49 protein-coding genes (2 of these 49 running past the window's edge) are annotated in these 57,671 nt (G+C 71.2%); 34 read left to right on the top strand and 15 right to left on the bottom strand.

The features are described from left to right. From OG504_RS20035 to OG504_RS20025, 3 genes are all read right to left on the bottom strand, one after another. Positions 1-1,467, bottom strand: the 5' portion of a protein-coding gene (locus OG504_RS20035; protein WP_405991041.1) for a hypothetical protein. Its footprint begins 516 nt before the window's first position; the window shows 1,467 of its 1,983 coding nt (coding positions 1-1,467); the start codon lies at positions 1,465-1,467; its stop codon lies beyond the left edge, outside the window. Next, complete coding sequence (locus OG504_RS20030) at positions 1,464-2,258, bottom strand: TIR domain-containing protein (protein ID WP_405991040.1); 795 nt, start codon at positions 2,256-2,258, stop codon at positions 1,464-1,466. The genes OG504_RS20035 and OG504_RS20030 overlap by 4 nt, the downstream gene beginning before the upstream one ends. A 287-nt stretch (positions 2,259-2,545) precedes the next feature. Further along, positions 2,546-3,790, bottom strand: a complete 1,245-nt coding sequence (locus OG504_RS20025) for a helix-turn-helix domain-containing protein (RefSeq protein ID WP_405991039.1) — start codon at positions 3,788-3,790, stop codon at positions 2,546-2,548. A gap of 397 nt (positions 3,791-4,187) precedes the next feature. Here OG504_RS20025 and OG504_RS20020 point away from each other — a divergent pair, with 397 nt between their 5' ends. The 13 genes from OG504_RS20020 (at position 4,188) to OG504_RS19960 (ending at position 18,955) form a co-directional block, all read left to right on the top strand. Further along, positions 4,188-5,606 carry an ATP-binding protein gene (locus OG504_RS20020; protein ID WP_405991038.1) on the top strand — a complete coding sequence of 473 codons (1,419 nt, stop codon included), beginning with the start codon at positions 4,188-4,190 and terminating at the stop codon, positions 5,604-5,606. A 122-nt stretch (positions 5,607-5,728) separates the two neighbouring features. Continuing rightward, entirely contained in the window at positions 5,729-6,223 is a 495-nt protein-coding gene (locus OG504_RS20015; RefSeq protein WP_405991037.1) for a hypothetical protein, read from the top strand. After that, a complete protein-coding gene (locus OG504_RS20010) occupies positions 6,207-7,178 on the top strand; it encodes a bifunctional lysylphosphatidylglycerol flippase/synthetase MprF (protein WP_405991036.1) in 972 nt (323 codons plus the stop codon). The genes OG504_RS20015 and OG504_RS20010 overlap by 17 nt, the downstream gene beginning before the upstream one ends. Before the next feature lie 516 nt (positions 7,179-7,694). Beyond that, positions 7,695-8,825 (top strand): acyl-CoA dehydrogenase, encoded by a 1,131-nt coding sequence (locus OG504_RS20005; RefSeq protein ID WP_405991035.1) that lies wholly within the window; start codon positions 7,695-7,697, stop codon positions 8,823-8,825. A gap of 445 nt (positions 8,826-9,270) precedes the next feature. After that, positions 9,271-10,383: an SDR family oxidoreductase gene (locus OG504_RS20000; RefSeq protein ID WP_405991034.1), complete on the top strand. Its 1,113-nt coding sequence runs from the start codon at positions 9,271-9,273 to the stop codon at positions 10,381-10,383. A gap of 851 nt (positions 10,384-11,234) precedes the next feature. Further along, positions 11,235-12,410, top strand: a complete 1,176-nt coding sequence (locus tag OG504_RS19995) for an aspartate aminotransferase family protein (RefSeq protein ID WP_405996383.1) — start codon at positions 11,235-11,237, stop codon at positions 12,408-12,410. Positions 12,411-12,596: 186 nt separating this feature from the next. Further along, positions 12,597-13,064, top strand: coding sequence for a type II toxin-antitoxin system RatA family toxin (locus OG504_RS19990; protein WP_405991033.1), 468 nt, complete (start codon positions 12,597-12,599; stop codon positions 13,062-13,064). Then, positions 13,057-13,629: a flavin reductase family protein gene (locus tag OG504_RS19985; RefSeq protein ID WP_405991032.1), complete on the top strand. Its 573-nt coding sequence runs from the start codon at positions 13,057-13,059 to the stop codon at positions 13,627-13,629. Before OG504_RS19990 ends, OG504_RS19985 begins: the two co-directional genes overlap by 8 nt. Then, positions 13,626-14,972, top strand: coding sequence for an NAD(P)/FAD-dependent oxidoreductase (locus tag OG504_RS19980; protein ID WP_405991031.1), 1,347 nt, complete (start codon positions 13,626-13,628; stop codon positions 14,970-14,972). Before OG504_RS19985 ends, OG504_RS19980 begins: the two co-directional genes overlap by 4 nt. Positions 14,973-15,344: 372 nt before the next feature. Further along, positions 15,345-16,025, top strand: a complete 681-nt coding sequence (locus tag OG504_RS19975; RefSeq protein WP_405991030.1) for a class I SAM-dependent methyltransferase — start codon at positions 15,345-15,347, stop codon at positions 16,023-16,025. Positions 16,026-16,035: 10 nt separating this feature from the next. Continuing rightward, a complete protein-coding gene (locus OG504_RS19970) occupies positions 16,036-17,460 on the top strand; it encodes a cytochrome P450 (RefSeq protein WP_405991029.1) in 1,425 nt (474 codons plus the stop codon). Continuing rightward, positions 17,457-18,473, top strand: coding sequence for a hypothetical protein (locus OG504_RS19965; protein WP_405991028.1), 1,017 nt, complete (start codon positions 17,457-17,459; stop codon positions 18,471-18,473). Before OG504_RS19970 ends, OG504_RS19965 begins: the two co-directional genes overlap by 4 nt. Beyond that, a complete protein-coding gene (locus OG504_RS19960) occupies positions 18,470-18,955 on the top strand; it encodes an SRPBCC family protein (protein WP_405991027.1) in 486 nt (161 codons plus the stop codon). The genes OG504_RS19965 and OG504_RS19960 overlap by 4 nt, the downstream gene beginning before the upstream one ends. A gap of 391 nt (positions 18,956-19,346) precedes the next feature. Here the strand turns inward: OG504_RS19960 and OG504_RS19955 are convergent, their stop codons facing one another. The 3 genes from OG504_RS19955 to OG504_RS19945 form a co-directional block, all read right to left on the bottom strand. Next, complete coding sequence (locus tag OG504_RS19955; RefSeq protein WP_405991026.1) at positions 19,347-20,900, bottom strand: ABC1 kinase family protein; 1,554 nt, start codon at positions 20,898-20,900, stop codon at positions 19,347-19,349. Between the two features lie 93 nt (positions 20,901-20,993). Further along, a complete protein-coding gene (locus OG504_RS19950; RefSeq protein WP_405991025.1) occupies positions 20,994-21,605 on the bottom strand; it encodes a hypothetical protein in 612 nt (203 codons plus the stop codon). A gap of 63 nt (positions 21,606-21,668) precedes the next feature. After that, the gene (locus OG504_RS19945; RefSeq protein ID WP_405996382.1) at positions 21,669-22,172 is read right to left on the bottom strand and encodes an RNA polymerase sigma factor; all 504 of its coding nucleotides are present in this window, start codon (positions 22,170-22,172) and stop codon (positions 21,669-21,671) included. Positions 22,173-22,500: 328 nt separating this feature from the next. On the opposite strand from OG504_RS19945, the gene OG504_RS19940 reads away from it, so the two are divergent. Continuing rightward, a complete protein-coding gene (locus OG504_RS19940) occupies positions 22,501-25,434 on the top strand; it encodes an AfsR/SARP family transcriptional regulator (protein ID WP_405991024.1) in 2,934 nt (977 codons plus the stop codon). Positions 25,435-25,460: 26 nt separating this feature from the next. On the opposite strand, the gene OG504_RS19935 is transcribed toward OG504_RS19940, so the two are convergent. From OG504_RS19935 to OG504_RS19925, 3 genes are all read right to left on the bottom strand, one after another. After that, positions 25,461-26,045 carry a sigma-70 family RNA polymerase sigma factor gene (locus OG504_RS19935; protein ID WP_405991023.1) on the bottom strand — a complete coding sequence of 195 codons (585 nt, stop codon included), beginning with the start codon at positions 26,043-26,045 and terminating at the stop codon, positions 25,461-25,463. A 167-nt stretch (positions 26,046-26,212) separates the two neighbouring features. Next, on the bottom strand, positions 26,213-27,058 hold the full coding sequence (locus tag OG504_RS19930; RefSeq protein ID WP_405991022.1) for a hypothetical protein: 846 nt from the start codon (positions 27,056-27,058) through the stop codon (positions 26,213-26,215). 11 nt (positions 27,059-27,069) lie between these two features. After that, the gene (locus OG504_RS19925) at positions 27,070-27,930 is read right to left on the bottom strand and encodes a lytic transglycosylase domain-containing protein (protein WP_405991021.1); all 861 of its coding nucleotides are present in this window, start codon (positions 27,928-27,930) and stop codon (positions 27,070-27,072) included. 312 nt (positions 27,931-28,242) lie between these two features. Between OG504_RS19925 and OG504_RS19920 the strand changes: the two genes are divergently transcribed. From OG504_RS19920 to OG504_RS19885, 8 genes are all read left to right on the top strand, one after another. Next, a complete protein-coding gene (locus tag OG504_RS19920) occupies positions 28,243-28,932 on the top strand; it encodes a hypothetical protein (protein ID WP_405991020.1) in 690 nt (229 codons plus the stop codon). After that, complete coding sequence (locus tag OG504_RS19915) at positions 28,929-29,213, top strand: hypothetical protein (RefSeq protein WP_405991019.1); 285 nt, start codon at positions 28,929-28,931, stop codon at positions 29,211-29,213. Before OG504_RS19920 ends, OG504_RS19915 begins: the two co-directional genes overlap by 4 nt. An 80-nt stretch (positions 29,214-29,293) precedes the next feature. Continuing rightward, positions 29,294-29,581, top strand: coding sequence for a hypothetical protein (locus OG504_RS19910; protein ID WP_405991018.1), 288 nt, complete (start codon positions 29,294-29,296; stop codon positions 29,579-29,581). A 13-nt stretch (positions 29,582-29,594) separates the two neighbouring features. Next, the gene (locus OG504_RS19905) at positions 29,595-30,350 is read left to right on the top strand and encodes a hypothetical protein (RefSeq protein WP_405991017.1); all 756 of its coding nucleotides are present in this window, start codon (positions 29,595-29,597) and stop codon (positions 30,348-30,350) included. Between the two features lies 1 nt (position 30,351). Then, entirely contained in the window at positions 30,352-31,587 is a 1,236-nt protein-coding gene (locus tag OG504_RS19900) for a hypothetical protein (protein ID WP_405991016.1), read from the top strand. Between the two features lie 165 nt (positions 31,588-31,752). Next, a complete protein-coding gene (locus tag OG504_RS19895; RefSeq protein WP_405991015.1) occupies positions 31,753-33,246 on the top strand; it encodes an SCO6880 family protein in 1,494 nt (497 codons plus the stop codon). Positions 33,247-33,506: 260 nt separating this feature from the next. Next, a complete protein-coding gene (locus OG504_RS19890; protein WP_405996381.1) occupies positions 33,507-35,048 on the top strand; it encodes an ATP/GTP-binding protein in 1,542 nt (513 codons plus the stop codon). After that, positions 35,036-36,859, top strand: coding sequence for a type IV secretory system conjugative DNA transfer family protein (locus tag OG504_RS19885; protein ID WP_405991014.1), 1,824 nt, complete (start codon positions 35,036-35,038; stop codon positions 36,857-36,859). The genes OG504_RS19890 and OG504_RS19885 overlap by 13 nt, the downstream gene beginning before the upstream one ends. On the opposite strand, the gene OG504_RS19880 is transcribed toward OG504_RS19885, so the two are convergent. Both OG504_RS19880 and OG504_RS19875 read right to left on the bottom strand, forming a co-directional pair. Next, on the bottom strand, positions 36,756-37,994 hold the full coding sequence (locus OG504_RS19880; protein WP_405991013.1) for a DUF418 domain-containing protein: 1,239 nt from the start codon (positions 37,992-37,994) through the stop codon (positions 36,756-36,758). The two genes, OG504_RS19885 and OG504_RS19880, sit on opposite strands and share 104 nt — an antisense overlap. Continuing rightward, positions 37,991-38,383 (bottom strand): hypothetical protein, encoded by a 393-nt coding sequence (locus OG504_RS19875; RefSeq protein WP_405991012.1) that lies wholly within the window; start codon positions 38,381-38,383, stop codon positions 37,991-37,993. Before OG504_RS19875 ends, OG504_RS19880 begins: the two co-directional genes overlap by 4 nt. A gap of 155 nt (positions 38,384-38,538) precedes the next feature. Between OG504_RS19875 and OG504_RS19870 the strand changes: the two genes are divergently transcribed. The 7 genes from OG504_RS19870 to OG504_RS19840 all read left to right on the top strand — a co-directional run bounded on the left by OG504_RS19870 (position 38,539) and on the right by OG504_RS19840 (position 46,073). Further along, positions 38,539-39,573: an NlpC/P60 family protein gene (locus OG504_RS19870; protein ID WP_405991011.1), complete on the top strand. Its 1,035-nt coding sequence runs from the start codon at positions 38,539-38,541 to the stop codon at positions 39,571-39,573. Between the two features lie 87 nt (positions 39,574-39,660). Further along, entirely contained in the window at positions 39,661-40,170 is a 510-nt protein-coding gene (locus tag OG504_RS19865; protein WP_405991010.1) for a DUF4913 domain-containing protein, read from the top strand. A gap of 173 nt (positions 40,171-40,343) precedes the next feature. After that, complete coding sequence (locus OG504_RS19860) at positions 40,344-41,525, top strand: hypothetical protein (RefSeq protein ID WP_405991009.1); 1,182 nt, start codon at positions 40,344-40,346, stop codon at positions 41,523-41,525. Positions 41,526-42,067: 542 nt separating this feature from the next. Further along, positions 42,068-42,331, top strand: a complete 264-nt coding sequence (locus tag OG504_RS19855) for a DUF4913 domain-containing protein (RefSeq protein WP_405991008.1) — start codon at positions 42,068-42,070, stop codon at positions 42,329-42,331. 301 nt (positions 42,332-42,632) lie between these two features. Next, positions 42,633-42,872: a hypothetical protein gene (locus OG504_RS19850; protein WP_405991007.1), complete on the top strand. Its 240-nt coding sequence runs from the start codon at positions 42,633-42,635 to the stop codon at positions 42,870-42,872. Positions 42,873-43,038: 166 nt separating this feature from the next. Further along, entirely contained in the window at positions 43,039-44,349 is a 1,311-nt protein-coding gene (locus OG504_RS19845; RefSeq protein WP_405991006.1) for a hypothetical protein, read from the top strand. Positions 44,350-44,459: 110 nt separating this feature from the next. Next, the gene (locus OG504_RS19840) at positions 44,460-46,073 is read left to right on the top strand and encodes a glycosyl hydrolase (RefSeq protein WP_405991005.1); all 1,614 of its coding nucleotides are present in this window, start codon (positions 44,460-44,462) and stop codon (positions 46,071-46,073) included. Between the two features lie 107 nt (positions 46,074-46,180). Here OG504_RS19840 and OG504_RS19835 read toward each other — a convergent pair whose 3' ends face one another. Next, positions 46,181-49,099, bottom strand: a complete 2,919-nt coding sequence (locus OG504_RS19835; RefSeq protein ID WP_405991004.1) for an AfsR/SARP family transcriptional regulator — start codon at positions 49,097-49,099, stop codon at positions 46,181-46,183. A 195-nt stretch (positions 49,100-49,294) separates the two neighbouring features. Between OG504_RS19835 and OG504_RS19830 the strand changes: the two genes are divergently transcribed. Next, positions 49,295-50,899: a hypothetical protein gene (locus tag OG504_RS19830; RefSeq protein WP_405991003.1), complete on the top strand. Its 1,605-nt coding sequence runs from the start codon at positions 49,295-49,297 to the stop codon at positions 50,897-50,899. Positions 50,900-50,982: 83 nt separating this feature from the next. On the opposite strand, the gene OG504_RS19825 is transcribed toward OG504_RS19830, so the two are convergent. Beyond that, positions 50,983-51,738: an SDR family oxidoreductase gene (locus OG504_RS19825; RefSeq protein WP_405991002.1), complete on the bottom strand. Its 756-nt coding sequence runs from the start codon at positions 51,736-51,738 to the stop codon at positions 50,983-50,985. 15 nt (positions 51,739-51,753) lie between these two features. Next, on the bottom strand, positions 51,754-53,277 hold the full coding sequence (locus OG504_RS19820) for an FAD-dependent monooxygenase (RefSeq protein ID WP_405991001.1): 1,524 nt from the start codon (positions 53,275-53,277) through the stop codon (positions 51,754-51,756). A gap of 58 nt (positions 53,278-53,335) precedes the next feature. Here OG504_RS19820 and OG504_RS19815 point away from each other — a divergent pair, with 58 nt between their 5' ends. Continuing rightward, positions 53,336-53,950 (top strand): TetR/AcrR family transcriptional regulator C-terminal domain-containing protein, encoded by a 615-nt coding sequence (locus tag OG504_RS19815; protein ID WP_405991000.1) that lies wholly within the window; start codon positions 53,336-53,338, stop codon positions 53,948-53,950. Between the two features lie 41 nt (positions 53,951-53,991). On the opposite strand, the gene OG504_RS19810 is transcribed toward OG504_RS19815, so the two are convergent. Next, the gene (locus OG504_RS19810; protein WP_405990999.1) at positions 53,992-54,789 is read right to left on the bottom strand and encodes a hypothetical protein; all 798 of its coding nucleotides are present in this window, start codon (positions 54,787-54,789) and stop codon (positions 53,992-53,994) included. Positions 54,790-55,428: 639 nt separating this feature from the next. On the opposite strand from OG504_RS19810, the gene OG504_RS19805 reads away from it, so the two are divergent. The 3 genes from OG504_RS19805 to OG504_RS19795 form a co-directional block, all read left to right on the top strand. After that, a complete protein-coding gene (locus tag OG504_RS19805) occupies positions 55,429-56,403 on the top strand; it encodes a glycoside hydrolase family 11 protein (protein WP_405990998.1) in 975 nt (324 codons plus the stop codon). A gap of 37 nt (positions 56,404-56,440) precedes the next feature. Continuing rightward, a complete protein-coding gene (locus tag OG504_RS19800; protein WP_405990997.1) occupies positions 56,441-57,145 on the top strand; it encodes a polysaccharide deacetylase family protein in 705 nt (234 codons plus the stop codon). Positions 57,146-57,377: 232 nt separating this feature from the next. Further along, positions 57,378-57,671, top strand: the beginning of a protein-coding gene (locus tag OG504_RS19795; RefSeq protein ID WP_403583959.1) for a hypothetical protein. Its footprint extends 498 nt past the window's final position; 294 of the gene's 792 nt are visible here — the first part of the coding sequence; its start codon is at positions 57,378-57,380; the stop codon falls past the right edge of the window.

Here is a 57,671-nt window from a genome sequence, read left to right as displayed (position 1 = left end):
CCGTACGGCGAGGTGGTGGAGCCGCACCATCGCCTGATCAGGGTGGGTCGCGCAGAGGCTCTGGAGGCACGCGGCGGTCAGGACACGGACGAGACCCTCCGACACAGGGCCGGACCTCGCGCAGTCGTACATCCGCTTGCGGAACCATCCCCCGAACCTCTCGTGGCTGAGGCCGAGTTCGAGGGCCGCGACGGCTCGCGGGTCGTGGGACGCCCCGGTCGCGCGGTCCGCCCAGCGCACCACGAGGTCGAAGAGGTGGTCGGGCCGCCCGACGGCCAGCGACCGTTCGCCGAAGCGGACGACGACGTTCACCCGGTCGTCCGTGGTCAGACCGCGCAGCCCGGCGGCATGACCGATCCAGTCCCTGAGGTCGTCACGCACCCCGGGGAAGTTCGCCCAGAAGTACGTCCGTACGGCGTCGGCGTAGGCCAGCCGTTCGAAGCGAAGCCGTCCGTCCGGGGCCCGTTCGACCCCAAGCGCTGCCAGCCGCTCCCCGAAACCTGTCCGTGCGAGCTCCGTCGTCGTTTCCTCCTCGTGCCGCACCGTTCTCATCAGGCCGTGCCACGCCTCGTAGACGGTGTCGGCGGGGGTCTCCTCGAACACCGCCGTCGCGAGCAACAGCGCCCGCTCGGGCGCGGTGGTGACAGCGGCCACCTGCTGGCCCACCTCACTGGCACGGTCGGTCACCGCGTGCATCGCCTGGTCGAGCCATCCCGCGAAGTCGGCGCCGAACCGGCCGCTGTCGCGAGCGGCCCTCACCAGCCCCGCGAGCCGCGCCAGTTCCCGCATGGGGGAGCGGTCGTACAGGCGCTGGAGGTCGGGGCTCCCCAGGTCCGAGGGGCGGAAGGACATCCGGTCCATGCGGAGGTACCGGGTGACGACGGCGAGGCCCCGGGGGCGCCCCAGCATCACCGTGTGCGGTTCGAGGTCCGGCGGGTGGGCGTGCTCGAGGCCCGACGGCAGGACGACGACCATGTGGGCCCCCGCCTCCTGGACCTGTGACCGGCGTACGGCCAGGCGGCGCTGGGCCTTGGCGTACGCCTCTTCGTCGACGAGCCCGGACAGGTCGAGGAGGAAGCGGTCCCCCTCACTGGGGGTGAGCGGGCTCTCGTCCTTGTCCGTGGCGGGAAACTCCTCGAACCGGACTCCTTCCTCGTCGGCGCCCCCGTCCTCACCGAGCCCATGCAGCAGCATGACCGCCGCGGCACGGCGGCCGGTGCCGGGCGGAGCCGCCAGCAGCACCACCGATCCGGGCTTCTCCAGTCGGTCGGCGGCGAAGCGGAAACCCCGCGGCGGAACGAACCGGTCGGCGAGACGCATCCGGTCCTCGCGGGCGATCCGGAGCGACTCGACCCCTTTGCGGATCATCCAGTCCGGGCCGACGCCGTAGAAGACGTACTGGTGCCCCTCGCCGTTGTTCACCGGGCCGCGCGGATCGCTGACGGTGACGCGGTCCTGTTCGGTCATCGTCCGTCGTCCGAGCGGCGGCGCTCGCGCTCGAAGCGCTGGTGGACCGTGCCGCTGTTGTCGCCGGCCGTGAACTGGACCCCGGTGTTGTCACCCTGGAAATGAGGCGCGTTGTACTGGTGTCCCCGACCGGTGTTCACGGGTCCCTGCGGCTCGTTGACGAAGGTGCCCGACAGGTCTCCGTTGAGGTTTCCGATGCCGCCGCGCACCCGCTGGTCGACGTCGCGCGCCCGCATCCTGCTGGGCGCGGCGTCCCGGGCGGACTCCTCGGGGGACTTCGCCTCCGTCCGCTCCCGCGCCGCACGGGCGTCGCGGTCCACCGCGCCCAGCTCGGGCAGCAGCCGCGTGAGGGCGTCACCGAGCGCCGTCATGTCCGTCTCGGCGTTGCGGTGGTCGAAGCGCCTGTACTGGCAGTCCGCCAGCTCCCGCAGATCCTCCGGGAGGACGGCGTGGTCGATCCGTGTGGCCTTGCCGATGAGCACGGGGATCACCAGGATTCCGCGTTCCAGCGCGGTCTGGATCTCACGACGCGTCCAGTCCTGCTCGGCTTCGAGGGCAGGGCGGCCGTCGGCTCCCCGCACCTCCGTCCAGCGTGGGCCGATCACGGCGAGGAGCGCCTCGCACTCCTCCACCGCCCTGACCAGTTCCACCGGGAAACGGTGTCCCGGCTCGATCGAGTCGCTGGCGAAGAAGATCCGCTCGCGGCCGAACCGTCGGATGAGCTCCCGAGCGATCATGGTGGCTGCGGATTCCTCGTCGCCTGTGCGGTAGTTGACGAAGATGTCGGGCATGAGGGTTCCCTTCGTGAGGGGAAGACAGGAGTGAACGGGTACTGGTGCGGGGGCCGCGGTCAGCCCGGGCCCTGGAGTCCCGACCGTGCGACGGCATGGCGCGTCCGCGGGAGGGCGCACGGATGAAGGCACGCCACCCGGAGCGTCACTGGTCGCGGGCAGCCCGAAGAGGCCGATGGCGTGGTGCTACGCGTCGGACGGGGATCAGAGGGGCCGGCCGAGGATCGCGGGATCCGAAGGGCCGGAAGGGCCGGGTAGTCCGGCGAGCCAGGCGGCTGGAGCCGGTGTCAGTCGTGCGTGGGGGCGAGCACCCGTGCCAGCGTCGGTTGCAGGTCGCGCACGGCCCGGCTGCTACGGAACCGGGAGAGCTCCCGTGCCAGACGCCGGATGTCACTGTTCACCGTCGCCGACGGTACGGCCGGCATCACCCCCAGGAGTTCCCCGGCGATCGTGCACGCGTGCTCGACCTCTCCGGAGGCGGCGTGGGCCAAGGACCTGCGGAAGCCGTACCGGGCGCGGGCGCGCAACGCGTGTTGCGGGAGGCGTCGGCACTCCCGGTCGAGGACTTCGGCGGCGGCCTTGGGGCGGCCGAGGTCGTACAGGCACCAGCCGGTCGTCATCGCTGCCGGATCGCTCACGTGGGTGGTGCCGATCACGGGCTCGGCGCCGCTGCGGGCGTCGTCGCTGTCGAGCAGCTCCTGTGCCCTGTCGAGGCTGCGCAGGCAGTCGCGTGCCTCGCCGACGAGCGCGTGTCCTTGAGCCTCCCGCTGGGCGGCGAGTCCCCGGATGCGCGGCGGGAGTTCGTCGCTCTGGGCCCGGCGGGCCAGAGCGACCGTGCCTGCGGCGTCCCCGTCGTAGAGCGTGACCAGGGCGCGGCGCACGAGCGCGTAGCAACCGAGGTGCGAATCGCCCCCGGCGCGCGCCAGTTCGGCGGCTTCACCGGTCCAGCCGAGCGCCGCGCCACTGTCTCCGGCCTCCTGGGCCATCCATCCGGTGAACTCCGCGAACCGTGACGCGAGCAGGAGCGTGGGCGCCCGAGTGGCGGACGATGCGTCGGCGGCCAGCCCGGCGACCATGCGCGTCTGCGTCTCCAGCAGAGGGAGCAGGGTCTTCGGTGCGGTGGACTGGCCGAGCTTTCGCAACTGGTCGAACTGCGCGAGGAAGGAGGGGAGGAGGGAGCCGGCGGCAGAGCCCGCCTGACCGCCGAGATTCAGGCCGAGGTCGATCAGCGCCCCCGTACCCGCCGCGATGACCGCACGGCGCCCGACGTGCCAGAGGCTCGGGCCAGCGGGGGCTTCGGTGGTGTCCGGGTCGGTCTCGATACGGATGGTCAGGCGCTGCAGCTCACCACTCGCGCCGAGGAAGGCGTCGCACCGCCGGGCCAGTTCAGGGGACGCGGAACGCTCCCCGCGCTCGACCTTGCTGAGGTACCCCTTGTCGTAGTTGAGCGCCACGGAGAACTCGGTCAGGGTCAGCCCCGCTTCCTGTCGCAAACGACGGAGTTCCGGGCCGAAACGTGGAATTGTGCTCATCACTAACCTCCCCCTTGAACAGTGACCGTGAGAGCCGTGTGCTCTCACGCGGAACTTTCGTTCGACGTTCACTGGCCGACGCGAAGACCGGCGGCGAACACCCGTCGTGACGGAGCCGTCTCGCTTCGCATCCGAGAACGAGTTTGGCACGAGGTGCGCTTCAAGATTCAGGGTTCGGCGGGGTTGCCCGTTGCCTCTTCACACTCTTCGTTGAGCTCCGTCTGTTCCACGCCGTGGCTGGAGTCGATCAGGATCGGGATCAAGTGATCGGAAAGGCAGAGGGGGTGAGGTTCTGCCGATCACGCTGCAGTGGTGCGGCGCGACGACTGGCGAGACCAGTTACTAACGTCTACGTTAGTAACGTTGTCGTTAGTGTCGAGCGTGGAGGCTGGCCGACGTGGTGGATTTTGTAGGCCGGCGTCAGGAGCTGGCGACGCTGGAGCGAGAGCTGCAGAAGGTGGCGGCAGGGATGGGCGGGGAGCGGCCCGGGCGGTGCGTGATGTTGCGTGGGCGGCGCCGTGTGGGCAAGTCCCGGCTGGTCGAGCGGTTCGCGGAGCGCTCCGGAGCCCCGTTCTTGTTTTATGCGGCGACCGGCGCGTCCCTTCGAGGCGATCTCGCCCGGCTCGCCCGGGACGCCCAGGCATCGACGCTGCCGATGGCGGGACTTGTGGCAGCCGCACGGCCGGAGAGCTGGGACGCCGCGTTCGATGTGCTGGCCGCGGCGCTGCCTGCAGACAGAGCGAGTGTGCTGGTCATCGACGAAGTGCCGTACCTGATGGATGCCGATGGCGCCTTCGAGGGGATGTTGCAACGGGCATGGGATCGAGTACTGGAGACCAAGCCGGTGCTGCTGGTCCTCATCGGCTCCGATCTGTCGATGATGGAGGCACTGAACAGTTACGGACGGCCCTTCCATCAGCGCGGCCGGGAGATGGTGTTGGGGCCGCTCAACCCCGCCGAGGTGGGCCAGATGCTCGGGCTGGAACCGGCGGAAGCCTTCGACGCCGCGCTTGTCACAGGCGGACTGCCGCTGATCTGTGCGGAGTGGCCGCGGGGTGCAGGGCTGTGGGACTTCCTCGGTGAGGTGCTGGGCGACCCGGTCTCGGCCTTGCTGGTGTCGGCCGAGCGTTCGCTGGCTGCCGAATTTCCCCCGCAGGCTCAGGCGCGCACGGTGCTGGCGGCCATCGGCAGTGGCGAGCGGACCTTCACCAACATCGCCCGTGCCGCCGGTGGGATCGGGGCCACGCCGCTGCAACGAGCGCTGGAACTGCTGACGGAGAAGCGGATCGTCGCCGCGGAGCTGCCCGTGTCGCTGCGTTCGTCGAAGGATCGCCGCTACCGGGTGACAGATCCCTACCTGCGGTTCTGGCTGCACCTGCTCGGCCCGTCCATGGAGGAGATCGAGCGGGGGCGGGGCGATCTCACCTTGGCGCGCATCCGGGAGAACTGGACCAGTTGGCGAGGCCGTGCGGTCGAGCCTCTTGTCCGCGAAGCCCTGTCGCGGATACTGCCCGACGACCGGCTCCCCGCAGCCCCCGCAGTCGGCGGCTACTGGACCCGCACCAACGACGTCGAGATCGACATCGTCGGGGCGGACCGTGCCCCCATCGCCAAGGAACTGCTCTTCGTGGGCTCCATCAAGTGGCTGGAGCAGTCGCCCTTCGACCGGCACGACTTGGCCGCTCTCCATCGGCACCGGGCCGCCCTCACGGGCGAACCTGTTCCAGTCGTGGCGGTTTCGCGCAGTGGAGTCGACTGTCCGGGGCTTGACGCCACATACGGCCCTGGCGATCTGCTGACCGCCTGGCCGCTGTGAGTGGCGGATGGCAGGGGCAGCACACTCATGGGGTTATCGTAAAAGTTATTAATTCTGTATTTGTTTTCCTGTGAGGGTTTCCGTCGCTTCCCCCGTAAACAAGGGTGAAGGGCGGAGGGTACATGGACGCAAAAAACAGATTCGAGACGAGAGTCACCTTCCTGCTGCTGCGCATGGAATGGCTGGGTGGTCTGGTCGTATGTGCCGTGCTTGCCGTGCGGCATTTTTCGGAGATTCGGTGGGGGGTGTTCATCGGCCTCTTCGTCGTCATCGATGTCATCGGTTACGTCCCCGGTGCCTTGGCATTCCGGAGGAGTCGGGGCGGGTGGATCTCGCGCTGGTACTTCGTGGCGTACAACACCATGCACAGCCTGGTGACCGCAGGTGTCGTCGCCGGGGTGTGGGCGGTGCTGGTGGAGCCGGAGTGGGCGCTGCTCGCTCTTCCCCTGCATCTGCTGGGGGACCGTGCCCTGTTCGGGAATTCGCTCAAGCCGTTCGGGGTGCTTTTCGAACCGCATCAGCATCCGGCGTACGGTGAATTCGAGCGGGCGTACTCGAATTCCGCCGGGGGGAATTCCGATGAGTCCAGGAGGGGTGCGGATGCCGTCCGTCTTTGAGACCCTGGTCCGGCACAGTGACAATCCGAGTTCTTTTCTCGCCCTCAATCAGGGTAATGAGTACTTCCGGGATCCACGGTTCGACGGCACCTGCGTCTATCGCCGGTCGGGGCGTCACCTGCTGCAGTTCGCGGGGCCCTTCGCGGCGGAGGAGCAGCGGGCGGATCTGCTGGACGCCTTCGCGGCGCAGGCCCGGCCGCGGCGGCTGGTGGCCGTACAACTGCAGCGGGCGGACGCCGAGTTGTACGGGACGCACGGGTTCACGGTGAATCAGCTCGGGGCGTCGTACGCGGTCGACCTGGGCCGGTTCACGCTGCGGGGATCGTCCTTCGTACGGCTGCGGAACAAGATATCCAGGGCCCGGCGTGCCGGTCTCGAGGTGGTCGAGGCGCCCTCCGTGGCCGACGACGAGGTGCAGAACGAGCTGGATCTGATCGACCGGGCCTGGTTGCGGGGCAAGGGCGGTGCCAAGGAGCTGCGGTTCCTGGTGGGGGAGCGGACCGGGCTGGCTCAGCGGCACCGGCGGTTGTTCGTGGGGCGGATCGGCGGGGTGGCCGTCGGATATATCAGCTACTCGCCGGTGTTCGGTAGTCGGCCGGGCTGGTTGCACGACCTCAGCCGGCGGTCCCCGGACGCTCCGCCCGGGGTGATGGAGGCGCTGAACGCGACCGCGATGGAGCGGATGTCGGCCGACGGCGCGGGCTGGCTGCACTTCGGTTTCACGCCCTTCACCGGTCTCTCCGACGAGCACGAACTGCCGTGTGCGAGCCGTACGTTCACGCGCTGCGTGCGGTTGCTCGCCCAGCACGGTGAGCGGATCTATCCGGCTGCGGCGCAGCTCGAGTACAAGCGGAAATGGGCGCCCCATGTGGTGCTGCCCGAGTACATCGCCTTTCAGGGACGGCCTGGGCTTGCGGCGGTGTGGCAGCTGTTGCGGGCCACGCGGGCGGTGTAGGGGCTGGGCGATCGGTGCTGCCGGTTCCGTTGCCCGATCGGTGCTGCTGGTTCCGCTGCCCGATCAGTTCCGCCAGTCCTGCCAGTTCCGCCAGTCCTGCCAGTTCCGCCAGTCCTGCCGTCCGATCAGTCCGGCTGTCCGACCAGTCCTGTCATCCCGCAGTCCCGCTCGTCCGGTCGGTCCTGTCATCCCGCCGGTTCCGCGTGTCCGGCCAGTGCCGCTCGTCCGACCAGTCCCGCGATCCTGCCGGTCCGACGTGTCTGATCAGCCCCGCTCGTCCGACTACTCCCGTCGACCTACCAGTCCCGCCGGCCCGATTGGCCCCGCCAGTCCCGCTGGTTCCGCCGGTCAGATCGGCCCCGCGCATCCGACCGTTCCCGCCTGTCCGACCATTCCCGTCAATCCGCCATTCCCGCCATCCCGCCAGTCCCGCCATCCCGTCAATCCCACCACCCGTCATTCCCGTCCGCCGGACGGGGTTCAGCTGGACCGGGTCGTCCCGGAGCAGGGGAGCACATGAGGTTTCTGGAGCGCGAACGCGCCGTACTGACGAAGTTGCTGCCGGGGCTCGACGAGAGTCTGCGGGCGGTGTCGCTCATGGAGTTGGAGAGTCCGCGCAGTCCCGGTATCGGGCTCTTCCGCGACAGTGGCGGGCCCGGGCTCGTGGTGCCGGTGTCCTGTAAGGGGAAGGGGGCCAGCGCGTTGGACGCCCTGCGGGTGCAGCGTGCGTTGGGCAGCAGGTCGCCGTCCCTGGCGGTGGCCACCACGATGCATCACTTCTCCATGGCCACCCTGGTCGGCCTGGTCACCGACGGCGAGGGACTGGAGTGGATGCTCGTAGAAGGCGTGGCCTCCGGCAATCGCCTGGTGGCCTCCGGGTTCGCCGAGGGGCGGCCGGGCGCCGGCATTCTCTCGCCGTCGATGACCGCCACGGTGGGGCCCGACGGGGTGCGGATCAGTGGGGTGAAGCGTCCGTGCAGTCTCGCCCGGTCCATGGATCTGCTCACCGCCAGTGTCCTGGTACCCGGTGAACGGGGAGCGCGCGAGGAGTTGGCGGTGGCGCTGGTGCCCGCCGAGAGCGAGGGCGTGAGCGTCAGCGGGTTCTGGTCCAGTTCCTTCCTGTCGGGGGCGGAGAGCGATCAGGTCACCCTCACGGATGTGCTCGTACCGCCGGAGCTGCTGCTGCGGACCTCGTGCTCGGACGGGCGTCTGGACGAACTGCAGACCGCGGGACTGGTCTGGTTCGAGCTGCTGATGACAGGGAGTTATCTCGGGGTCGCCAGTGCGCTGGTGGAGCGGGTACTGCGCAATGAACGGGTGCCCGAGTCCGAGCGGGTCCGGCTGCTGGTGGAGGCCGAGGGCGCGATGGCCGCGGCGGAGGGTATTGCCCGGCGGCTCGACGAGGGCTGCCCGGACGAGTCGACGCTCGCCGACTCGCTGTACGTGCGGTACTGCGTCCAGGACGCCCTGGCCCGCATCGTTCCCCGGGCGGTGGAACTGCTCGGCGGCCTCAACTTCATGAGCTCGGACGAGGTCGGACACCTCGCGGCCTGCGCCAACGGGCTCTCGCTGCACCCGCCCGCCCGGTCCAGGATGACCGGCCCGCTGGCGGCCCACCTGGCCGACGGGCCGCTCACCGTCGCCTGACCGGTCCCGGTACCGCCTCCGCCCCCGGTCCTGCCTGCGACTTCGATCCCGCCCCTGATCGCGACCTCGACCTCGACCCCGATCCCGGCCCTGATCCAGACCCCGATCCCGACCCCGGTCCCGATCGCGCCCCTGATCCAGACCCCTGGCCTGGTCCCGATCGCGACCTCGACCTCGACCCCGATCCCGGCCCTGATCCAGACCCCGATCCCGACCCTGATCCCGACCCTGATCCAGACCCCGGTCCCGATCGCGCCCCTGATCCAGACCCCTGTCCTGGTCCCGATCGCGACCTCGACCTCGATCCCGGTCCCGACTCCGACCCTGGGCACGACTCAGACCCGACCCAGCCCCGACCTCGACTCTGGCCCCGGGCACGACCCCGCACGTCTCCACCAACCGAGTCCCACCCCAACACCCCCCACCCGATGGGAGTTTCCGAACCATGCCGCCAGAACCCACCGGTCCGTCCCGTCCGTCCCGCTCGTCCCGTCCTCGAAGTCAACGCCCCACCCTGCTGCTCACCGGCGCCGCCGGAGTACTCGGCCAGGCCCTGATCGACGAGCTCTGCGACGACTACGACCTGATCTGCCTGCGCCACCGGGCACCCCTGGACGACCCCCGGGTACGGGAGATGACGGCGGACCTGTGCGCCCCCGGTCTGGGGCTCTCCGCCGCCCAACGGCTGGACCTCGCAGCCGAGTTGGACGTGGTCGTGCACTCCGCCGCGGCCACCAACTGGCGGTTGCCCCCGGCCGACATCTGGCGCACCAACCTGGACGGCACCCGGTCGATGCTCGACCTCGCGGCCCGCGCCGACGCCCCGTTCTTCTACATGAGCACCGCCTTCGTGGCGAACCCGCTCGCGGCCGAGGAGCGGGAGCGCTTTCCCGGGGCGGCCGCGTACCTCGCCTCCAAGACGGCCGCCGAGGAGGCCGTACGGTCGGCCGAGGTGCCCGGGGTCATCCTGCGTCCGTCGCTGGTCATGGGTGACTCGTCCACCGGCCGGATCGCCCGGGTGCAGGGTTTGACCCGGGCGCTGGGAGGGATCGTCAAGGGGCAGGTCCCGGTGCTTCCGGGCTCGCCCGGGACGAGGATCGACATGGTGCCGCAGGACGTGGTGGCCCGCGCGGTGGGCGACCTGGTCAGATCCGGTGTCGCCCAGGGCGAGTACTGGCTGACCGCCGGACGCGAGGCCATCCTGCAGCGGGAGGTCGTGGACATCTGCCTGGAGTTCGCCGGACAGCACGGTGAACGCCCGCACCCGCCGCGGCTGATCCCCGTCGAAGCGGTGCACCGGCTGCTGCTGCCGTTGCTGGAGGGACCGTCCTTCCCCGCGCTGGTGCGGCGCCGGCTCCAGGACTACGCGGAGCTGCTGCTGGTCTTCCAACGGGAGTTGCCCTTCGCCTCCGACCTGGGAACACCGCACTGCGGTGCGGCCCCCACCCGCGCCGCGATCCGTTCGGCGCTGGCGCGCAACGTGGAGTGCTGGGCCACCGGCCGAGGAGGCCTACGGCGGCCCCGGACGGCCCAGACCCCGGCGGAGCTGGCGTCATGACCGCGCTGGAGGTGGCGACTCACGCCCCGTCAGGGGTGGCGGCTCACGACCCCCTGGAGATGACCGCTCCCGCGCCCGTAAGGGTGGCAGAGTCCGCCCCCGTAAGTGCGGCCGCGCCCGCTGGCGTAGAGGTGGCTGCTCCCGGCCCTGTAGGGGTGAACGCACCTGCCGGAGTGGAGGTGGCCGCTCCCGCCCCCGTGGCGATGCCTGCTCCCGCCCCTGTAGGAGTGGCCGCGTCCACTGCCATGGAGGTAACTGCGCCCGCCGGCGTAGAGGTGGCCGCTCCCGCCCCCGTGGCGATGCCTGCTCCCGCCCCTGCAGGGGTAGCCGCGTCCACTGCCATGGAGGTGACCGCGCCCGCCGGAGTGGAGGTGGCCGCTCCCGCCCCCGTGGCGGTGCCTGCTCCCGCCCCTGCAGGGGTAGCCGCGTCCACTGCCATGGAGGTGACCGCGCCCGCCGGCGTAGAGATGGCTGCTCCCGCCCCCGTAGGAGTGGCCGCGTCCACTGCCATGGAGGTGACCGCGCCCGCCGGCGTAGAGACGGTTGCTCCCACCCCCGCAGGAGTGGCCGCGTCCACCGCCGTGGAGGAGGTCGCGTCGGTCACCGCAGTAGTGGCCACGCCCGGGGTGGCGGCTCACGCCGCTGTGGAGGTGCCTGCTCACGCGTCCGCCGGGGTGGCTGCTCCCGCCGCCGTAGAGACAGCCGCTCCCACCCCCGCGGGGGCGGCCGGTCCCGCCCCCGCAGAGACGGTCGCCCCCACTCCCACAGAGGCGACCGCTCCCGCCCCCACAACCCCACCCCCCACCACCGCCGACCTCTACCGCCGCCACCTCGGGACCGGCCGTGCCGTCATGGGCACAGTGCTCGGTGGGATGGCCGAGGTGTACTCCGAAGGCGCCTGGGTGCACACCGACGACGGGCGTCGGTATCTGGACTTCGGGGGCTACGGCGTCTTCATCCTGGGGCATCGGCACCCGGCCGTACTCGACGCGGTGCACCGGCAGTTGGACGCGCATCCGTTGGCCACCCGGGTGTTCCTGGAACCCGTTGCCGCGCGGGCCGCTGCCGCGTTGGCCGCGCACACCCCGGTGGGCCTCGATCACGTGCACTTCGTCAACTCCGGTGCCGAGGCCACCGAAGCGGGACTGAAGCTGGCCCGTGCCCATGGGCGGAACGCGCTGGTGACCACGGTGTCCGGCTATCACGGCAAGACCCTGGGGGCGTTGAGTGTCACCGCCAACTCCCTTTACCAGCAGCCTTTCGAGCCGCTGTTGCCGGACACCGCGCAGGTCGCCCACGGGGACTTGGCCGAGCTGGCGGCGGCACTCGCCGAGCGTCGCGACCGTGCCTGCGTGATTCTCGAACCGGTGCAGGGTGAGGGTGGGGTGCGTATCCCGCCGGCCGGGTATCTCGCGGAGGCGGCCGGACTGTGCCAGGTGTACGGCGCTTTCCTGATCGTGGACGAGGTGCAGACCGGGCTGGGGCGGCTCGGTACCTGGTGGGGTGTGGACGCCGAAGGTGTCGTGCCCGATGTCCTCCTCGTGGGGAAGGGGCTGAGCGGCGGGGTCGTACCGGTGGCCGCGATGGTGGCGACCAAGGATGCCTACGGTCCGTTCTCGCGCGACCCCTACCTCCACACCTCCACCTTCGGGGCCTCGCCGATCGCCTGTGCGGCGGCGCTGGCGGCGGTGGAGACGATCGACCGCGAGGGCATCGTGGGCCGGGCCGCCGTGCTGGGCCGTCAACTGCTCGCCGGCGTCGAGGAGATCTGCGCCCCCTACCGGGAACGCCTGGTGCACGAGGTCCGCGGCAGGGGACTGCTGATCGGGATCGAGTTCGCCCAGGCACAGGCCGTCGGCGAGACGCTGCTGGAGCTGGTGAGCCGCGGCGTCCTGGTCAACCACTCGCTCAACTCCACGCGCGTGCTCCGACTCACGCCCCCGGCGATCGCCGACGCCGACGAGGTCCAGCTCTTCCTGGACGCCTTGGCCGAAGCGTTGCGGGCCGTGCACACCCGCCTCGGCTGACCGGTCACGGCATCGCCATCGGCACGACAGCACCACCCCGCACGTCAGCCACGACAAGCACCACCCGCCGTCGGTCACGACAAGCACCACCCACCGTCGGTCACGACAAGCACCACCCCCGTCGGTCACGACAGCCCCCCACGCCAGTGAGCACGACAGCCCCCCACGTCAGTGAGGACGTAGAACATGCGCCATGTGACAGTCCGGATGACAGCCCAGGGCATCGACCCCGAGCACGCCTACCGGAGGATCAGCGACTTCAGTCGGTACCCCGAACTCACCACGACGGTCCGCGCGGTGGAGGTGCAGCCGCCGCGGCCCGACGGTTCCGTGGTCTCCGCGTGGACGGTCTCCTTCCGCAACGGGCTGATGCGCTGGACGGAACGCGACACCTTCTCGCCGGCCGCCCTCTCCATCGCGTTCGAGCAGCTCAGCGGTGACTTCGAGACCTTCGAGGGCAGTTGGGCCTGCGAGGCGCACGAGGACGGCACCACCGTCACCTTCCGGGCCTCGTTCGACCTGGGGATCCCCACCCTGGCCGAGATCCTCGACCCGGTGGCCGAGTCGACGTTACGCACCAACATCGAGAAGATCCTCCAGGGTCTGCTCGGCACGGTGTCACCGGCCGGTCTCGCGGACGCCGCGCATGGCTGACCTCGCCCTGAACCTCGCCCTGGCCCGGCCGCCGGACCCGGGCGAACAGCTCCGGGACGAACCCGGCCCGGACACCGAACACTGCCTGCGCCTGTACGCGAAGCTCGCCTCCGGCGTCACCGTGATCACCACGCAGGGCGGAGACGGGCGGCCCACCGGAATGACCGTCTCCGCCCTCACCTCGCTCTCGGCCCGGCCGCCCCTCCTGCTCGCCTGTCTGCGCAACGGGTCCCACACCCTGTCGGCGATCAGCGGCCAGGGCGTGTTCGCGGTCAACCTGCTCCGGGACAACCAGCGTTCACGGGCCACCCGCTTCGCCGACCCGGCCGCCTCGTCCGCCGAACGGTTCCGCGAGATCCCGCTCCGCCCGGTCCTGGGCGCACCCGTCTTCGGCGACGCGCTCGGCTGGTCGGTCTGCCTGGTCGAGGACATCCGCCGCTACGGCGACCACAGCGCCGTGGTGGGACGGGTGGCCGTGGTGCAGGTGGCGTCGGGCCGGCCGCTGCTCTGGCACGACCGGAGGTTCGGGTCGCTGTCAGGGGCCGGAGAAGGGGCGCCCCGGTGACCCTGTTCGCGCCGGGCACGCCCTGCTGGGAGTCCGGGGACCCGGACGGCACGGACCCGCCGTCCAGCGTGCGCGGCCGGATCGGTGCCGATGTCGCGGTGGTGGGCGCGGGGCTCGTAGGACTGTCCACCGCCTATCACCTGGCGGAACGCCAACCCTCCCTGGACATCGTGGTGGTGGACGCGCGGCGGCCGGCCGCCGGTGCCAGTGGGCGGGGCACCGGGCTGCTGGGCCCGCGGGTGGGCCCGCCGGTCGACCGGGCGGTGCGTCGGCACGGGCCCGCCGTCGCCCGCCGGATGCACCGGGCCAGCGTCGAGGCCGTACGCCATGTCGTGGAGCTGTGCGACCGGCTCGGGGTGCCCTGCGCGGACGGGGAGCAGATCGTCGCGGCGCGTTCCCGCACCGGCCTTGCGTCCCTGGCCCGGCAGGCCGCCGCCTACCGCGCCCTGGACCTGGAGGTGCCCGTCCTCTGCGCCGCCGACATCCGGCGCCGGGTCGACGTGCCGTACCACGCGGGTCTCCTCCACCGGCACACGGCGACCCTCGACCCGGCCGCGCTGACGGCGGCGCTGGCGCGGGCCTGCGTGGCGAAGGGCGTACGGCTCTACGGCGGCAGCCCGCTGCGTGAGGTGCGCGGCGGGGACGGGCAGCAGCCCGAACTGCTGTTTCCGCACGGCACGGTGAGGGCGGCGCGGTCCGTGCTGGCGGTGAACGCCGGGGTGGCCGGGCTCGGGCTGCCGGTGGGCACGGTGCTCGGGCTCGAGGTGCACGCGGTGGCGACCGAGCCGCTGGGCCACGAGGCGCGGGCGCTCCTCGGGCACGGTGGCCTGGCGGTGATCGACGCGGTGCCGCTCGCCCCGTACTTCCGCCTCACCGCGGAGGGCCGACTGGTGGTGGGAGGCGGTACCGCCCTCTGTCCGGACGGGGTCGGGCCCCGCCGTAGAGCTGTGCTGCGGGTCTTCGCGTTCCACCGGCTGGAGCAGTGGCTGCGGGCCCTGCACCCGGCGCTGGCCGGGGTGGAGGTCACGCACCGCTGGGCGGGCGGGATCGGGGTCACGGCCGACGGCCTTCCCGTGGTGGGACCGGTCCGGGGCCGGTCCGGCCTCTGGTACGCGGGCGGCTGCAACGGGCACGGCCTCGCGATGTCGGTGGCTCACGGCTCCTACCTCGCCGCGGCCCTCCTGGGCGACGCGGACACACCCGAGCCGCTGCCCTGGCACCGTTCCCGGGCACCCCGCCTCCCGGTCTCGGGACCGGCCCGGCCGCTCGTGCGGGCTCACCTGGCCGCGCTGGACCGTACCGCCCGCCGTGCGGCGGGGCCCGCACTCGGGCCTCGGGGGTGAGGAGCCGCCGTGGACCGTCCGTCCGACTTCTTCGCGACTGCCGCACCGCGACGCGGAGGCCCGGCCGCTCGTGGGGGCTCACCTGGCGGCGATGGACGGCACCGCCCGCCGTGCGGCGGGGCCCGCACTCGGGCCTCGGGGGTGAGGAGCCGCCGTGGACCGTCCGTCCGACTTCTTCGCGACTGCCGCACCGCGACGCGGAGGCCCGGCCGCTCGTGCGGGCTCACCTGGCCGCGCTGGACCGTACCGCCCGCCGTGCGGCGGGCGCCCGCACTCGGCCCCGGGGGACGGGCAGCCGTAGACCACTCGACCGATTCACTCCGACCGTCTCGGAACCACACGGACGCAGGGCTGACCGGAAAGGAAACGTCAATGATCGGGACACTGCTGGCAAGGCCGCTGGAGCTCATGGAGGAGAACTTTCGGAGGCCGGCCGGGAGAGCCGGGCGGTTCTTCGGGAACCTGATGGCGGTGCAGCACCGGAGCCTCACCGAGTGGACGATCGAGCACATGGACGTGCGCGGCCGTCAACGCGTCCTGGACGTCGGCTGCGGCGGGGGCATGGCGGTGAAGCTGCTGTCGCGGCGGGCCGCCCAGGGGTTCGTCGCCGGGGTGGACTACTCGATGGAGATGGTCGAGCAGGCGGCGCGGCGGAATCTGCCGGCCATCGCGCGCGGGCGGGTCGAGGTCCGGCACGGTGACTGTTCCCAACTGCCGTACGAGGACTCGTCGTTCGACCAGGTCTGCGCGATCGAGACCTTCTACTTCTGGCCGGATCCCCTGGGCGGTCTCGCCGAGGCGTACCGGGTGCTGAAACCGGGCGGCCAGGTGGCCGTCACGCTGGAGATGAGCCGGGAGACAGCCGACGATCCGTCACTCACCCAGCGGTTCTTCGGGCGGCGCTTCACGGAACGCTCGCAGCGGGCGGGGCTGCACATCCTCTCCGGGGACGACCTGGTGGAACGGCTCACCAAGGCCGGGTTCCAGGACGCCCGGTTCGTGTCCGAGCCGCGCCGTTCGCTGGGCTGGGTCTGCGCGCTGGCGCGGAAGTGAGGGCGGGGCGATGACCGACGTACTGCACATCGGCGCGGCGGCTGCCGCTCCCAGGGCGGCCGGGCTGCCGTTGCTCGGCAGTGTGCTGGACTTCCGGCGCGACATCCTCCAGGCCATGCACCGGGGGCGTACCGCCCATGGCGACCTGGTCCGGTACCGGCTCGGGCCGGTGACGGTGCACGGCGTGACCAGCCCGGAACTGGCCGCCGAGGTGCTGACCGACAGCGACCGGTTCGGCAAACTCGGGCCGGACAACCCGTTGCGGCTCGTCCTCGGTGAGGGGCTGCTGACCAGCGACGACCACAAGAGCTGGCTGCGCAACCGGCGGATGATGCAGCCGATCTACACCAAGCAGGCCCTCGCGGGCATGTTCGCGACGATGGGCGTCTCGGCGGCCGAGCAGATCGCGCACATGGCCGACCGCTACCGGACGGGTGCGGTGGTGGACCTGCACACGGAGATGATGCGGGTCACCCTCGACATCGTCAGCCGGTGCATGTTCAGCACCGATGTGAGCCGGACCCTGGCGGGGCTCGGGCCGGACGCGGTGGACGTCGCCATCAACTACGCCTTCGACCGGCTGCAGAACCCGCTGAGCCCGCCGACGTCCTGGCCGACCCCGCGCAACCGGCGCTTCCAGGACGTCATGCGGGGACTCGACGACCTCATCTACCGGATCATCGCGGAACGCCGACAGCCCGATGCCGTCACTGGTGGTGGGGATCTTCTCGACATGCTGCTGGCCGCCCGCGACGCCGACACCGGCGAGGGGATGACCGACCGGGAGCTGAGGGACGAGGTGATCACCACCTTCGCCGCCGGGCACGAGACCACCGCGATCACCCTCACCTGGGCGTTCTACCTGCTCTCCCGGCACCGGGAGGTGCTGGAGCGGGTTCAGCGGGAGGTGGATGGTGTCCTGGGCGAGGACCTGCCCACCCCGGACGACCTGGCGGCGATGCCGTACACCCTGCGGGTCTTCGAGGAGGCCCTGCGGCTCTATCCGTCGGCGCCGATCCTGCCCCGGCTGGTGCGGCGGGACACCGAACTGGGCGGCTACCGGGTGCCGGCCGGGTCACGCGTCCTGGTGAACCTGTACGACATCCACCGGCACCCCCGGCACTGGCCGGACCCCGAGCGCTTCGACCCGGACCGGTTCCTGGCGGAGGCCGGCAAGGGGCGGCATCGCTTCGCCTATCTGCCGTTCGGCGCCGGGCCGCACCTCTGCATCGGGAAGCACTTCGCGCTCATGGAGGCGCATCTGCTGCTGTGCGCCCTGGTGCGTCGGTGGGAGTTCCGCCATGTTCCCTCTCACCGGGTGGTGAACCACGCCACCATCACCCTGCGGCCGCGGTACGGAATGCTGATGACGATGCATCAGCGGACGCCCTCGGCCGCACGCACCGCCCATGTCGCCGGAGAACGGACCTCATGAACGCCGACGCCTCGCTCCTCGACCCCGAGCACATCAACCGGACCCGTTACCGGCCGGGCCAGCGGGCCGGTCACTACGAGAGCTTCTACCAGCGGGGCAACCACCCCACGGAACCCCGCGCGTTCTGGATCCGGTACACCGTGTTCAGCCCCGCGGACATGCCCGAGGCGGCCATCGGCGAGTTGTGGGCGATCTGGTTCGACGGGGTGACCGGACAGCATGTGGTGGCCAAGGAGGAACACCCCATCGCGGACTGCCACTTCAGCACCGATTCCTTCGGCGCCCGGGTCGGCGACCGCGTGCTGGAGCCCGGCCGCCTGAAGGGCGAGGCGCGGGGACCGGACGGCCGGATCGGCTGGGACCTGACGTACACCGGGGACCGGCCGCCGCTGTTCCTGCTGCCGCCGAGGATGTACACGGGTGGCTTCCCCAAGGCCAAGAGCCTCGTCGGCACACCGCTCGCCCGGTACAGCGGCAGCCTCGACGTCAACGGCGAGGAGATCGACATCGACGGCTGGACCGGCAGCCAGAACCACAACTGGGGCAGCCGGCACACCGACCACTACGCCTTCGGGCAGGTCGCCGGGTTCGACGGGGAGCCCGACAGCTTCCTGGAGGTCGTCACGGCCCGCGCCAAGCTCGGCCCGGTGCACATCCCGCAGGTCACCTTCCTCGTCCTGCGTCACGACGACCGCGAGTACTCGCTGGTGTCCCTGCGTCAGGCGCTCACCGCCAAGGCGGACTTCGGCTACTTCTACTGGGACTTCGCCACGTCCGACGGCACCGTCGACATCCGCGGCCGGATGACCGCCCCCAAGGAACGGTTCGTAGGCCTCAACTACTACAACCCGCCCGGCGGGATCAAACACTGCCTCAACACGAAGATCGGCTCCTGCACGGTCGAGATCGCCAACCGGGTCACCGGCAAGCGAACCGCGCTCAAGACCGACAGCCGCGCCCTGATGGAGATCCTCACGGACGACCGTGAGCACGGCATCACCATCCGCGCGTGAGGAGGGACCCGGTCCCGCTCGGCGAGCGCGTCACGGTCCGGGTGCCGCCGGACATCGCGTACGCCGCCGTGGCCGACGTGACGCGCATGGGGGAGTGGAGTCCGGAGGTCCGGGGCGCCCGCGTGCTGGGCGGCCCCGGGCCCGTGCGCGTGGGCACCCGCTTCGTGGGACTCAACCGCGCCGCGTGGCTGCCCTGGGCCACCCTGTGCACCGTGGTCGCCGCCCGTCCGGGCAGCTGCTTCTCCTTCAGGGTCAGCATCCTGGGCATCGCCCTGTCCCAGTGGACGTACCGCTTCAGGGAGGTACCCGGGGGATGCGAGGTCACGGAGGAGTGGCTCGACCTGCGGTCGCCGGTCGCCGGGCGGCTCCTCACCGTCGTCAGCCCGGTCGTCACCGGTGTGGTCCGGCGTCGCGAGCGCAACCGCGCGACGATGCGAGCGACACTGGCCGCGCTTCGGGGGGCTTTGGAGGGCGGTGGTTGAGGTGGGGGGCCGGGTGTGTCCGAGGCGGGGTCTGGGTGATGCCTGCGGTGGGTTTCTGGCGGGTGGTTGCGGCGGGGGCCACGGGGCGCCTGAGGTGGGTTCCTGGCGGGCGGTCGAGGCGAGGGCCCGAGGGGAGGCGTTCGAGGCGGGAGCCTGGAGGAGGCCTGGGGCGCGGGCCCGGGGGCGTCCGAGGCGGGACCCAGGAGGAGACCTGGGGCGGGAGCCCGGGGGACGTCTGAGACGCGTTGCCGGTGGGTGGTCGAGGCGGGGTGTGCGGCGGGATCCGGACGGGGCACCGGGACCAGGGGCGGTGGTTCAGCGGCAGGGCCTGGGGGCGGCCGAGACGGGTTGCCGGGCGGTCGAGGCCGGGTGTGCCGCGGAGCCGGACGTGTCAGCGGGACCGACGGCGGTGGTCCAGCAGCAGTGCCATGGCGCCCAGGGCGATCAACCCCGCGTAGGAGGAGCCGCGTTCGCCTCCCAGGGCGGCCGGTGTCCTCGGGTGGTGGACCTGGAGGGCGAACCGTCGGTTGGACGCGTCGGCCAGCAGTCCGCGCAGCTGCTCGGGGCTGGTGGTGGCCGTGACCATGAGGTCCATCGCCGTACGGCCGAGCTGCTCCAGCGAGATGTACTCGCCCAGCAGGGACATCACGATGCCGCGGACCTCGCCCTTGAAGATCTCCGCGAGCGACAGTTCGGGCGCCAGGCAGCGGACCGAGCCCTCGAGGTTGGCGAAGGACTTGCCCAGCAGGGAGATCGAGGGCGCGGAGCCGATGCCGCGCTTGGTGGCCTTCTCCAGCACCGTGGTGAGCGAGACGCCGAAGTTGAGCTCGCCCAGCGAGGCGCTGGAGATCTTGGGGACCAGCGCCGCCATGTCGGCGGCGAACGCCGGCAGGTTCGCCCAGGCGGTGAGCTTCCCCATGTCGGCCCAGGCGCGGGCCAGGCCGTGTCCGTCGTTCTGCGCCAACGCCATGAGCAGCGGCAGCAGTTGGAGACTGGTCCGCTTGTCCAGGCGTCCCACCATGCCCCAGTCGATCAGGGTCGCGGGGCCCCCGGGCAGCGCGAAGACGTTGCCCGCGTGCGGGTCCGCGTGGAACGTCCGCTGCACGAAGTAGCCGCGGTACATGAACCGCAGCAGGTCCTTGCCGATCCGGGTGCGCTCGCTGTCGCTGAACGCCCTGGGGTCCAGATGCCGTACGGACATGCCGGGAGCCATCGACTGCACCAGCACCCGGGGTGTGGCCGAGAGGACCTCGGGGACGGCCAGGGTGCTGAAGTCGCGGGCCGCCTCCCGGCCCTCCTCCATGTTGCGGGCCTCGCCGGTGAAGTCGAGTTCGGGTTCCATGGCGTCGAAGATCGAGCCCAGCATCGCCTCGACGTCGATGACCTCGTTGAACCGCGGTGCCGCCCGGGCCACGATGCGGGAGGCCCGGCGCAGCAGGGCCATGTCCGCCCGGACCGCCTCACGGATCTCCGGCCGCTGGATCTTCACCACGGCCGGTCTGCCGCCGGGCAGGGTCACCTTGTAGACCTGGGCCAGCGAGGCCGCGCCCAGGGGCTTGGTGGTGTCGATGTCGTCGAACCTGAGCTTCCAGTCGGGGCCGAGATCCTTCTCCAGGACCGGCTCGAACAGGGAGAACGGCTGCACGTCGACCTGGTCGTGCAGGTTCTGGAACTCCGCGATCATCGACGGCGGCACCATGTCCGGCCGGGTGGAGAGGATCTGGCCGAGCTTCACGTAGAAGGGGCCCAGGCTCTCCAGGGCTTTTCGTACGGCCCTCGCGCGTCGTTGGGCGTCCCCGGCGGCGGATTCCTCCTCCTCCGCCGGGGACCGGCCGTTCCCCTTGGATCTGCCGCGTTCCCGCGCCGTGTGACCGACCTCGTCGGCGATCAGACTGCCCAGCACCTTCACGACCAGCCGGAGCCGGTCGCCGATCAAGGTCCTCACGACGCGGGTTCCCTCCTAAGGGTTCTGCGGCAGCCGGCCCGGCGCACCGGGCCCGGACCGCGGGTCAACGGCCTGGTGACAGGACGGCGTCGGTCATCCCTTCTTGGCCGGCGGACGGACTCCGGCACTCGCCGCGACATCGCTGATGGTGTCCAGGGCGCCGACCAGCGAGGACAGCAGGTCGGTCAGTTTGGCGATCTGCTGGGGCAGGGTCGCCAGGGATTCGGCCAGGCCGCCGAGACCGCCCACTGCACCGGGCAGTCCGGCCGCGGCGCCGGCGAGCTGCCCGAAGGCCGCGAGCGGATTGGGGGAGTTGGACTGGCCGGACAGCCCGGCGAGGGCCGCCGCCGGATGGGCCGCGCCCGCCAGCGCGGCGAGTGGGTTGGCGTTCGCGAGTGCGGCCAGGGGGTTCACCGGCCCGGAGCTCCGGTCGGAGGAGGCGCCCGCCAGGAGGGCGAGCGGGTTGGCGCCGGCGAGTGCGGCCACGGGGTTCATGCCGCCGAACGCCGCCATCGCCTGGAGCGCCCCGAGGGGCGTCCCGGCCAGGGCCGCCATCGGATTGCCGGAGCCGAACCAGTCCGGGTAGTCGGACTTCCTGGACTTGTTCGGCGGGTCGAGGAAATCGTTGAAGGCCTTGTTGGAACTGTCGGCGATGTCGCCGAGTAAGTTCTTGATGGTGTCCTGCGTGCTCGGTTTGTCAGCCACTTTTTCGGGTGTCCTTCCCTAGGGGCATCATGGAATTCACCAGAATGCCCAACCATTTTTCGGTCATCCGCAGGATTCGCCCAGAGACTGGGTGCACATGTGCCGGAGCCTTGCTCTGCCACGTGTGAAAGCACCCTCGGCGGCCTTTACGGAGATCTGGTTGATGCGGGCGAACTCGACGATGGAGATACCGTCGGCCCGCGCGAGCATCACCTGCCGCTCCCGGCCGCGGAGCTGCCCGGCCTGCCGGAGCAGCCAGCGGCCGAATTCCCGGTCGCAGACGGCTTCCTCCAGCATCTCCGGCTCCCCGTCGGTGATGCGCAGGAGCAGCCGCTGCCAGCGCTCGCGTTCCCGGTAGCTGTCGATGCACAGCCGCATGGCGACCGTGGTCAGGAAGGCCCCGAGCCGGTCGCGGTCCAGGTCGCGGTGGGTCGCCGCCCGCAGCATGGCCTCCTGGACGCAGTCCTCGGCGTCATGCGGATTGGGCAGCCGGCGCCGGACCAGACGCAGGAGGCGCTCGCGATGCTGAAGGACTTCAGTCCAGTAGGAATCGCGGCATAAGTGCATGCGCATCACCAATGATCGAACGAAAGAAATGTTCCCGGCGATTGGGTTCACGCATGCCCTCATGGCACGAAAATCCCCTCCACTCTTTCCACCCCCTCGCCCTTCCTTTTCATTCTTCGGCGGAAACACCGGCTTTCTGCCCTGGGGGGAGGTGGTTAACCCGCACATCACACCCTTCCTTCGTTTGAATGAGAAAATGAGAAGGGATAACAGTATCTTCGGTTCGGTCGATCCACGGTTCGGTGCTCCGCGGGCGGCGGGGCCGTGGCCGGCACGGAATCGCCTCTTCGCCTGACGGTCGGCATCGCGGCCGCTACTGTCCTGCACCGTGGAGGAAAGTGGACCAGAGACCCTCCGGTTCTCCCTGCTCGGCCCGCTGCGTGCCTGGCGGGGCCCCGCCGAACTGGCGCTCGGCCCCCCTCAGCAGCGCGCTGTGCTCGCGACACTGCTGCTGAGCCGGGGGCGGGCGGTCGGCGTCGCCGATCTCGTGGACGGGATCTGGGGTGCGCAGCCGCCCCGGGGTGCTGTGGCGGTGGTGCGCACCTACGTCTCCCGCCTCCGCAGGCTGCTCGAGCCCGAGCGGACGCCGGGGCGGCCGTCCGGGCTCCTGGTCTCCATCGGGGACGGGTACGCCCTGCGGACCGACCGGGTCTCCAGCGACCTGGCCGAGTTCGAGGAGGCGGTGGCGCGGGCCGGGCAACGGCGCGCCGCCGGTGACCGAGCCGACGCGGTCCGGTTGCTGCGTACCGTACTGGCCGCCGGGGACGGTGCGGCACTGGCCGGCGTGCCCGGTCCGTACGCCGAGGCCGCACGGGCCGACCTGGCCGAACGTCGGCTGGGCGCCTTGGAGTTGAGGCTGTCCATGGAGCTGGAGCTGGGCAGGCACGAGGCGGTGGTGCCGGAACTGCTGGTGTTGCGTGACGCGCATCCGCTGCGTGAGGCCGTGAGCGAGCTGCTGCTGACCGCTCTGTACCGGTGCGGGCGGCAGGCCGAGGCGCTGGAGACCTACGCGAGGACGCGCCGCATCCTGGTCGACGAACTGGGCATCGAGCCGGGCCCGTCCTTACGTGCCGTACACGCACGACTTCTGGCCGGTGAGCCCGGGCGTGCTCGGCCGATGCTCGACGAACCGACCAGGGCGGCCCCCGCACCGGACAGTCCCGGTGGCGGCCCTCGCCCGGAACCGGACGCTCCCGCACCGGCCCGCCGGACCGGAGCCGTGGGCCCTGCCCAACTCCCGGCCGATCTCCCCCTGTTCACCGGTCGCCGCACCGAACTCGACTACGTCGCAACCCTGTTCCCCGAGGGCGACGGGCCGCCCGGCACCGCGGTCATCGGCGTCGTCGACGGAATGGCGGGGACCGGCAAGACCACGCTCGCCGTGCACTGGGCCCACCGGATCGCCCACCGCTTCCCCGACGGCAGCCTCTACGTCAACCTTCGCGGCTACGACCCGCACGGCTCCCGCATGCTTCCGGGCTCCGCGATCGAGATGTTCCTCGTGGCGCTCGGCGTGGCCCCGCAGGCGGTCCCCGAGGGACTCGACGCCCAGGCCGCCCTGTACCGCACCGTCCTCGCCGACCGGCGCGTCCTGATCGTGCTGGACAACGCCGGTGACGCCGGGCAGGTACGGCCGCTGCTGCCCGGCACACCCGGCAGCCTCGTCATCGTCACCAGCCGCAGCCGGCTCGGTGGACTGGTCGCTGGGCACGGCGCGCATCCGATCACGCTGGGCCTGTTGAGTGCGGAGGAATCGTTCGAGTTGCTGACCCGACGGCTGGGCGGCGCCCGCGTCGCCGCCGAGCCGGAGGCCGTCGCCGCCATCGCCGACCTGTGCGCCCGGCTCCCGCTGGCTCTGGCCATCGTGGCGGCCCGCGCCGCCCACCACTCGGGCTTCCGGCTCGCCGCCATCGCCGAGGAGCTCCGGCACGACCACGGCAGTCTCGACGCGTTCGTCGGCGACGACATCGGCACCGACGCCCGTGCCGTGTTCTCCTGGTCGTACCAGGCACTGTCCCCTGAGGCGGCAGGGCTCTTCCGTCGCCTCGCCCTGCACCCCGGCCCCGACATCACCACCGCCGCGGCCACCGCGCTGACCGGCGCACCACCCCGTGGAGTCCGCGCCCTGCTGACCGAGCTCACCGGGGCGAGCCTGCTCATCGAACGGGTCCCCGGCCGGTTCGCCTTCCACGACCTGCTGCGCGCCTACTCCGGTGAACTCGCCGGGACCGAGGACGGCGAGAGCACCCGCGGCCCGGCGCTGCTGCGGATGCACGACCACTTCCTGCGCACCGCCCACAACGTCTCCTCGGTCCTGGACCCTTTCCGCGAGACGATCGCCCTGCCGCCGGGTACAACGGGCAGCGAGCCCCTGCGGTTCGACGACCGGGCGCAGGCGACCGCCTGGCTGCGCGCGGAGCGGTACGTCCTGCGCGCGATCGTCGGGCACGCCGCCGCCCACGGCTACGACGAACACGCCTGGCGCACCGCCGCGGCCCTGGACGTCTACTTCAACCGGCTCGGTTTCTGGCACGACCTCCTGGAGATCAACAGCGTGGCGCTGGGAGCGGCCCAGCGGCTCGGCGATCCCCTCGGCCAGGCGTACTCCCTGTGCGGTCTGGGCATGGCGCACGCGCAGTTCCACCACGCGGAGCCCGCGGCGGGCTGCCTCGAACGCGCGCTGGACCTGTTCCGTGCCGTCGGTGACCCGTTCGGTCAGGCCCGGGTCCATCGCGCCCTCGCCTACCTGGGCAACCGGACGGACCGGCGCACCGCCGCCGTCGACCACTACGCACAGGCCCGCGCGCTGTTCCGGGCCGAGGGCGACCGCAACGGCGAAGCCGGTGTGCTCAACCAGGTCGCCTGGACGTACATCCTGATCGGCGACCACGCGAAAGCCCTCGACCGCTGCCGCGAGAGCCTTCTCCTCTACGACGAGACGGGCGACCCCTACGGAGCGGCCTCGACGCAGGACACCATCGGGTACGCCTACCACCACCTCGGCCGGTACGCCGAGGCCGTCGAGCGGTTCGAGCGGTCGGCGCGCCTGTTCGCCGCGATCGGCGACCGCTATCTCGAAGCCGACGTCCTGCGTCACCTCGCCGACACCCACCGCGCCACCGGCGACCGGGACGCGGCCCGCGAGGCGCTGCGGTCGGCACGCGCGCTGCTGGAGGAGACGGGTCATCCGGACGCCGAGGACGTGCGCAGGATCCTGCGCGAACCGGACCTCGACGAACCGGACGCCCCGGCGGGCGGCTGACTACCGTACGGACCCTGCTCCGTCGGTCAGCACGCCACGTCCGCCTCCTCCTCCCGCAGGTCCTCCACCTCGACCCCGTGTTCCCGCAGGGCCAGCCGCAGGCTGCGCAGGGCGTAGTACACGCGGGACTTCACGGTGCCGCGCGGTATCCCCAGGTCCTCCGCTGCCTGCTGGGTGGTGCGGTCCGCGAAGAACGTCGCCCGGAGCACCTCGCGGTGCGCGGGCGTGAGCATCTGCAGGGCCTTGTGCAGCACCATGGACGACAGCATCCGTTCGATGTCGTCCACCTCGGCGCACATGTCGCCCAGCCAGTTGGTGCCGCTGATCTCCAACGGGCGCGCCAGCCGGGTCCGGTGCGCGTCGATGACGAGGTTGCGGGCGACCCGGAACATCCAGGGCCGTACGGCCATCCCCTCGTCGTCGGTCAGGTTCCCGTTGTTCCAGCAGCGCAGCAGCGTCTCCTGGAGGACGTCCTCCGCGCGGTGCGTGTCCCCGTCCAGCATGCGCAGCACATACGAGTAGAGGGCCGGGCCGTGTTCCAAGTAGAGGTCGCGCAGCGCCCGTTCCTCGGGCGAGACCGCGCTCGCCGATCCGATGGCCGTGACGTTCATGGACATGCTCCTGCTTCTCCGCCTGACCGGCTCCGGCCGATTGCGGGCCGGAGCCGGGTCTCCTGGGGAAGGGAGTGTTCCGAGGGACGGTCCACGTCCGTTTGACGCCCGTTGTACGAGGCGATTGACGGGCCGGTCAGCGGCGGTGCGGGCCGCACGCGCGGGGTTCAGGCGTACGCGGCCTCCAGCGCCTGCACGTATCTGTGGACCTGTTCGGCGAGTTCGACGTGGCCCGGCGGCAGCGGACCGCGACGGTTCAACACGCCCCACATGTGCAGCAGTTCGCGTCCATGGGCGACGGCGGTCCGCGAGTCGTCGAGCTGCTGCCAGGCCGCCGCCGCCCGCGCCACCTCCGTCGGCGCCCGTTCGTCGCCGGCCCCGCACCGGATCCGGGCCACGGCCAGCGCCAGTACGACGGCCTCGCGGTAGTCGCCGCGCAGGTGCGCGAGGTAGGCCTCCACGGCCCGGGCCTCCACCGCGTGCGGGTGCTCGGCGCCCACCGAACCTGTCAGGCTCTCGCGCAGCGCGGTCGCGTCGGTGAACGCCTCGTCGAGCCGACCGGCGGTCGCCAACGCGTTGATACGGCCGAGCCGTTCGGCGAGTTCGGCGGGAAGGTCGGCGGCGGCGGGCGCGGGTGCGGGGGCGGAGGCACGGGCGGCGGCCATGGCACGGGCGCGGGCGACCGCGGAGGCGATGGCGGAGACCGGGGCGGCGACCGCGGGGGACGTCTCGGGTTCCGGAGGCGCCGCTTCCGCCATGTCGAGGACGTGGCTGGAGCCGTCCGGCGAGACCTGGAGGACGAAGTGGGCGGCGCCGGGGCCGTCGTTCACCGTCGCCTCGACGGCGGCGTCGCGCTCCTCCGCGTACCGCTGCAGCTGGTCCAGTACGGCCTCGTGGACGGACTGGCCCGGTGGCGGGACGAGAGGGTGTCCGTCGATCTCGGCGAGTCCGCCGTCGGAGATGCGGACCCTGAACTGGTCCATGACCGTCGTCTCCATGAGCGTGGTCTCCATGGCTGTGCTCCTCATGTGCCGGAAGTGGCGGTGTCGGTGGGGCCGGGCGCGGTTGACACCGGGGCGGTGGGTGTGACGCCGGGAGTGGCGCCGTCGGGCGGGGCGCCGACACCCTGGTACTTGGCGAACTGGGCGCGGATGGCGAGGACGTAGCTCAGGGCGTCGTTCGACTCCGGGACGCCCTTGGCCGCTTTCACGGCGTCCATCCCGATGGCGTAGCCGGCCAGGGCGAGGTCCAGGACGCTGTTGGTGGTGTTGCCGTCCTTGTCGGTGGTCTTCACGACCGTGCCGTTGTCGAGCAACGTCTGTCCCTGGCCCGCCAGATCGCACATGTAGCGGCCCAGGGCCATGATCGAGTCCTTGTTGTCCGTCGCCTGCGTCTTGCCGTTGTTGTCGTCGTCCTTGCCGTACTTGCCGAAGATGTCCGGCGTCAGCTGTGAGATGCCCGTCTCGCCGTGCGGCCCGACCAGGGTCGAGTTGAAGCCGGACGCCTTCTCCAGCTGGGAGGCGATGACGATCGGGCCGATCGCGTCGCACTGCTCGCCGGCCTTCTGGATGGGGTCCACCAGGTCCGGGGGGACGGTGGCGGTGTCCAACTCGCCCTTCCCGTCGCCCTGGAGGATGGTCATCATCTGGTTCGCGGTGGCGTTGTCGCCTGCGTAGTTGTCGGCGCTGCCGCCGCCTCCTCCGAAGAGCAGGATCAGCGCGATGAGCGGGGCCAGCAGGACCCCGAGCCCGCCGAAGATGATGATCAACGGCACGGCGCCCGCCACGGCGAGCGGGATCATCACGCAGCCGCCCACACCGGCGCCGGCCACGCCGTACATGACGGCCTTCGAGCCCGCGCCGTCCTCGCTCTCTCCCGCACCCATCCGCGTCCTCCGCCTTCTTCGGCTCGTCTTGAACCGCTGTGGCCACATGGCCCGTTGTGCTGTCCGACGGACCCGGTAGACCGAAACGGGCCCCGTGGCGAAAAAGTTCAAAACAGTGGAAACCGGATGAGCCAGAACAGCGGAAGCACGAGGCAAGAGGGGGGCGGGACAAACATCATGGGCAGTCCTTCGGCACCACAGCCGGGCCCGCAGTCATGGGTACGGGGACCCAGGTCCACACAGTCCGCGCAGCCGGCACGCCCGGCGACGGACGGCGGCACGGCCGTCCCCGTCGGACCTCCCGCACCCGCCGTGTACCAGGCCCCCGTCGGGCAGACGGCGTACTCCCCGCACCAGGGCTTCGGCGGCGGGCTGCCGTCCGCACCGCTGCGGCAGGGGGCGCCGCCGGCACCGCGGGCGCAGACCGTCGTGCGGCCCGCCCCGCGGCCCGTCGCTCCGGTCGCCCCCCGGTCCAACGCCCCCGCGCGCAGGGCCGGTTCGGGCCGTCCGGCGGAGCAGGGCCGGGGTCAGCCGAAGCGGCCCAGGACGTCCTCGCGCGGCAGGCCGCGCGAGGACGTCGGGTGGGTCAAGGCGCACGGCGGCTCCGGCGCCACCTCGCTGGCCGAGGCCCTCGGCGGAGTGGACGTGGGCGCCCGCTGGCCGGAGCCCGGGCGGGGCGAGCCGTACCGGATCGTCCTGGTCGGCCGGACCAGCGCGAGCGGACTGCGGTCCGTGTCCCGGGCGCTCGGCGCGCTCGAGGACGGCGAGGCCCCGCAGGGGCTCGAACTGCTGGCCGTGGTGCTCGTCGCCGACGCCCCCGGACGGCTGCCGCTCAGTCTGCTGCGCCGCATCCGGGTGCTGCGCTCCGTCGCCCGCGTGCACCGCGTGCCGTGGATCCCGGCATGGCGCACGGACGGCCGGCTGAAGTACGTCCCCGGACAACTCGTCACGCTCTCCCGGCTGGTGGGCAGCGACGTCTACGGCGAGGGAGCCATGTCGTGAGTCAACTCCTCACCGCCACGCAGTACTTGGCCGCCGGGTTCGACCCGGGCGGCGACGGCCGGCTGATCATCAACACGCTCTCCTGGTGCGCCTCGGCCTGTGGCGTCGCCGGACTGATCATCGTCGGCATGCAGATGGCGCTCCAGCTGCGCCGCGGCGACCCGGGCGAGGGCGGTGAGCACTTCCGCGGCGTCTTCTTCGTCGTCCTCGCCTGCGTGGTCGCCACCACGGCCGGTCCGCTCGTCACGTTCATCGGCGATCTGACCCTTCAAGGCCCGTAAGGCCAACAGACCTTCCAGTACTGCCGGTTCACCCTCCCGCCCACCGCTCAGGCAGGGCGCTGAATTCTCGGAGAGTCCCCATGTCCGCAATGCTCTACGAAGCCTCCAACATCCTCGCCGCCGCCGTTCCCCAGCCGAAGAGCGACGCACCCCCAGAACTGGCCACCAAGGTCGACCTCGTCCTCGGCATCCTCGCCTGGGCCGGCACCGCCGCCGGTGTCTGCGGCGTGCTGGTGACCGGCGCGATGATGGCCATCTCCGTGAAGCGGGGCGAGAGTTCGGAGCACATGAGCCGCCTCGGCATGGTGCTCGGCGGCTGTGTCCTGGTGGCCACGGCCGGCCCGCTCGTCCAGTTCGTCTTCAACTAGAGGGCGCGGGGCAGTGGGCATACTCAAGCGCGGAGAACAGCGGTCCGAGGAGTCCGGGCCGTACTGGAAACAGCGCAGTTGGCAGGCGTCGGCGGGGTTCCTCGCGCTGGTCGTCGTGCTGGGCGTGATCGCCACGCTGACGTCCGGCTCGGGCACCGCCGACCGGGCCGCGGCGCAGGCGTCCAAAGGCCCGCTGTCCGGCACCGTCACCAAGAAGGACGGCCGTCCTGGCGGCTGCCGTACCGACGACAGCGCGGGCGACGCGATACCCACGTCCGTGCCGAAGGACATCAGTTGGCACACGCTCGGCATCGGGCGGGTGCCGGTCTCCGCCTCGGCGGGGCCGACCAGGATGCAGGGCGCCGTGTGGTGGTGCTTCGCGCACACCCCCATGGGAGCCGTGCTGGCCGCCACCGACATCCCCACCCAGATGAGCGGATCCCAGTGGCGCACCGTCACCGACCAGCAGGTCGTCGCCGGGCAGGGACGCGAACTCTTCGTGTTCCAGCGCACCGCCGTCCCGGACACGGCCGGTTCGGACAGCGCCCCGACCACCTCGTCGTACGCCGGGTTCCAGGTGACCTCGTACACCAGCGGGGCGGCGTCCGTCGTGCTGTTGATCAAGAGTGACCAGGGCTATGCCAAGACCACCGTCTACGTGCACTGGAGCGGTGGCGACTGGAAGATCCAGCCCGACGGCAGCGGGAGCCTTTACTCACAGTTGACCTCCGAGCAGAGCGCCGTCGGCTACACACTCTGGGGGGCCTGACATGGCGGCCTGCAGCAACGGGAATCCGCTGGCGGACGCGATCACCGGGTTCTTCAGCTTTCTCGGCAACCCCGTCGGGACGGTCATCGATCTGATCGCCAAGACCATCCTCGCCGCCGCGATCGCCGTGTTCGCGGGGCTGGCCAAGACTGTTCCGACCCTGGACGACACCACCACCTCGCACGACCTCAGCAACAAGACATCGTGGATCGTGGTCTATCTGGCCGTCGGTTCGCTGCTGTTCGCGGCCGCCAAGATGGCGATCGAGCGCAGGGGCACCGCGGGCGTCACCGCCCTGAAGGGCATCATGCGGGTCGTTCTCGTCTCGGGCGCCGCCACCACCATCTGCGTGGCCGCCGCCAGGGTCGCGGACAACTACTCCAGCTACCTGTTCGACGATTCCGTGCAGAAGGCGCTGGACAACATCGGGGCCTGCGGGGACATCAGTGACATCCAGTCCTTCCTGCTGCTGATCCTCGCCTTCCTGCTGCTGCTCGCGGGGATCCTGCACACGATCCTGATGTACATCCGGCTCGGCGTCATGATGATCATGCTCGGCACCCTTCCGATGGCCGCCGCGGCCTCGATGACGGACTGGGGCGCCGGCTGGTGGCGCAAGCACATCGGCTGGATGATCTCCTGGCTGCTCTACAAGCCCGCGGTCGCCCTCGTGCTGAACGCCGGCATGTCGATGATCACCGCGGGCCAGAATAGCCCGACGGGCGCCAACGTCAACACCCGCATCGCCGGTATCGGCGTGATGCTGCTGTCCGCCATCGCGCTCCCCGCGCTGCTGAAGCTCGTCGTACCGGCCGCCGCTGCCATGGGCACCGGCAACCCGATGGCCTCCATGGGCCAGGCGGGCAGCCAGCTGGCCAGCGGTGCGGTGCAGGTCGCCGCCATGAGCGGTTCGTCCGGCGGCGGCGGTGGTGGCGCGCAGAAGGGCCCGAGCGGAGCGAGCGGCACCGGCGGCGCGTCCGGCGGCAGTGGTTCGGACGGTGCGTCCGGCGGCAGCGGTTCCGACGGCGCGTCCGGCTCGGGAGGTCCGAGCGGTGCGGGCAAGAGCGGTGGAGGTGCCGGCAAGGCCGCGGGCGGTGCGGGCAAGGAAGCCGCGGCGGCGATGGGCGGCCCCGCCGGTATGGCGATCCTCGCGGCCGTGGCCGCGACCCAGGTCGCGAGCTCGACCGTCTCCGGCGCCGTCGAGGGGGCCGACGGAGAACTCGGCAACAACAAATGAGCCCGGGGGAGTCCCTGACACCGGGGCCGTACGCCCGTAGCTCCGCCTGGCGTCGTCTCCCCTGACGAACGGCCGCCGGGCGCCCTCCCCCGGGGCGTCCGGCGGTCTCCCCACCGGCCCCGACCCACGCCGCACCACCGTCACCTCACGAAAGGAAACCGTCACATGCCCACGGAAGCCGTCTCCCATCCGACCTACGGGAACTGGCGCAGGCCGAGGCGCGCGGGGCTCGGACCGCTGGGACTCGTCGGCACCTTCGTGATCTTCGGCGGTCTCGTCGCCACCCTGCTCGCGTCGCTGATCTCGCTGTACGCGGCGATCATCGTGTTCGTGCCGGTGGTCCTGTTCCTCATCCCGCTCACCATCCGCACCCAGGACGGCCGCAACGTCTACCAGCTCTTCGCCCTGCGCGTCGGCTGGTGGCGCAGGAAGGCCGCCGGCTCGCACCTCTACGTCTCGGGCCCGCTGTCCGCGCGTCCCGGCGGCCGGTTCCGCCCGCCGGGCCTGCTCAACAAGGTCACCGCGAGCGAGGGCCGCGACGCCTACGACCGCCCCTTCGGGATCCTGCACCACCCGCAGCGCGACCTGTACACGATCGTCCTGGGCTGCGACCCCGACGGCGGTTCGCTCATCGATCCGGACCAGGTCGACGTCTGGGTCGCGCTGTGGGGCGAGTGGCTGGCCCGGCTCTCCCACGAACCCGGTCTCAAGGGCGCCACCGTGATCGTGGAGACCGCCCCCGACCCCGGCACCCGGCTCGCCCACGAGGTGCTGCCCCGCATCCACCCGAACGCGCCGGCCGCCGCCCGCGCCGTGATGGAGGAGGTCGTCGAGCGCTACCCCAGCGCCTCCTCAGAGATGCACACCTACGTCACCCTCACCTACGGCAACCCGGCCGGCCAGAAGCGCAGGAAGGAGGACGTGATGACCGAACTGGCCATCCGCATCCCCGGCCTGCTCAGCGGGCTCGTCGCGGCCGGCGGCGGTGCCGCCTACCCGCTGTCGGCCGAGCGGATCGCCGAGGTCGTCCGGGTCGCCTACGACCCCGCCGTCGCCGCCGACGTCCTCAACGCCCGTGCCCTGGAGGGCGGAACGGGCCTGGAGTGGGACGACGCCGGTCCCGCCGCCGCCGTGGAGACGGTGAACGCCTACCAGCACGACTCGGGTGTCTCCCGCACCTGGATGCTGACCCTGGCGCCCCGCGGCACCGTCCGCTCCTCGGTGCTGCGCGGCATGCTGGAGGCCGCCCCCGGCACCCGCCGCAAGCGGGTCGCCCTGGTCTACCGGGCCATCGACCCCGCCACCTCGGCCCGCATCGTCGAGGCCGACCGGCGCAGCGCCCAGTTCATGGCCACGTCCGGCAAGGGCATGGTCCAGGCGCGCGCGGCCTCCGAGGTGCGGGCGGCCGAACAGACCGCCGCCGAGGAGGCGTCCGGCGCCGGACTCGTGGAGTTCTCCCTGATGCTGACGGTCACCGTCGACAACCTGGCGGAACTCGCCGACGCCAGCGTCACCGTACGCAACCTGACCGCGGCGTCCCGGGTGCTGATGCGCCCCGCCGACCGGATGCAGGCGGCCGCGTTCAGCTGCACCCTGCCCGCCGGGATCCTTCCGTGGGAACAGACCCTCGTCCCGCACGAACTGCAGGAGGCGCTGTGAGCCGCCGTAGCGAGGAGAAGCTGGCCGAGCGCGCGGACCTGATGGCCGAGGAGCAGGCGCTCCGGGACCTGGCCGCGGGCGGGTCGGGGCTGGTCGGCCTGGACGGATCCGGCGCCGAGGCCGCCGCGACGAAGTCCGCGAAGGCCAGGGCGAAGTCCGACGCCAGGCGCAGCGGCAAGGGCAAGGCCCCGGCCAAGCCCCGCGAGCTGTACATCCCGGCCCGCGGCTGGGAGGGCGCCGGCGGTGGCCGCGTCGGGTACATGGATCCGCCCACCATGTGGCGGGCCACCACCGTGCAGGCCTGTGGCATGTGGCCGTTCGCCGCCGGTTCGGGCTCGCCCATGACCGGGGTACCGCTCGGACAGCACCTGTTCACCGGGGCCACGGTCTGCGGCGACCCGCTGAACTGGTTCACCCGGGCCCGCTACATCTCCAACCCCTCCCTGTTCATGCTCGGCATGCCGGGCCTGGGCAAGTCGACCCTCATCAACCGGATGCTGATCGGGCTCGCCGCGACCGGTGTCGTCCCGCTGGTCCTCGGCGACCTCAAGCCCGACTACGCCGACACCGTCCGCGCGCTCGGCGGCCAGGTCATCTCCATCGGCCGCGGCCGGGGCGGCATCAACGTCCTCGACCCGGGCGCCATGGGCGAGGCCGCCGCGAAGGTCGGCGGCGAGGCCGGCGAGGTCCTGAAGGCCGAGGCCCACGGCCGGGTGCTGAACATGGTCGCCGCCCTCATCACCATCGTGCGCGGCCGGCCCATGGACGACCATGAGCAGTCCGTGCTCTCCGCCGTCCTGCACCACCTGCGTGAACGCACCCGGCCCGGCCGCAGCGTGCTGCTGCCCGACGTGCTGCGGGTCCTCACCGAGGGCCCCGACCGGGTCCGCGCGGTCACCCTCGACCGCGGCGACGACACCCGTTACCGGGACGCCGTGGACCCGCTGCACCGCTCCCTGCTCGGCATCCTCGACGGCCCGCTCGGCGACACCTTCGCCTCCGAGACGTCGACCCGCATCGACGCGAACGCCCCCGCCGTGTGCATCGACATCTCCGGCATCGGCGAGGCCGACACCCAGCTCACCGCCGCCGCGATGCTCGCCGCCTGGTCGGACGGGCTCGGCACGGTGGCCGCCTCGCACGCCCTCGCGGATGCCGGACTCGCGCCCCGGCGCTGGTTCTTCACCGTCCTCGACGAGCTGTGGCGCCCGCTGCGCGCGGCCTCCGGCATCGTCGACCGCATCGACGCCCTCACCCGCCTCAACCGCTCCCTCGGTCTCGGCGACGCCAAGATCACCCACACCCTCAAGGACGCCGAGGCCCTCGGCACCGACGCCGACCGCGCCAAGGCGCGCGGCTTCGTCGAGCGGGCCGGCATGGTCGTCTGCGCCGGGTTGCCGAAGACCGAGATGGAGGATCTCGGCAAGGTCGTCGGACTCTCCCGCCGCGAGATCGAACTCGTCTCGTCCTGGTCCTCGCCACCCGGCTGGGGCGTCCGCGGCGAGGACGAGGAGCCGCCGGGCCGCGGCCGCTTCCTCATCAAGGTCGGTGGCCGCCCCGGCATCCCGATCAAGGTCGCCATCACCGACGCCGAGCGCGACCTGCACAACACCAACACCCGCTGGACGACCAACGAGGCGGCCATCGAACAGGCCGCCGCCCGCGCCGCCGCGGAGGTCGCCCGGGCCGCGCAGGAAGGACCCCTGCCCCTGGCCCTCCCCGGCGACCCGAGCGCCCTCGCCCTCCCCGGCGCCCCGGGCTTTCCCGCCGTGGAGGCGTCGGCCGGGGGGTGGACGGCGTGAGCGGGCCCCGCAGTACCGACCTCGGTGACCAGCTGCAGTGGGCCATCGCCGCGCTGGCCGCCTTCGGCATCTTCGCGTTCACCATCGTGTGGGCCGGCGGCACCTTCGGCGCCGGCCTCGCCGGCTACGGCTGGGACGCCCCGCCGTTCGCCATGTCCACCGTCTCCGCCCTGATCTCCGCCGGACCGACCGCGCTGTGGCCGGGCACCCCGGCCGCCGTGCTCTACGCCGGCATGTTCGGCCTGCTGGCGCTGATCGCGGTGCCCGCCGCCCTCGCCGTCAACTTCGTCATGGACCGCGGCAGAGCGCCCAAGGGCCTCGCCGGGAAGCGCGAACTCGCCGCCATGTGCCCCAAGGGCATCGAGGCCCGCGCCCGTGAACTGCGCCCCACCCTCAAGGGCCGTGCGGAGGTCCGCCCCGACGAGACCGGCAACCTCCTCGGCGACCTCGACCCCAAGGGCCCCGAACTGCGCAGCAGTTACGAGGACGTGGAGCTCGACCTCATGGCCCCCCGCGCCGGCAAGTCCACCGGCATCGCCGTCCCCCGGGTGCTGCGCGCCCAGGGCGCGGTCCTGCTCACCTCCAACAAGTCCGACGTCTACGCCGTCACCCGCGCCCAGCGCGAGAAGGCGGGCACGGTGTGGACGTTCGACCCGCAGGGCATCGCCCACGCCCCGCGCGCCATGTGGTGGAACATCCTCGGCGAGTGCCACACCATCGAGGGCGCCCGCCGGATGGCCGGTCACTTCGTCGCGTCCGTCAACGACGACACCGCGAAGAAGGACTTCTGGATCTCGGCCGCCCAGAACACCCTGACCGCGCTGTTCCTGGCCGCCGCCCGCGGCCGGGCCCCGCTGCAGGAGCTCCTCGCCTGGCTCGCCGACCCCGCCGACCGCACCCCCGTCGACCTGCTCCGCGAGGTCGGACTCGTCGCGATGGCCGAGCAGTTGCAGGGCACGGTGCGCGGCGCGGTGGAGACCCGGGACGGCATCTACGAGACCGCCCGCCAGACCGCGTCCTGCCTCCTCGATCCCGAGATCCTCGCCTGGGTCACCCCCGATCCCCGGCTCCCGGAGTTCCGCCCGCACGAGCACGTCCTGGGCACCGACACCCTCTACCTCCTCTCCAAGGACGGCGGCGGCTCGGCGGCCGGCGTCATCGCGGGTCTCGCCGACGCGACGATGCGGGCAGGGGTCGTAGCGGCCGAACGCATGGGCGGCCGGCTCGACCCGCCGCTGACCGCGGTCCTCGACGAGGCGGCCAACGTGTGCCGCATCTCCGATCTCCCCGACCTGTACTCCCACTTCGGCTCGCGCGGCATCAACGTCGTGACCCTGCTGCAGAGTTACCGCCAGGGCGCCCGCGTGTGGGGCGACGTCGGGATGGACGCGCTGTGGAGCGCGGCGACCGTCAAACTCCTCGGCGCGGGCCTGGACGACGCCGACTTCGTGCAGAAGATCTCCACCCTGGTCGGCCAGCACGACGTGAAGACCCCGAGCATCTCCCGCAGCAAGGACGGCACTTCACGCTCGTACTCCTACCGCCAGGAGTCCGTCCTGCCGCCCGACAGGATCCGCGCCCTCCCCAAGGGCACCGCCCTGCTGCTGGCCACCGGCGTCAAGCCGGCCCTGATCCGGCTGCGCCCCTGGTACAAGGAGCCCGGCGCCGATGTCATCTCGGCGGCGGCGAAGGCGGAGACGGCGGCGATCACCGAACGCGCAGCGGCTCGTCTGCTGCCGGGCCTGGGCCCGACCCTGGAGAAGGACAACGTCGTGGAGATGGACAGCTACCGGGGCGCCGCCACAGCGTGACGGCCCGCAGCACCAGCTCGGCCGGCGCGTACCGCACTCGCCCCATCAGCCATACCCCCAGGGCGAGTTGGGCACCGTACAGCACCACGCACCCGGCGAGGACGACGGCGGTGCCGACCCGGTCGTAGAGACCGAGGCCGTAGCCGGTGAAGACGAGCGCGAGGACCAGCGACTGGGAGAGGTACTGCGTGAGGGCCATGCGCCCGGAGGCGGCCAGCACACGGCCCGCCGCCGGGCGCATTGCGCCGACCAGCAGGAGCAGGCCGCAGGCGTACGACGCCGTGAGCGCGGGCGCGGTCAGCAGCGACACCGCGTGGCCGACCAGGAACCAGCGGCTGTCCAACGGCCCGTTTGCACAGCACGCGGTGACGATCCCGCCGGCCAGGCCGACCGGCAGCCACCGTACGACGACCCGCCTGAGCCACGCTCGGTCCCGGCCGCGCCGCTCCACCAGGCCCGCCTTCGCCGCCGCGAGGCCGGCCAGGAACGCGGCCAGCATGTCCGGGGCGTACAGCACGTTCGCGCCCATGGTCGACGGCAGTTCGCGCAGACGGGCCCCGACGACCGACAGGAAGCCGCCGCGGTAGGCGGCCACACTGCGCGCGACTTCGGGGGCGTACTGCGCCGGGGTGACCGGCCGGGTGAAGGCGACGGTCAGCAGCCCGTACCCGAGCAGCAGCACCGCGAGGCCCGCCACCAGACAGACCGCGACCCGCAGCGCGGCCCGGGGACCCAGCCCGCGCAGGCCGTACAGGACCAGTCCCAGGACGGCGTACGTCATCAGGATGTCGCCGGTGTAGAGCAGCACCGCGTGCAGGAGTCCGAGGCCGAACAGCCCTGCCGTACGCCGGAGTTGACGACCGGCGGACCCGCCGCCCGGCTGCCTGGCGGAGCGTTCCTGGAGGACGAAGCTGTAGCCGAAGAGGAACGAGAACAGCTGGTAGAGGGTGGTGGTGGCGGTCACCGCCCAGGCGGCGGCCCGGTCGACGGCAGTGGCGTCAGGCCCGCCGCCGAACGCGGTGTAAGGACCCGCCATCAGCTGGGAGTTGACGAGCAGGATGCCGAACAGGGCGAACCCGCGCAGCACATCGACGTCCTGGACCCGCCCGGGACCGACCGTCTCGCGCCCGCTCACCGCGTCAGCCGGGTACCGCAGACGAAGGCCACGGTCGACGTCAGGAACCACCCGAACGTCGGCGACAGCAGATACCGCGGGGTCCAGAGCCGGGCCGCCGTGGGCCGGTCGCGCGGGTAGCACACGGGCACCGTCCCGCCGACCGGCGGCAGTCCGCGCAGCGACCCGTACGCCCCCGTGTCCACGACGACGGGCCGCCCCAGGTGGTCGGTGAACAGCACGAGCCCGGTCCGCCGCCGGTCGCCCGCGACACGCGGGATCACGGTGCCCGTCACGAGCACTCCGCGCACCCACAGGCGCGCCACGGTCACCAACTGCCGTACGGCGAGCAGGAGAAACCCGAGACCCACCCCCGTGCACAGGGCGAGCAGCAACAACCTGGCGTCCATACGGTCCCCTTCACCGGCCGTCGTACCTCTTCGCGCACAACGTCTGCCGCGGGCCGCGGGTTCACGCCGTCACCTCCTCACTGAACCGCCGTACGGGTGGCGCCCGTTGTGCGTACGCATCCTCACCGACGCGTACGAAGGGAGCTTCGGCCCAGATGAGACGGCCTCTGCGCACACACGGCCACCGGGCGGCGACAGCCGTCGCCCTGGCCTGCGCCCTGACGGCGGCGAGCCAACAGGGCGCCCGGGCCGACCCCCAGACCCTCACCGAGGTGCAGGCCAGGCTGGAGAGCCTGTACCACCGGGCGGAGGTGGCGACCGACAAGTACGACGCGGCCGACGGCAGGGTGAAGGCACAGACGAGGCGTGTCGGTTCACTCACCTCCCAGGTCCGCGCGACCGAGGCGAGACTGACCCGCCTCAACTCCCTTGCCGGAGCTGCGGCCAGGGCCCAGTACCGCGGCGGCGGAGTGCCCGCCGAGCTCCAGTTCGCGCTGGCCAGCGACCCCGGACGGGCCCTGGACAACGCGGGGTTGGCGCTCCAGGCCCAGCAGAACACGCAGAACCTTTTGACGGACCTGAAGACGACGAAGGCGTCCCTGCGCACCCGCACGGACGAGGCGGCGGCCGAACTGACGCGGCTGCGGGCGAGCCGGCGCGCGATGGCGACGCAGCGCCGGACGATCGAGCAACACATCGCCGAGGCAAAGGCGTTGGAGTCCTCGCTGGCGGCGAAGGAGCGTGCCCGCCTCGCCGACCTGGAGAAGAACGACGCCGACCGGGCCCAGGCGAAGTGGGAGAGCACGGGCATCCTCCAGAAGGTCGGCACCGACGCGACGACCGCCGGCCAGAAGGCCATCGCCTTCGCCGTCAAGCAGATCGGCAAGCCCTACGTCTGGGGCGCCGAGGGCCCCGACTCCTACGACTGCTCCGGCCTCACGTCCCAGGCGTGGCTCGCGGCGGGTGTCACCATCCCCCGCACATCGGAACAGCAGTGGGCCCAGCTCAAGCACGTTCCGATCGAGGACATGCGACCCGGTGACCTGATCGTCTACTTCTCCGACGCGAGCCATGTGGCGATCTACGTCGGGGGCGGGAACATCATCTCGGCGCCGCGGCCGGGGCGGGTGGTGTACGTGTCGCCGGCCGCGTCGATGCAGATCCTCGGGGTGGTGCGGCCGGACGCGTGAACCGGCGGTGGGGTGGCCTCCGTTGTGCTGCACGAGCGGGGGCGCAGCACAACGGGGGTCACACTGCCGAGCGACAGCGGGAGAGCCATGTCAACCACACCGACGGAGAAGCCACCTCGGGCTTCCGGGGCGGAGCGGGACGCGTCCTTCGAACGACGGCGGCCCGAGGCCGAGCCGGAAGTGCCGGCCGCTGAAGAGAAGAAACCGCCCGCACCACCGCAGTTCATCCTCTACAAGCAAGGGCCCGCCTACGTGCAGGCACTGCGGCAACTGACCCTGTGGACCCACCATGTGCTGCTGCCGGTGTACGGCAGAGAGGTCACCACCGCGTCCCCGTGGTGCTCATGCTGGTGGGAACATCCCGAAGCGGTCGCCCAACTCCACGCTCTGTGGCTCGCCTGGGGCGAACTGACCGGTCCCGGGTCCGACATGACCGGGCCTGCCAGCTGGCACCGCGACTACCTGCCCGGGGTCATGGACAGCCTGCGGAGCCCGCAGGGTCCCTTCGCCGGATGCAAGCCCGGCATGCACCGCCCGAAGGAGACGCCCACCGTCGAGGCCGTGGACCCCTTCGGGCCAGTACCCCCACCGGCCTGAGAAGGGCCTGGGGAGTCGCGCCGGAAACGCGGTTCGGCACGAACGTGGTGAACCGCCGCCCTCGCAGACCCGTTGTGGTGGTCGAACGGAGTACACATCCGATCGGCTGCGCTGGACTCGGCGCCGCCACAGGCTCCGCACGGAGCGACCATCCGTTCAGAAGGAAGGGTGAAATGGCAGGGCCGAACTCGGTTGGCTCAGGAGGCAGCGGTTCTTCGAACGCCAGCTCCTATACATCCGTCGAAATCACCGAGCGCCGTGTACGGAAAGACAAGGGTAAGGGACGGCGACAGGAGGTAGTGGCTGAGGCTGTGGTGAGAGACTCAGCCACGCCCGCCCCGGAGGAAACGGCACCCCAGCTTCCGAGGGGCGCCCAACGCGGTTGGTACGACTCGTTTGCCAATGCGTTCTACGCCCATACCTCCAACGACAAGCAGAAGTCATCACACGAGAAGGTCTCGATTTGGGACGTAGCCAAGAACAGGTGGCATTCCCTCCCGAAGGAATATCGGCACGTCGCCAGGTCGCTCCTCGACTTCATTCCCAATGCGGCGCAGGGTGGGGCGACCTTGGCCAGTGGGAAGACGGCGATAGCCCTGAAGGCGGGCGGAATCCTGGGTCAGGCCGCCATCGGCAGCTCGGACGTCACGAAGCAGATCAACAACTACCGAGAGGGCGGCTGGGGAAACGTCGACAAGATCTCGGGAGCTGCGGGCCTGGCCCGAGTCGTCGCCGCAGGTGGAAGCACCGCAGCCACTATCGGCGGCGCGACCCCCATCTGGCAAAGGGTCGACGCGACGTCGACTTTCGTGGCTGGCGGGGCAGTCATGGGGAAAGAGGTGCACGAGCATCACGAGGAGAGCAAAGCGGAGTTGGCGCAGAGGACCGCGGACAACTTCGACGAGGAGGAAATGGGCTACTACGTGGGGCGGCGGCAGCCCGACCTGGAGTCCCACGGCGTGGGCGGTCACGACTCAGTCCACGACAACAACAACAGCTACTACTCGAACTATCCGGCCGAGCACATGGGATACGGGTCTGTGCCGCCCGCGCAGGACAACGTGATCTACGCGCCGAACAATGTGATCTACGCGCAGACCAACGTGTCCTACGCGTACGAGAACCAGATCGACGGCGACTTGTACGACGCGTCGCCGCGGATAAACCCTGTGTACTCCGCAGAGCCACCCATCCAGGAGTTCGATTCCCTGTCCCTCAACCCACCGCGCCATGAGTCCTCCTATGCGGGTCCCAGCGACCCTGCGGCGGTCGAGGCGGCGCACATCCGTAGGAGGAGGACGGACAGGACAAGTGAAAAGGCCAACGCATCCCAACACGTGACCGGAAGAAGGTAACCACGCCTACCGGCTTCGCCCACACGGCCGCGCCCTCGGGGCGCGGCCGCTGTCGTGTTTGCGCCCGGCCTGAGAGCGGGCGGTGCTGATGCCGAAGGACCTTACCCAGCCCGGTGTGTTGCACCGGGCATGCCCGGCCGTGTGAGAGGCCGACGGCCACCAGCAGTTCCGCCGGCGAGTTCGGGAACCGGTTGGTCAGTACCCGAATTCCCTGCTTTGCGCTTTCGCTCAGTTCCTCTCCGAACCAGATGAACTGGAGCTTTCCGGCTCGCGGACCGGATCGCGATCGGGCATGTGCGTTCCTCCTTGGTGCGGCGACCGGACGTGCCCGGCCGCCACGAAGAACGGGCCGGCCGCACCATCGTGTTGGTGATGATCGCGACCAGGCGAAGGGAGTGGCGACATGACTACCTTGGCCCCGGAGCCGACGGAGTGGGAGTTGGAGCAGAATCGCCCCGCCTTCATCGGCTGCATGGACGGCGCCGAGTGCGGGGGCGCCCTGTACCGGCTGTCGTTGTGGGTACGGCACCTGCTGCCGGCCGGTGTGCGGCAGGGAAGTCACCTCCTGCGCCCTCTGGTGCACGAGCTGGCGGAAGCACAAGGAGGCGGTGGCGCAGTTGTACTGGCTGTGGATGGAGTGGCGGGAGCTGGCCGGACCCGAGTCCGGAGCGAGCGGGCACTCGGCCCGGCACCGTGACCATCTCACCCACGTCATGGCCTCGTTGCGGGATCCTTCGGGCCCTTTCGCGGGTTGCAAGGACGGCTCCGCCCAACAGCCTGACCACCTCGGTAAGCCGGTCCCGTAGCCGCTCAGGGATCTCGCCCACCTTGCACGTCGAACTTGTACAGCAGCTCGAAGTCGTTCCTGCCGCCCAGTCCGAACACCGGCCAAGACATCTGTGCTATTGGTCTGTCACATCTCTCCGAACTCACTGCGGGCTCCGGCCCCGGTCGCGTCGCACAACGGCCCGGCGGAACGGAAGGTCACGTCCTGCTCACCGGGCATTCGGACTGAACCGCCGGGCGTAGTAGCCCCGTTGTGCCTCACGAACCCGGCGTCGGTGTCCAGCCGACAGATCACCGCCGGACGGACGCGGAGGTAGGCACATGCCCAGCGCTCACACGTGGCGGTTCGCGCCGCAGGGTCTGCTGAAGCGGCGCCGCCGCGGTGCGGACACGGACGGATCCCGCGCCCGGCAGAACCCGCCGCGACCGGCGGGCGGTGCCGTACGGCTTCCCGAGACTCCGCTGCCCGCCGGCCTGCCGCCGTTGCCGGCGGGATTCGAGCCGGCGGCCATGACAGGTCAGCCCCAGCACCTGCCCGACGTAGCGGCTTCCCGGCATTGAACCGTTTCCGGTGAACGGTTCCCGTGGAGCTGTCCGCCATTGAACCGTTCGTCCCGGTGGCCCGTTGTCGCCCGTGTCAGCACCTCCGACTCGAAAGAGGGGCAACGTGGCACAGAACAGCACGCCTTCCCCAAGCCGGCCGCGGCTGACAAGGAGCGCGTCCGGAATGGCGAAGGCCGTACTCAAAACCGAGTACGGCCTGAACAGGGAGATCAGCGCGGACAGAGCGCGCGCGGCGGAACCGGATCCGCTGGACGGGATCTGGCAGCTCCTGCGTCGTGCGGCCGACCGGGTCATGCGCGCGGTGGGTCTGAGAAGAGGCGGCGGGGACGCGTCGCCCGGAGGCGAACCGGAGCCCGAACTCTCCGGTCGGGGCCAGGGCCAGGGCCAGGAGCAAGGCCGGGGTCAGGAGCGAAGGCAGGGCCAAGGGTCGGCGGCCGAGGGCGTCGAGCAGGCTTGGGGACCGGTGCCCGAGCGCCAAGGGGTGCTCCTGTCGGAGAAGACCCGGTCGCTGCACGAGCGGATGATGAGGCTTGAACAGTGGCTCCACGGACTCCGGCCGGCTCAGCGCGAGGACGTCGAGGACGCGATCCTCAAAGAACTGCGGGGACGCGGGAACAAGAAGCTGCTGCGGGCGCTCATCGCGTCGCCCGACAGCATGCCGGTCCTCGCGGAGGCCTTCAACAACGCGACGGTACGGGAGTCCGAGCGCATGGCGCCCTCGGGCTCGGGCGACGTACGGCCTCCTGAGCAGCGCCGGTCGAACGGTGAGGTGCGGCCGGAGGGGACGGCCGAAAAGGTGTTGAGCGGGGCCGGGGACAGAACCATTGCCGCCGACGCGACACAGTTCGAGGCGGTCCGAAACCCATGGGCGCGCCCGGCGCGGTCACGGGACTCGGCGTCTCCGAGAAGTTTTCAGGACCCGGCCGACAACGCTCGTCCCGACGTGAACTCCCTCGAAATGCTCCGGGAGCGGCAGTTCCGCGAACGAGAATCCCCCACTCCGGAGATGCAGCACGTGGAGCACTACGACGGGGGCGCATTCCTCAGGGGCTCACCGGAGGGACTGCGACAGACACCCACGGCGACGCCCACACAGGCGGAGCCGCCGTCGCCGGAAGAACTCAGGTCGGCCGCCGCACAGTTGAACCCGCTGAGCACCGCTGATTTCGCCGGCCGCCCGAACTGGCCCGTCGGACAGACGCCGGAGTCGTCGCTGCTCGACCAGGTCGACCTGGCGGCCGGCCATGAGCCGGTGTCGCCCTTTCCGGACCACGTCGACCTGGCGGACACCCGCGAGCCCTCGTCCCCGCTGGACGCCATCGGTCTGGCGGTGGTCAACGACCCCACGGTCCTTCGCAGTCCTTCACCGAATCCCAAAAACGCTGACGCTCCGTCACATTCCCGTTCCTCAAGCCATGTTCGGCAGAACGGCAACAGCAACGGCGGCAGCCAGGCGAGGGTCGGCAGACGGTAGACCCGTCCCTCACCTCCTGAACCATCCCGCGCTCCCATCCGTCGTGCCACCGGCGGCGACACCAGATCGTCGCGACCCTCACGCGCAATCCCGACGGAGAGGCACGCCCCGTGCGCAGACGCACATCACTCCTCCTCGCCCTGCTCCTGGTCATCGTCGGAGTCTCCGGCACCGCCGTGGCCATCCAGACCCACCGCTCCAGCAGCACGAACATCGACGGAACGCCGGCCGCCGACGTAGGCACCGCCGACCACACCATCACCCTGCGGAACAACACCGACAGCCGCATCTGGGTGGGCAGCGAGGTCAACGCCGACGGTTCGGCCGCGTTCACCGGGCTGCCGACACTGGACCCGGGCCAGTCCGCCACGATCACCGTCCCCGAGCACGAGGGCGCCGGGCACTGGCGCGGCACCTTCTTCGCCCGGCAGGGGTGCAGCGGCGAGGACGGCAGCACGTTCCACTGCGCAGTCGGCGACTGCGGACCGTACGTCGACCACTGCAGCCTCGGCCAACAACCCACCGGACTGGCCGAGTTCAACTTCGACCCGGCCGACTCCGCGGCCCCCTGGTACGACGTCAGCTACGTCGACGCCGTCGCCGCGCCCGTCACCATCACGCCGAACGACGTGACGCCGCCCGCGAGCGGTGAGTGCGCGGTCGCCGGCTGTGCCGAGGATCTGCTGTCCGCCTGCCCGGCCGACAACCTGACCAAGGACTCGGCCGGCAACCCGCTGGTGTGCACCAACCCGAACCGGGACGCGAAGACCCCGTACAGCGACATGATCAACCAGAAGTGCCCCACGGCGTACGCCTGGTCCAAGCAGGACGCCGAACCGGGCAACAAGGTCATGTACCAGTGCACCAAGTGCAGCGGCCTGACCGTCGCCTTCGGAACCGGCACCACCGCCCCGGCCGACCCCGTCAACGTTGCCCAACCCGTCCCTACCGCCAACCCCGTCACCACCGCCGCCCCGACCCGCAAGGGCGTCAGCCTCAACCCCGTCGACGGCGCCTCCCAGGCACTGGCCGAGTCCGGCGCGTCCTGGTACTTCAACTGGGCCTCCTCCACCGGCGCGGTCACCAAGCCGGACGGAGTCGACTACGTGCCGATGATCTGGGGTCCCGGCTCCGTCACCGACGCCGAACTGGGCGCGGCCGTCCAGAACGGCAGCAAGGAACTCCTCGGCTTCAACGAGCCCGACAACACAGGGCAGTCCGACATGACGACCGAACAAGCACTGGACCTGTGGCCCCGGTTGGAGTCCACCGGGCTGCGGCTGGGCGCGCCCGCGGTGTCCGCCGGCGCCGCCGACGACGGCGGCTGGCTGGACCGCTTCATGAAGGGCGCCGCCGACCGGAACCTGCGCGTCGACTTCATCCCCGTGCACTGGTACGGCTCCGACTTCGGCCCCGACGCCGCCAACCAGCTGCGCGGCTATCTGCAGGCCGTCTGGGACCGCTACCACAAGCCGATCTGGCTGACCGAGTACGGCCTCATCGACTTCCCCGCGCCCACCCCCGACGTCCCCCAGCCCGCCCCCCGCTATCCCAGCGAGCAGGAACAGACCGCCTTCATCACGTCGTCGACGCAGATGCTGGACAGCCTGAGCTTCGTGGAGCGCTACGCGTGGTTCACGCTCTCCACGCAGACCAGCCCGACCGGCCTCTACGACGGGACGACCGCCAACGCCAGCGGCCGTGTCTACCACGACGCGAGCTGACCCCGGGGTTGAACCGTCCTCATCTCCCGCCCGTTGTACGGGTGCAGCCTGGCCGTGCACCCGTCCCCCCGGGGGCACGGCCAGGCGGTGATCGACCGGAGGCCCTGTCAGGCGGCCCGCTCCGGCACGGCCCGCCGCACGCCGGAGCGCGGCGGACCGTCCTCCAGCCGGACGAGGCGCTCGCGGATCTTCGCGGCGTCCCGGTGGTCGAACTCCACGAAGATCGCCAGTGCCTCGCGCCAGCTGTCACGGGCGGACTCCGGTTCGCCGGCGGCCAGTTGGGCGTCACCGAGGTTGCCCAGGGTGTGGCCCTCTCCCCACCGGTTGCCGATGTCCCGGTGTGTCCTGAGTGCCTGGTGGTAGTACTCGACGGCGTCGTCGTAGCGGTGGAGCCGGCGTTGGGCCGTGCCCAGGATGTCGAGGGTGACCCCTTCGACCCAGCGGTTGCCGTTGGCCCGCAGGAGGTCCAGCGCCTGCTCCAGGCAGCCGACGGCCTCGTCGAACCGGCCGAGCCGCTGGTAGACGTCGCCCAGGTTGCACAGGGAGATCCCCTCGCCCCAGGCGCTGCCGATGACCTGCTCGATCGCCAGCCCCCGGCGGATGTACTCGACGGCCTTGCCCAGCCGGCCGGCCTCCAGATAGGTGTCGCCCAGGTTGGTCACGGCCGACCCTCTGGCGTCGGCGTCCCCGAGCTCCCGGTAGGCGACCATCGCCAGGCGGAACTGCTCGGCGGCCTCGATGAGCCGGCCGGAGCCGCGCAGCGCGGCGGCCAGGTCCGCGAGGCCCTGCGCCTCGCCCCAGCGGTCCTTGGCCGCGCGCGCGGCGGTCAGGCCCACCTGCGCGGTGTCCACCCAGTCGTGCGTGTGGCTGCGGAGGTAGAAGAACCCCCACAGGACGGCGGGCAGCCGCCAGGCGACACCCGGCCGGCCGGACCCGGCCGCCTGGTGCACGGCGGTGACCAGGTTGGCCCGTTCGGTCTCGCACCAGTCCAGGGCCTGGTCGTGCGTCGTGAACTCCAGGGGCCGGCACAGGGCCGGCAGTGGTTCGAGCGGGATCCGGCGACGCTGCGGGGTGATGTGCGGATAGGCCGCGTCGGCGGTGTGCAGATACCAGGCGAGCAGCCGCTCCACGGCCCGCTCCCGCTCCTGCGGTGTCTCCTCGGCGCGCACGCGTTCGGCGGCGTAGACGCGGAGCAGGTCGTGCAGGGTGTAGCGGCCCGGGAAGTGTTCGGTGAGCAGGTGGGCCCGGGTGAGCTCGACGAGCAGACCGCGGGTCTCCCGCACGGGGAGCCCGGCGAGGGCGGCCGCGGCGGGCGCGGAGATGTCGGGTCCGGAGTGCAGGCCCAGCAGATGGAACACGCGCGCGGCCGGAGCGGACACGGCCTGGTACGACCAGGAGAAGACGGCCCGTACGTCGGTGGTGATGTCGTCGCCGGAGGCGAAGGCGTCGAGGCTGCCGTGGCTGTCGCGCAGTTCCTCGGCGATGGCGCTCAGCGGGAAGCCGGGGTGGGCGACGGCATGGGCGGCGACGATGGCCAGCGCCAGCGGCAGCCGGGCGCACCTCGTGATGATCTCGTCCGCCGCCTCCGGTTCCGCCGCCGGCCGCTCGGTGCCGAGACGACGCGCGAGGAGACCGTGCGCCTCGGCGGGCGTCAGCTGGTCGAGGGTCAGCGGATGCGCCCCTTCGCCGGCGACCAGGCCGGTGAGCTGGTTGCGGCTGGTGACGATGACCAGGCAGCCGGGGGAGCCGGGCAGCAGCGGGCGGGCCTGGTCGGTGTCACGGGCGTTGTCGAGGAGGACCAGCATCCGCCGCTGGGCGAGCATGCTGCGGTACAGCGCCGTCTGGGCGTCGAGGCCGGAGGGAATCCGCATCGGGGGGACGCCGAGCGCGCCGAGGAAGGCGCGGATGGCCTCGTCCGGTGTCACCAGCGAGCCGGTCGGATCGAAGCCGCGCAGATTGACGTAGAGCTGTCCGTCGGGGAAGCGGTCGGCGACCTCGTGCGCCCAGTGCACGGCCAGGGTGGTCTTGCCGATGCCGGCCATCCCGCCGATCGCGGTGATCACCACCGTGCCCGGGGCACCGCCCTGCTCGGGCAACAGGGCCCGGGCCCGGTCGAGTTCGGCGCACCGGCCGACGAACGTCGGCAGATCGGCGGGCAGTTGTGCGGGGCGGGCCGCGTGTACGACGGCCGGGGGCACCGGGGGGACCGGCTCCGCCGGCGGAGGTGTCGGCCCGGGCGGGCCGGGGTCCAGGGTCGTGTCGGCCGCCAGGATGCGGTCGTGCAGGTCCCGCAGTGCCGTACCGGGTTCGATGCCCAGTTCGGCCACCAGGGTGCTCCGCGTGCCGCGGTAGGCGGCCAGTGCCTCGGCCTGTCTCCCGGACCGGTAGAGCGCCAGCATGAGCAGCCGGCACAGCTGCTCCCGCAGCGGGTGTCTGGCGGTCAACGAGACCAGTTCGGCGATCACCTCGCTGTGGCGGCCGCGTTCGACCTCGATGTCCAGCCAGGTCTCCAGCGTGGCCAGCCGTTCCTCGTCCAGCCGGGAGCCCTCGGACTCGGCCAGCGGGCCGGGGAGGCCTCCCAGTGCGGCCCCCTGCCACCCGTCGAGTGCCACGCGCAGCAGTTCCGCGGCGGCGGCCGACCGCCCGGCGGCGCGCAGCTTCTTCGCCTCCGTGACGCGCTGCTCGAACACGGCGAGGTCCAGGGCGTCCGTCGGCAGGTGGACCAGGTATCCGTCTCCGACCGACACGAGCACCCGTGGCCGGTCGGCCGTCTCCCGATCCGGTTCCAGGACCTTGCGGAGGCGCGACACATAGGTCCGCAGGACGGACACGGCGGCCTGCGGCTGTTCCTCGCCCCAGACCGCGTCGAGGAGTTCGGCGAGCGCGACAGCGTGTCCCCGCCGCAACAGGAGCGCGGCCAGGACCGACCGCTGCTGTGGCGAACCGAGGTCGAGTTCCTGCTCACCGCGCCATGCACGGACCGGCCCCAGCACGGCGAAACGCAGAGAGTCTTCGTAGCCGTTCACGCCCCGGACTGTACTCAACACCCTTACGCCACAAGGCACCTGACGGAGTGTGGGGATTTCTGTTCGATCGATGCGGGCCCGTGACCGAGGAATTGAACCGTTCCCGTACGGCACCCGTTGCGCTGTCCGGGGACCGTCACGCCGTTCCCGACCGGTGCCATGTCGGCCGGGAGACGTCAGAAGAGAGGAAGCGCCATGAGCCGGGGTGAAGAGACGGACGAGCCGATCGCGGGGGACGACCACGCCGTGTCCGGTGAGCCGGTGGATCTCAGCAAACCGGAATCCGCCGGGGAGCCGTCCGGGCCGGCGACACGCCACGCGGTGGTCATCTCCGGAGACGGCTCGGCCGCCATCGACGGCGAACCCGTACTCCTGGGGGACGGAGAGGCGGTCGACGCCGCGATCCTCGACAGACTGCACGGATACGCCCGTGACCGGAACACCACCGTGACGGCGACCATCTCCGATCCCGCCGCGGGATACGTGGCGTTCGTCGAGGTCGCTCCCGACGGTTCGAGCACCCTCCTGGAGCAGGAGGGGCAGCTGCCGGAGCCGGCCGAGACACCGGAACCCGTACCCGTCCGGCCGCCACTGGGATCCGTCGAGCCCGCTGAAGACGCGGTGCGCCCGGAGCCGTATGGACCCGTAGTGGGTACCGGCCCAGCCGGGGACGACGACGATCTCGACGACCCGGACGACCGTGCCGACGACCTCGCCCTCGACCACGGTGACGACGAACTCGACGACGATGATGACGCCCGCAATGACGGTGACGACGACGGCTTCGACGTCGAGGCGTACACGCTGGAACAGGAGAGGCAGCGCCGGCTCGCGGGGCCGCCTCCGCCTCCGTCCTCGCCCACCGTCCGCCCGGTCTCGAAGGTCGCCCCGGGGAACGGACGGCGCCAGTCGGACGACGAGTACGCGTCGCCCGGTCTGCTCCACAAGCCCCTGGTCGTCGGGCCGGTGGCCATCGGCGTGGCCGCTCTCGTCATCGTTCCGCTGGTGATCCTGGGCAGCGGCTCGCCGGACGACGGGGGGCGTCAGAAGCAGACCGCGCGTTCGGGTGCCGAGACGAGCAGGTCTCCGCAGGCCGGGGAGACGGCGCCGACCGGCTCCTCGACCGCGAGCACACCGCTCCCGCTGCCCAGCGCGACAACCGGCTCACCGTCGGCCAGGCCGAAGACCTCGAAGGGCGCGAAGGCCCCTAAGAGCGGGGGAGGCACGGGAAGCGGCACGGGAGGAGTGGCGGGCGTCACCGTCACCGTGACCGCGAAGCCACCGCGGGCCACCGTGACCGCGAAGCCCGCGCAGGACACCGCCGCCACCGCGGTGAACCGGCTCCACCGGAGCGACCCGTCCGGGCGGCACATCTGCTACCGCGCGTACCTCACCGGACAGGGCTGGCAGAAGCCCGTCTGCGACGGCACGCTCGCCGGAACGACGAGCGGGACCCATCCGATCCAGGCCCTCAACATCGCGGAGTACGGCGGCGCCGGCTCGGCCGCCAACGCCTTCGTGCACAACCCCGCGTCGACCAACGGCCAGGGCAAGTGGGAACCGCAGTGGACGGCCGTCATCGGCGACGGCAAGAACAACTACGTCGGCAGCACGAAGGCGGGCGCCCCCTACATGACGGGCTTCGCCATCAACATCGGCAGCGGGCAGGTCTGCCGGTCCGCCATCGTCCACGGCTACGACTGGGGCAGTTCGGACTGCACCCAGCCGCGCCCCGGCTACATCTTCGGCGGCACCCTGGAGAACACCCGCTGGCTCGAGGCCGTCAAGCTCTGGATATGAGCGGTCGAAGCACCACCGCGTGAGCTACGGCCATGGGGCGCGGGGCACCGGGCAAGCGCTCCGCGCCCCAGGGCCGACCGCTCTCAGAACCCCCGCCGAGCCCCGCCGTCCGCCGACACCATCACCCCGGTGACGTAGGAGGCCGCCGGTGACAGCACGAAGGCGCCCACGCGGCCGAACTCCTCCGGTGTCCCGTACCGCCCCAGCGGAATCGCCGCCTCGTTGGCGGCTCGCCTGGCGTCGGGGTCGGGGGCGAGACCGTCCAGTTCGCGCATGCGGTCCGTGGCGATCCGGCCCGGGAGGACGCCGACGACGCGGATACCGCGGGGACCCAACTCGTCGGCCAGGGACTTGGCGAAGCCGGCCAGACCGGGGCGCAGGCCGTTGGAGACGGCCATCCCGGGTGCCGGTTCGTGGGCCGTGCCGGACAGGACGAAGCCGATCACACCCCCGACTCCCAACTCCGCGGCAGCCGCCCGGGCCAGCCTTACCGCGCCCAGGAACACCGACTCGAAGGCCGCCTGCCACTGTTCGTCGGTGGTGGCCGCGACATCGCCCGCCGGCGGGCCGCCGACGCTGACGAGGACGCCGTCGAAGCCGCCGTGCAACTCCCTTGCCGTGGCGATCAGTTGGCGCGGCCCCCGCGGGTCGGAGTTGTCCACGGCCACTCCGGCCGCGTTCGGGCCCAGCTCGGCCGCCGCCTCCGCCGCGCGCTTCTCGTCGCGGCCGGTGACGATCACTTTCGCGCCGTCGGCGACCAGTTCGCGGGCGACGGCGTAGCCCAGCCCGCGGGTGCCGCCGGTGACGACGTACACCCTGTTCTTCAGTCCGAGATCCATGAGTCCGGTTCCTTTCTAGCGGCCCAGAGCCGTGGTGACGACCGCGTCCACCTGTGCCGCGAGCTTCATGTCGTCCTCCTCCGTCCACGCCCAGGTGACGTGTCCGTCGGGGCGGACCAGGGCGGCGCGTACGTCCGCCCACGTGGGCCGCGTCCCGTCCGGCGTACCGGTGTGCACAGCGATCCGCTCCTGGGCGCGGTCCGCCAGCGCGCCCTCCGCCGTCAGGTCGAGCAGGACGTACGAGTCCGCCCGCAGCGCGCCGAACAGCGTGCCGTCCGTGTCGGTGAGGGGCAGGTCGGGGGCGCGGGTGCCGGTCACCGGGTGGGCCGTCGGGTCGGCGCTCGGGTAGGCGACGTCGAGCGCGGTCAGGCGGCCGGCCAGGACGTCGCTGAACTCCCGTGACCCGGGGACCATCCGGCTCAGCAGGTCACGCAGGGCCATCCCCTCGGGCGTGAAGGCGTGGAACAGGTAGGTCTGTGCGCGGCTGTGCTCCATCAGCTGCTCGCCGACCGGGTAGCGGTCGGAGTGGTAGCTGTCGAGGAGCCCGTCCGAGGCCCAGCCGTCGATCGTCGCGGCCAGCTTCCAGCCGAGGTTGAAGGCGTCCTGGAAACCGACGTTCATGCCGACACCGCCGGTGGGGTAGTGCTGGTGCGCGGCGTCGCCCGCCAGCACGACGCGGCCCCGCCGGTAGTGGGAGGCGAGGCGGGTGGCGTTGCCGTAGCGGGAGAGCCAGGACGGGTCGCGCATGCCGAAGTCCTCGCCGGCGATGTCGATGACCTTCTGCCGCAGTTCGTCCATGGTGAAGTCGCCGGGCCACTCGGTGGTCGCGCTGTCGGGGCTGGTGCCCGCGATGCGCCAGCGGTTGTCGGGCAACGGCACGATCATCAGGCCGCCGCGCTCGGTGAAGCGGTTGAAGCCGGGCGCCGGCGGGTTGTCGAAGAGGACGTCACCGAGCCAGCCGAGATAGCGCGAGTCCGTGCCGGGGAACTCGATCCCGGCGACGTCGCGCACGGTGCTCCGCGTCCCGTCGCAGCCCGCGATGTACTCCGTCTCGATCTCGTACGGCCCCTGGGGCCCCTCGACCCGGACGGTCACCGAGTCCGCGTGCTCGGTGAAGCCGGTGACGCGGTGCCCGCGCCGGATCGTGGCCCCGAGCCCGCGGGCGTACTCCTCGAAGAGCGCCTCCGTGCGGGCCTGGGGGATGAAGAGGGTGTACGGGTACGGGGTGTCCATGACGGAGAAGTCGAGCCGGTTGGACAGGTTGGCGAAGTGCCCGGTGGAGATCTTCAGGCTCTCGTCGAGGAAGCGCTGGTGGATACCGCGCGAGGCCAGCACCTCGACACCGCGCGGGTGGACGGTGAGCGCCTTGGAGCGGTTGTCGATCTCCGTGCGGAGTTCCAGGACGGTGACGGAGATGTCGTTCAGCCGGAGTTCGGCCGCGAGCCAGAGGCCGACGGGGCCGCCGCCGGAGATGACGACCTGCGCGGTTTCCACCCGCGATGTCCCTGCCTGCTCTGCTTCCACCTGCTGTGCACCCATGAGATCACTCATTTCTTGGTCGCTGACCTAGAGTCTTCGGGTGAAGTAAACTAGGTCAGTGACCAACAAGCAACAGAGTGACCGACTGGATCCGGCCACGGTGATCCGCGCAGGCCTGGAACTCCTGGACGAGAAGGGCCTGGACGCGGTGTCCACGCGCGCGGTCGCCGACCGGCTCGGCGTGCGGATCAACACCGTGCAGTGGCATGTGAAGACCAAGGCCCGCATGTTGGAGCTGATGGCGGACGCCGTACTTGGCGAGATTCCGCTCACCGACCTGCCGGAAGTCCCCGCCGAACGGGCCCGCGAACTGGCCCGCAGGTTCCGCCGCGCCCTGCTGTCCCACCGCGACGGCGCGGCACTCGTCGTCGGCACCTACGCCGCCGAGCCCATGACCCTGTCCTTCGCGGAGGCTCTGGTCGAGGCGCTGCTCGCCTGCGGCCTCGGTGACCGTGAGGCCGCGTGGACCTCGTGGGCCGTCGTCTACTTCGCGCTGGGGCTCACGCAGGAGGAACAGGCCGTGGACCACCGGCCGTTGGGCGACATCCTGGCGCGCGCGATCTCCGAGACGACCCATCCCGCGCTGCACCGGGTGGCCGGTCATCTCGCGCCGGCGTCGTTCGAGGAACGGTTCGAGTTCGGGGTGGCGGCGCTGCTCGCCGGGCGGCGGTGAGGGGGAGGGCCTCCGGGCTCGGGTGCGGGACCGTCGTGTGTTCAGCGGAGGGACTTCAACGCGCTCTCGGCACCGGCCAGAACCGTGCGGGCCTGGTGTTCCACCTGATGGCGGACCGGTACCCAGCGCACCCGTAGGGCTTCTTCGGCGTCCGCGCACCATGCGCTGAAGAGTTCGTCGAGTTCGCGGTACAGCGCCGGGGCCGCCTTGTCGCCCGACGCCTTCAGCAGTCGTAGCAACAGGCCTGCCGCGTGGACGGGTTGGCGGCGGGCGACGATGTTCAGGGCCGCGACCTGGGCCGTCGTCAGACGCCGCGGGTCGTCGTCGGCCGACGCGGCGGCGGCCTGGCGGGCCAGCGGTTCCCGGGAGTCGGCGATCATGTCGTAGAGGTCGTCGGCCATCCACTCCACCACCCGTCTGAGCGGGTCGTGTCGGGGCGGAGGCGGAAAGGTGCGTGCCCTCTCGAGTACGGCGGTCACCTGGCGGCCGCCGTCGAGGACCAGGGCGGCCAGCTCGCGGAAGGCGTGTCCGGCGTCCGGGTGCGGAGCCAGGTCCTCGGCCAAGTCGCTTGCCCACATGGGGACTTCGGCGATCGCCGTGACTCCGCCGTACCGCAGGGGCGCACACCAGGTGGACGCGCCGATGCTCTCCGAACCGGCCGCCAGGCGTGCGGTGTTGTCCGGCGAGGGCGGCACGTAGACCGCGGGGCTGGGGTTCTCCCAGTACAGGGTGTCGTACGTGCCGTGCTGGAGGGGGATGCCGAGTTCCGCGGCGGATGTGCGGAAGGGCACGGCCGGCTCGGGGAGGTCGCGGGTCAACTGGACCCAGCTGCCGCCCACATCGGTGCTGTGCAGCGAGCACTGGAGGAACGGCCGCAGGGCGGCGATCGTCTCGAACAGCGCCTCGCTCTCCGGGAGTCGGCGCGCGACGATCGGGGCCCACTCCGGTTGCTCGGCGGCGATCGGGCGGCAGGTGGTGCGGTAGCGGCTTCGCAGGGTGGGGGTGGCTGTGGCTTCTTCGGCCCCCGGCCTCGCTCACGGCCGCGCCGTCCGGGTCGAGGCACAGGACGATGTCCCAGGTGACGAGGGCGGGGTCGGTCGCCGCGAACAGCCGCTCTCCGCGCGCCACTTGCGGTCCGGCGACCGCCAGGACGTGGCGCGGGACCTCCCGATCCGCGCAGTCGGCAGGTATCGGCGGGATACCGGGAGGCCAACTGCTTTGCGGACTACGTGACTTCGGCGACGGTGGGACGGCGGTCCGTATGATCGGGGAATTCTTCGAAACATTCGGGCGAAAACATTCGACGGTCCGATCTTGATTCCTGGCGATCCATGAAAGACCTCCTGCCGTGAATCGTTCAATTGCGCTTATGAGCTGGTGAATTAGGTAAAGCGTCATGCGTCAGTGAGTGTCGAATCTTTCGTATTCGATACCGAAACTATTGACAGTTGACAGGGGCAGGCCAACACTGACGCGCCATGGACAACACACCCGCACGCACGACGAACCGCTTCAGGCTGTTGGTCAGCGGCGCCTGCGCCCTGCTGCTGGCACTCCTGGCGGCGATGACCCTGCCCGGCACCGCCCGTGCCGACACGGTCGTCACCACGAACCAGACCGGCACCAACAACGGCTACTACTACTCGTTCTGGACCGACACGCAGGGTTCGGTCTCCATGAACCTCGGCTCCGGCGGCAACTACAGCACCACGTGGAGCAACACCGGCAACTTCGTCGCCGGCAAGGGCTGGAGCACCGGCGGCCGCCGCAGCGTGACGTACTCGGGAACCTTCAACCCGTCGGGCAACGGCTACCTGTCGCTCTACGGCTGGACCTCGAACCCGCTCGTCGAGTACTACATCGTCGACAACTGGGGCACCTACCGGCCCACGGGCACGTACATGGGCACCGTCACGAGCGACGGCGGCACGTACGACATCTACAAGACCACGCGCTACAACGCCCCTTCGGTGGAGGGCACGAAGACCTTCGACCAGTACTGGAGCGTCCGCCAGACGAAGCGCACCGGCGGCACCATCACCACCGGCAACCACTTCGACGCCTGGGCCCGCGCGGGCATGCCGCTGGGCAGTTTCAGCTACTACATGATCCTCGCGACCGAGGGCTATCAGAGCAGCGGGAACTCCAACATCACGGTGGGCGGGACGAGTTCGGGCGGTGGCAGCAGCGGCTGCGCGGCGACCCTGTCCGCCGGTACGCAGTGGAGCGACCGCTACAACCTCAACGTCTCGGTCTCCGGCTCCAGCAACTGGACCGTGACGATGAACGTCCCGTCGCCCGCGAAGGTCCTCTCCACCTGGAACATCGCGGCCACCTACCCGAGTTCACAGGTGCTGACCGCCAAACCCAACGGCAGCGGCAACAGTTGGGGCGCGACCATCCAGGCGAACGGCAACTGGACCTGGCCCACGGTCTCCTGCACGGCGAGCTGACCGCACCCCAACTCCCAAGGCTGGAGGACCACTTCACATGGCATCCGCACCGAACCACGTCTCGTTACGTTCCCTGCGCCCCCTGGTCGCCGGGCCGGCCGTCATCGCCCTGGCCGTCGCGGGCACCCTCGCCGTCGGCGTCAACACCCCTGCGCAGGCCGCCACTTGTGGCGGCTACGTCGGGCTCACCTTCGACGACGGCCCGTCCGGCAACACACCCACCCTGCTCAACGCCCTGAAGCAGAACGGTCTCCGGGCCACGACGTTCAACGAGGGCCAGTACGCGGCCGCGTACCCGGCGCAGGTCAGGGCGGAGATCGCCGCCGGCATGTGGGTCGGCAACCACAGCTACACCCACCCGCACCTCACCCAGCAGACCCAGGCGACGGTCGACTCGGAGATCTCCCGGACCCAGCAGGCCGTCGCGGCCGCGGGTGGCGGCACCCCCAGGCTCTTCCGCCCGCCGTACGGCGAGACCAACGCGACGGTGAAGGCCGTAGAGGCCAAGTACGGTCTGAAAGAGATCATTTGGGACATCGACTCCCAGGACTGGAACGGCGCGAGCACCGACGCGATCGTCGCGGCGGCCGCCCGGCTCACCAACGGCCAGATCATCCTCATGCACGACTGGCCCGCCAACACGGTCGCGGCGATCCCGCGCATCGCGCAGGGGCTGGCCGCCCGCAGTCTGTGCGCCGGGATGATCTCGCCGCAGACAGGTCGCGCCGTCGCTCCTGGATAGGGCCGCAGCGGCGTCGGCGAGTCCCCCCGAAAACACCGTCCACGCGGCGCGGCGGCCTTCGCTGTCGCGCCGCGTGTACCACCCGCCGCACGCCCCTGACCAGCACGTCGGCCGCCGCTTTCAGGTTGTGTTCAGGCTCGGCGGGGCCTCGGGCAACTCATGCACAGGAAGCCCCAAAACTCTGGCAAAGGGGTCTGGGGCAACCCTCGGACAGCGTGCCATGGTGCCTGCCATGACGACTGATCACCTCACTCACGACCGGCCCTCGCGCCGCATCCGGCACGCGGCGAGCAAGGTGCCGGAGGTGACCGTCTACTTCTGGATCATCAAGGTGCTGACGACGGGCATGGGGGAGACGGCCTCCGACTTCCTGGCCCACGCGTTCGGCCCGATCCCCGCCGTCGGCCTCGGCGGCATCGCCCTGGTGGCCGCCCTGGCGGCGCAGTTCGCCGTGCGGCGGTACGTGGCCTGGGTCTACTGGACGGCGATCGTCATGGTCAGCGTGTTCGGCACGATGGCCGCCGAT

Source organism: Streptomyces sp. NBC_00986 (assembly GCF_045162565.1).
Classification (GTDB): domain Bacteria; phylum Actinomycetota; class Actinomycetes; order Streptomycetales; family Streptomycetaceae; genus Streptomyces.
Note: the sequence above shows the minus strand (reverse complement) of the source record. Positions and strands in the feature narration are given on the sequence as shown.

Bases quoted from the DNA above. Each gene is read 5' to 3' on its own strand.
- OG504_RS19975 (WP_405991030.1), top strand. From the start codon at position 15,345: ATGATCGGGACACTGCTGGCAAGGCCGCTGGAGCTCATGGAGGAGAAC.
- OG504_RS19820 (WP_405991001.1), bottom strand. From the start codon at position 53,277: ATGGGTGCACAGCAGGTGGAAGCAGAGCAGGCAGGGACATCGCGGGTG.
- OG504_RS19865 (WP_405991010.1), top strand. From the start codon at position 39,661: ATGTCAACCACACCGACGGAGAAGCCACCTCGGGCTTCCGGGGCGGAG.
- OG504_RS20005 (WP_405991035.1), top strand. From the start codon at position 7,695: ATGAGGTTTCTGGAGCGCGAACGCGCCGTACTGACGAAGTTGCTGCCG.
- OG504_RS19900 (WP_405991016.1), top strand. From the start codon at position 30,352: ATGGCGGCCTGCAGCAACGGGAATCCGCTGGCGGACGCGATCACCGGG.
- OG504_RS19845 (WP_405991006.1), top strand. From the start codon at position 43,039: ATGGCGAAGGCCGTACTCAAAACCGAGTACGGCCTGAACAGGGAGATC.
- OG504_RS19935 (WP_405991023.1), bottom strand. From the start codon at position 26,045: ATGAACGTCACGGCCATCGGATCGGCGAGCGCGGTCTCGCCCGAGGAA.
- OG504_RS19910 (WP_405991018.1), top strand. From the start codon at position 29,294: ATGTCCGCAATGCTCTACGAAGCCTCCAACATCCTCGCCGCCGCCGTT.
- OG504_RS19860 (WP_405991009.1), top strand. From the start codon at position 40,344: ATGGCAGGGCCGAACTCGGTTGGCTCAGGAGGCAGCGGTTCTTCGAAC.
- OG504_RS19965 (WP_405991028.1), top strand. From the start codon at position 17,457: ATGAACGCCGACGCCTCGCTCCTCGACCCCGAGCACATCAACCGGACC.
- OG504_RS19830 (WP_405991003.1), top strand. From the start codon at position 49,295: ATGAGCCGGGGTGAAGAGACGGACGAGCCGATCGCGGGGGACGACCAC.
- OG504_RS19970 (WP_405991029.1), top strand. From the start codon at position 16,036: ATGACCGACGTACTGCACATCGGCGCGGCGGCTGCCGCTCCCAGGGCG.
- OG504_RS19930 (WP_405991022.1), bottom strand. From the start codon at position 27,058: ATGGAGACCACGCTCATGGAGACGACGGTCATGGACCAGTTCAGGGTC.
- OG504_RS19985 (WP_405991032.1), top strand. From the start codon at position 13,057: ATGGCTGACCTCGCCCTGAACCTCGCCCTGGCCCGGCCGCCGGACCCG.
- OG504_RS19990 (WP_405991033.1), top strand. From the start codon at position 12,597: ATGCGCCATGTGACAGTCCGGATGACAGCCCAGGGCATCGACCCCGAG.
- OG504_RS20025 (WP_405991039.1), bottom strand. From the start codon at position 3,790: ATGAGCACAATTCCACGTTTCGGCCCGGAACTCCGTCGTTTGCGACAG.
- OG504_RS20000 (WP_405991034.1), top strand. From the start codon at position 9,271: ATGCCGCCAGAACCCACCGGTCCGTCCCGTCCGTCCCGCTCGTCCCGT.
- OG504_RS19805 (WP_405990998.1), top strand. From the start codon at position 55,429: ATGGACAACACACCCGCACGCACGACGAACCGCTTCAGGCTGTTGGTC.
- OG504_RS19800 (WP_405990997.1), top strand. From the start codon at position 56,441: ATGGCATCCGCACCGAACCACGTCTCGTTACGTTCCCTGCGCCCCCTG.
- OG504_RS19995 (WP_405996383.1), top strand. From the start codon at position 11,235: ATGGGCACAGTGCTCGGTGGGATGGCCGAGGTGTACTCCGAAGGCGCC.
- OG504_RS19870 (WP_405991011.1), top strand. From the start codon at position 38,539: ATGAGACGGCCTCTGCGCACACACGGCCACCGGGCGGCGACAGCCGTC.
- OG504_RS19890 (WP_405996381.1), top strand. From the start codon at position 33,507: ATGGATCCGCCCACCATGTGGCGGGCCACCACCGTGCAGGCCTGTGGC.
- OG504_RS20010 (WP_405991036.1), top strand. From the start codon at position 6,207: ATGCCGTCCGTCTTTGAGACCCTGGTCCGGCACAGTGACAATCCGAGT.
- OG504_RS20030 (WP_405991040.1), bottom strand. From the start codon at position 2,258: ATGCCCGACATCTTCGTCAACTACCGCACAGGCGACGAGGAATCCGCA.
- OG504_RS19875 (WP_405991012.1), bottom strand. From the start codon at position 38,383: ATGGACGCCAGGTTGTTGCTGCTCGCCCTGTGCACGGGGGTGGGTCTC.
- OG504_RS19945 (WP_405996382.1), bottom strand. From the start codon at position 22,172: ATGCACTTATGCCGCGATTCCTACTGGACTGAAGTCCTTCAGCATCGC.
- OG504_RS19925 (WP_405991021.1), bottom strand. From the start codon at position 27,930: ATGGGTGCGGGAGAGAGCGAGGACGGCGCGGGCTCGAAGGCCGTCATG.
- OG504_RS20015 (WP_405991037.1), top strand. From the start codon at position 5,729: ATGGACGCAAAAAACAGATTCGAGACGAGAGTCACCTTCCTGCTGCTG.
- OG504_RS19895 (WP_405991015.1), top strand. From the start codon at position 31,753: ATGCCCACGGAAGCCGTCTCCCATCCGACCTACGGGAACTGGCGCAGG.
- OG504_RS19825 (WP_405991002.1), bottom strand. From the start codon at position 51,738: ATGGATCTCGGACTGAAGAACAGGGTGTACGTCGTCACCGGCGGCACC.
- OG504_RS19850 (WP_405991007.1), top strand. From the start codon at position 42,633: ATGCCCAGCGCTCACACGTGGCGGTTCGCGCCGCAGGGTCTGCTGAAG.